The organism is Micromonospora sp. U56 (assembly GCF_018070095.1).
In the GTDB taxonomy this organism is placed as follows: Bacteria; Actinomycetota; Actinomycetes; order Mycobacteriales; family Micromonosporaceae; genus Micromonospora; species Micromonospora purpureochromogenes.
Window position 1 is genome coordinate 1 of the sequence record NZ_JAGPYL010000028.1, and the last position, 55039, is coordinate 55039.

The 55039-nt window shown below is 74.0% G+C and carries 56 protein-coding genes, 1 tRNA gene and 1 riboswitch (1 of these 58 cut by a window edge); of the genes, 29 read left to right on the forward strand and 28 right to left on the reverse strand.

Translation table 11 applies throughout. From position 1 onward, the window contains the following. Positions 1–318, forward strand: a 318-nt coding sequence (locus tag KBX37_RS12555; RefSeq protein ID WP_210776081.1) for a helix-turn-helix transcriptional regulator, incomplete at its 5' end; no start/stop codon positions are given. A 61-nt stretch (positions 319–379) separates the two neighbouring features. Here the strand turns inward: KBX37_RS12555 and KBX37_RS12560 are convergent. The 3 genes from KBX37_RS12560 to KBX37_RS12570 are packed head-to-tail and all read right to left on the reverse strand — an operon-like array spanning position 380 to position 2158. Further along, entirely contained in the window at positions 380–928 is a 549-nt protein-coding gene (locus tag KBX37_RS12560) for a DsbA family protein (protein WP_210776082.1), read from the reverse strand. After that, positions 925–1422 carry a redoxin domain-containing protein gene (locus KBX37_RS12565; protein WP_210776083.1) on the reverse strand — a complete coding sequence of 166 codons (498 nt, stop codon included), beginning with the start codon at positions 1420–1422 and terminating at the stop codon, positions 925–927. The genes KBX37_RS12560 and KBX37_RS12565 overlap by 4 nt, the downstream gene beginning before the upstream one ends. A gap of 55 nt (positions 1423–1477) precedes the next feature. After that, positions 1478–2158: a BON domain-containing protein gene (locus tag KBX37_RS12570; RefSeq protein ID WP_210776084.1), complete on the reverse strand. Its 681-nt coding sequence runs from the start codon at positions 2156–2158 to the stop codon at positions 1478–1480. Positions 2159–2331: 173 nt separating this feature from the next. Between KBX37_RS12570 and KBX37_RS12575 the strand changes: the two genes are divergently transcribed. Both KBX37_RS12575 and KBX37_RS34430 read left to right on the forward strand, forming a co-directional pair. Beyond that, positions 2332–4065, forward strand: a complete 1734-nt coding sequence (locus tag KBX37_RS12575) for a hypothetical protein (RefSeq protein WP_247657843.1) — start codon at positions 2332–2334, stop codon at positions 4063–4065. Beyond that, a complete protein-coding gene (locus tag KBX37_RS34430; RefSeq protein ID WP_210776131.1) occupies positions 4052–4246 on the forward strand; it encodes a cellulose binding domain-containing protein in 195 nt (64 codons plus the stop codon). The genes KBX37_RS12575 and KBX37_RS34430 overlap by 14 nt, the downstream gene beginning before the upstream one ends. A gap of 105 nt (positions 4247–4351) precedes the next feature. Here KBX37_RS34430 and KBX37_RS12585 read toward each other — a convergent pair whose 3' ends face one another. Both KBX37_RS12585 and KBX37_RS12590 read right to left on the reverse strand, forming a co-directional pair. Beyond that, positions 4352–4750: a hypothetical protein gene (locus tag KBX37_RS12585; protein WP_210776086.1), complete on the reverse strand. Its 399-nt coding sequence runs from the start codon at positions 4748–4750 to the stop codon at positions 4352–4354. Positions 4751–4871: 121 nt separating this feature from the next. Next, positions 4872–5012 carry a hypothetical protein gene (locus KBX37_RS12590; protein ID WP_210776087.1) on the reverse strand — a complete coding sequence of 47 codons (141 nt, stop codon included), beginning with the start codon at positions 5010–5012 and terminating at the stop codon, positions 4872–4874. Between the two features lie 337 nt (positions 5013–5349). Here KBX37_RS12590 and KBX37_RS12595 point away from each other — a divergent pair, with 337 nt between their 5' ends. Next, the gene (locus KBX37_RS12595; RefSeq protein WP_210776088.1) at positions 5350–5718 is read left to right on the forward strand and encodes an STAS domain-containing protein; all 369 of its coding nucleotides are present in this window, start codon (positions 5350–5352) and stop codon (positions 5716–5718) included. Between the two features lie 151 nt (positions 5719–5869). Here the strand turns inward: KBX37_RS12595 and KBX37_RS12600 are convergent, their stop codons facing one another. Continuing rightward, the gene (locus tag KBX37_RS12600) at positions 5870–6007 is read right to left on the reverse strand and encodes a hypothetical protein (protein ID WP_210776089.1); all 138 of its coding nucleotides are present in this window, start codon (positions 6005–6007) and stop codon (positions 5870–5872) included. Between the two features lie 147 nt (positions 6008–6154). Between KBX37_RS12600 and KBX37_RS12605 the strand changes: the two genes are divergently transcribed. Continuing rightward, entirely contained in the window at positions 6155–6634 is a 480-nt protein-coding gene (locus KBX37_RS12605; RefSeq protein WP_247657834.1) for an SRPBCC family protein, read from the forward strand. Positions 6635–6647: 13 nt separating this feature from the next. Here KBX37_RS12605 and KBX37_RS12610 read toward each other — a convergent pair whose 3' ends face one another. The 5 genes from KBX37_RS12610 to KBX37_RS12630 all read right to left on the reverse strand — a co-directional run bounded on the left by KBX37_RS12610 (position 6648) and on the right by KBX37_RS12630 (position 12954). Beyond that, entirely contained in the window at positions 6648–7154 is a 507-nt protein-coding gene (locus tag KBX37_RS12610; protein WP_210776090.1) for a hypothetical protein, read from the reverse strand. Between the two features lie 118 nt (positions 7155–7272). Further along, entirely contained in the window at positions 7273–8325 is a 1053-nt protein-coding gene (locus tag KBX37_RS12615) for a hypothetical protein (RefSeq protein WP_210776091.1), read from the reverse strand. A gap of 4 nt (positions 8326–8329) precedes the next feature. Further along, positions 8330–8461, reverse strand: a riboswitch (cyclic di-AMP (ydaO/yuaA leader). Between the two features lie 141 nt (positions 8462–8602). Next, a complete protein-coding gene (locus tag KBX37_RS12620; protein ID WP_210776092.1) occupies positions 8603–9517 on the reverse strand; it encodes a cation diffusion facilitator family transporter in 915 nt (304 codons plus the stop codon). Between the two features lie 194 nt (positions 9518–9711). Next, entirely contained in the window at positions 9712–11829 is a 2118-nt protein-coding gene (locus tag KBX37_RS12625; protein ID WP_210776093.1) for an AAA family ATPase, read from the reverse strand. Positions 11830–11961: 132 nt separating this feature from the next. Further along, entirely contained in the window at positions 11962–12954 is a 993-nt protein-coding gene (locus KBX37_RS12630; RefSeq protein WP_210776094.1) for an alpha/beta fold hydrolase, read from the reverse strand. A gap of 146 nt (positions 12955–13100) precedes the next feature. On the opposite strand from KBX37_RS12630, the gene KBX37_RS12635 reads away from it, so the two are divergent. Further along, positions 13101–13715, forward strand: a complete 615-nt coding sequence (locus tag KBX37_RS12635; protein WP_210776095.1) for a carbonic anhydrase — start codon at positions 13101–13103, stop codon at positions 13713–13715. Between the two features lie 126 nt (positions 13716–13841). Here the strand turns inward: KBX37_RS12635 and KBX37_RS12640 are convergent, their stop codons facing one another. Then, positions 13842–14171 carry a hypothetical protein gene (locus KBX37_RS12640; RefSeq protein WP_088960914.1) on the reverse strand — a complete coding sequence of 110 codons (330 nt, stop codon included), beginning with the start codon at positions 14169–14171 and terminating at the stop codon, positions 13842–13844. A 318-nt stretch (positions 14172–14489) separates the two neighbouring features. Here KBX37_RS12640 and KBX37_RS12645 point away from each other — a divergent pair, with 318 nt between their 5' ends. From KBX37_RS12645 to KBX37_RS12660, 4 genes are all read left to right on the forward strand, one after another. Beyond that, the gene (locus KBX37_RS12645) at positions 14490–14981 is read left to right on the forward strand and encodes a DUF3145 domain-containing protein (RefSeq protein WP_210776096.1); all 492 of its coding nucleotides are present in this window, start codon (positions 14490–14492) and stop codon (positions 14979–14981) included. Between the two features lie 97 nt (positions 14982–15078). Then, positions 15079–16806, forward strand: coding sequence for a glycoside hydrolase family 3 protein (locus tag KBX37_RS12650; protein WP_210776097.1), 1728 nt, complete (start codon positions 15079–15081; stop codon positions 16804–16806). 90 nt (positions 16807–16896) lie between these two features. Then, positions 16897–17955, forward strand: a complete 1059-nt coding sequence (locus KBX37_RS12655; protein ID WP_307849048.1) for a glycosyltransferase family 2 protein — start codon at positions 16897–16899, stop codon at positions 17953–17955. Further along, on the forward strand, positions 17952–20231 hold the full coding sequence (locus KBX37_RS12660) for a hypothetical protein (protein ID WP_210776098.1): 2280 nt from the start codon (positions 17952–17954) through the stop codon (positions 20229–20231). The genes KBX37_RS12655 and KBX37_RS12660 overlap by 4 nt, the downstream gene beginning before the upstream one ends. A 135-nt stretch (positions 20232–20366) precedes the next feature. Here the strand turns inward: KBX37_RS12660 and KBX37_RS12665 are convergent, their stop codons facing one another. Beyond that, a complete protein-coding gene (locus tag KBX37_RS12665; RefSeq protein WP_210776099.1) occupies positions 20367–21077 on the reverse strand; it encodes a bifunctional 2-polyprenyl-6-hydroxyphenol methylase/3-demethylubiquinol 3-O-methyltransferase UbiG in 711 nt (236 codons plus the stop codon). Between the two features lie 254 nt (positions 21078–21331). Then, positions 21332–22066 (reverse strand): FadR/GntR family transcriptional regulator, encoded by a 735-nt coding sequence (locus tag KBX37_RS12670; protein WP_210776100.1) that lies wholly within the window; start codon positions 22064–22066, stop codon positions 21332–21334. Between the two features lie 193 nt (positions 22067–22259). Between KBX37_RS12670 and KBX37_RS12675 the strand changes: the two genes are divergently transcribed. The 6 genes from KBX37_RS12675 (at position 22260) to KBX37_RS12700 (ending at position 27711) form a co-directional block, all read left to right on the forward strand. Next, on the forward strand, positions 22260–23972 hold the full coding sequence (locus tag KBX37_RS12675; protein WP_210776101.1) for an L-lactate permease: 1713 nt from the start codon (positions 22260–22262) through the stop codon (positions 23970–23972). Positions 23973–24031: 59 nt separating this feature from the next. After that, positions 24032–24631, forward strand: coding sequence for a DivIVA domain-containing protein (locus tag KBX37_RS12680; protein ID WP_210776102.1), 600 nt, complete (start codon positions 24032–24034; stop codon positions 24629–24631). A 32-nt stretch (positions 24632–24663) separates the two neighbouring features. Continuing rightward, complete coding sequence (locus tag KBX37_RS12685) at positions 24664–25368, forward strand: (Fe-S)-binding protein (protein WP_179801234.1); 705 nt, start codon at positions 24664–24666, stop codon at positions 25366–25368. Beyond that, the gene (locus KBX37_RS12690) at positions 25365–26807 is read left to right on the forward strand and encodes a LutB/LldF family L-lactate oxidation iron-sulfur protein (protein ID WP_210776103.1); all 1443 of its coding nucleotides are present in this window, start codon (positions 25365–25367) and stop codon (positions 26805–26807) included. The genes KBX37_RS12685 and KBX37_RS12690 overlap by 4 nt, the downstream gene beginning before the upstream one ends. After that, complete coding sequence (locus KBX37_RS12695) at positions 26807–27418, forward strand: LUD domain-containing protein (protein ID WP_210776104.1); 612 nt, start codon at positions 26807–26809, stop codon at positions 27416–27418. Before KBX37_RS12690 ends, KBX37_RS12695 begins: the two co-directional genes overlap by 1 nt. A gap of 71 nt (positions 27419–27489) precedes the next feature. Then, the gene (locus tag KBX37_RS12700; protein WP_210776105.1) at positions 27490–27711 is read left to right on the forward strand and encodes a hypothetical protein; all 222 of its coding nucleotides are present in this window, start codon (positions 27490–27492) and stop codon (positions 27709–27711) included. Positions 27712–27767: 56 nt separating this feature from the next. Here the strand turns inward: KBX37_RS12700 and KBX37_RS12705 are convergent, their stop codons facing one another. The 6 genes from KBX37_RS12705 to KBX37_RS12730 all read right to left on the reverse strand — a co-directional run bounded on the left by KBX37_RS12705 (position 27768) and on the right by KBX37_RS12730 (position 34206). Further along, positions 27768–29192 (reverse strand): acyl-CoA carboxylase subunit beta, encoded by a 1425-nt coding sequence (locus KBX37_RS12705; protein ID WP_210776106.1) that lies wholly within the window; start codon positions 29190–29192, stop codon positions 27768–27770. A 22-nt stretch (positions 29193–29214) separates the two neighbouring features. Beyond that, positions 29215–30441: a beta-ketoacyl-ACP synthase II gene (gene fabF / locus KBX37_RS12710; protein WP_210776107.1), complete on the reverse strand. Its 1227-nt coding sequence runs from the start codon at positions 30439–30441 to the stop codon at positions 29215–29217. A gap of 1 nt (position 30442) precedes the next feature. Next, the gene (locus KBX37_RS12715; RefSeq protein WP_088960922.1) at positions 30443–30682 is read right to left on the reverse strand and encodes an acyl carrier protein; all 240 of its coding nucleotides are present in this window, start codon (positions 30680–30682) and stop codon (positions 30443–30445) included. Between the two features lie 87 nt (positions 30683–30769). Continuing rightward, entirely contained in the window at positions 30770–31714 is a 945-nt protein-coding gene (locus KBX37_RS12720) for a beta-ketoacyl-ACP synthase III (RefSeq protein WP_210776108.1), read from the reverse strand. Next, a complete protein-coding gene (locus tag KBX37_RS12725) occupies positions 31711–32880 on the reverse strand; it encodes an acyltransferase domain-containing protein (protein WP_210776109.1) in 1170 nt (389 codons plus the stop codon). Before KBX37_RS12725 ends, KBX37_RS12720 begins: the two co-directional genes overlap by 4 nt. Before the next feature lie 87 nt (positions 32881–32967). Then, positions 32968–34206 (reverse strand): CdaR family transcriptional regulator, encoded by a 1239-nt coding sequence (locus KBX37_RS12730; protein ID WP_246158556.1) that lies wholly within the window; start codon positions 34204–34206, stop codon positions 32968–32970. Between the two features lie 184 nt (positions 34207–34390). Between KBX37_RS12730 and KBX37_RS12735 the strand changes: the two genes are divergently transcribed. From KBX37_RS12735 to KBX37_RS12745, 3 genes are all read left to right on the forward strand, one after another. Next, positions 34391–34585, forward strand: a complete 195-nt coding sequence (locus KBX37_RS12735) for a hypothetical protein (RefSeq protein ID WP_210776110.1) — start codon at positions 34391–34393, stop codon at positions 34583–34585. Positions 34586–34686: 101 nt separating this feature from the next. Then, positions 34687–35094 (forward strand): hypothetical protein, encoded by a 408-nt coding sequence (locus KBX37_RS12740; RefSeq protein ID WP_210776111.1) that lies wholly within the window; start codon positions 34687–34689, stop codon positions 35092–35094. Between the two features lie 36 nt (positions 35095–35130). After that, positions 35131–36057 (forward strand): NADP-dependent oxidoreductase, encoded by a 927-nt coding sequence (locus tag KBX37_RS12745; protein ID WP_210776112.1) that lies wholly within the window; start codon positions 35131–35133, stop codon positions 36055–36057. A gap of 35 nt (positions 36058–36092) precedes the next feature. Here KBX37_RS12745 and KBX37_RS12750 read toward each other — a convergent pair whose 3' ends face one another. Beyond that, positions 36093–36761 carry a hypothetical protein gene (locus KBX37_RS12750; protein WP_210776113.1) on the reverse strand — a complete coding sequence of 223 codons (669 nt, stop codon included), beginning with the start codon at positions 36759–36761 and terminating at the stop codon, positions 36093–36095. 277 nt (positions 36762–37038) lie between these two features. On the opposite strand from KBX37_RS12750, the gene KBX37_RS12755 reads away from it, so the two are divergent. Further along, entirely contained in the window at positions 37039–37596 is a 558-nt protein-coding gene (locus tag KBX37_RS12755) for a copper resistance protein CopC (protein WP_307849049.1), read from the forward strand. A gap of 125 nt (positions 37597–37721) precedes the next feature. On the opposite strand, the gene gltX is transcribed toward KBX37_RS12755, so the two are convergent. The 3 genes from gltX to KBX37_RS12770 form a co-directional block, all read right to left on the reverse strand. Continuing rightward, a complete protein-coding gene (gene gltX, locus KBX37_RS12760) occupies positions 37722–39131 on the reverse strand; it encodes a glutamate--tRNA ligase (RefSeq protein WP_307849050.1) in 1410 nt (469 codons plus the stop codon). A gap of 145 nt (positions 39132–39276) precedes the next feature. Next, a complete protein-coding gene (locus KBX37_RS12765; protein WP_210776115.1) occupies positions 39277–40554 on the reverse strand; it encodes an MFS transporter in 1278 nt (425 codons plus the stop codon). Continuing rightward, on the reverse strand, positions 40551–41861 hold the full coding sequence (locus KBX37_RS12770) for a GH1 family beta-glucosidase (protein WP_210776135.1): 1311 nt from the start codon (positions 41859–41861) through the stop codon (positions 40551–40553). Before KBX37_RS12770 ends, KBX37_RS12765 begins: the two co-directional genes overlap by 4 nt. Before the next feature lie 201 nt (positions 41862–42062). On the opposite strand from KBX37_RS12770, the gene KBX37_RS12775 reads away from it, so the two are divergent. After that, entirely contained in the window at positions 42063–42509 is a 447-nt protein-coding gene (locus tag KBX37_RS12775) for an SRPBCC family protein (protein WP_210776116.1), read from the forward strand. A 233-nt stretch (positions 42510–42742) separates the two neighbouring features. On the opposite strand, the gene aceE is transcribed toward KBX37_RS12775, so the two are convergent. After that, on the reverse strand, positions 42743–45487 hold the full coding sequence (aceE, locus tag KBX37_RS12780; protein ID WP_210776117.1) for a pyruvate dehydrogenase (acetyl-transferring), homodimeric type: 2745 nt from the start codon (positions 45485–45487) through the stop codon (positions 42743–42745). A 182-nt stretch (positions 45488–45669) separates the two neighbouring features. Here aceE and KBX37_RS12785 point away from each other — a divergent pair, with 182 nt between their 5' ends. Both KBX37_RS12785 and KBX37_RS12790 read left to right on the forward strand, forming a co-directional pair. Next, positions 45670–46089: a hypothetical protein gene (locus tag KBX37_RS12785; RefSeq protein WP_210776118.1), complete on the forward strand. Its 420-nt coding sequence runs from the start codon at positions 45670–45672 to the stop codon at positions 46087–46089. Positions 46090–46113: 24 nt separating this feature from the next. Continuing rightward, a complete protein-coding gene (locus KBX37_RS12790) occupies positions 46114–46518 on the forward strand; it encodes a YjbQ family protein (RefSeq protein ID WP_179801218.1) in 405 nt (134 codons plus the stop codon). Between the two features lie 139 nt (positions 46519–46657). On the opposite strand, the gene KBX37_RS12795 is transcribed toward KBX37_RS12790, so the two are convergent. Next, a complete protein-coding gene (locus KBX37_RS12795) occupies positions 46658–48325 on the reverse strand; it encodes an alkaline phosphatase (RefSeq protein ID WP_210776119.1) in 1668 nt (555 codons plus the stop codon). A gap of 260 nt (positions 48326–48585) precedes the next feature. After that, positions 48586–49173 (reverse strand): NADPH-dependent FMN reductase, encoded by a 588-nt coding sequence (locus KBX37_RS12800; RefSeq protein ID WP_210776120.1) that lies wholly within the window; start codon positions 49171–49173, stop codon positions 48586–48588. Between the two features lie 82 nt (positions 49174–49255). Here KBX37_RS12800 and KBX37_RS12805 point away from each other — a divergent pair, with 82 nt between their 5' ends. The 6 genes from KBX37_RS12805 (at position 49256) to KBX37_RS12830 (ending at position 54688) form a co-directional block, all read left to right on the forward strand. Further along, complete coding sequence (locus KBX37_RS12805) at positions 49256–49735, forward strand: MarR family winged helix-turn-helix transcriptional regulator (RefSeq protein ID WP_210776121.1); 480 nt, start codon at positions 49256–49258, stop codon at positions 49733–49735. 276 nt (positions 49736–50011) lie between these two features. Next, on the forward strand, positions 50012–52495 hold the full coding sequence (locus tag KBX37_RS12810) for a transketolase C-terminal domain-containing protein (RefSeq protein WP_374103735.1): 2484 nt from the start codon (positions 50012–50014) through the stop codon (positions 52493–52495). Positions 52496–52606: 111 nt separating this feature from the next. After that, positions 52607–53044 (forward strand): DUF3052 domain-containing protein, encoded by a 438-nt coding sequence (locus KBX37_RS12815; protein ID WP_154942662.1) that lies wholly within the window; start codon positions 52607–52609, stop codon positions 53042–53044. A gap of 80 nt (positions 53045–53124) precedes the next feature. Continuing rightward, complete coding sequence (locus tag KBX37_RS12820; protein WP_210776123.1) at positions 53125–53592, forward strand: peroxiredoxin; 468 nt, start codon at positions 53125–53127, stop codon at positions 53590–53592. A gap of 93 nt (positions 53593–53685) precedes the next feature. Further along, positions 53686–53760 (forward strand) — tRNA-Val (locus KBX37_RS12825). Positions 53761–53890: 130 nt separating this feature from the next. After that, entirely contained in the window at positions 53891–54688 is a 798-nt protein-coding gene (locus tag KBX37_RS12830; protein ID WP_210776124.1) for an alpha/beta fold hydrolase, read from the forward strand. 206 nt (positions 54689–54894) lie between these two features. On the opposite strand, the gene KBX37_RS12835 is transcribed toward KBX37_RS12830, so the two are convergent. Next, on the reverse strand, positions 54895–55039 hold the 3' portion of the coding sequence (locus tag KBX37_RS12835; RefSeq protein WP_247657839.1) for an SDR family NAD(P)-dependent oxidoreductase. Its footprint extends 602 nt past the window's final position; only the last 145 of its 747 coding nucleotides appear in the window; its start codon lies off the right edge, out of view; its stop codon occupies positions 54895–54897.

Genomic DNA, 55039 nt, shown 5'->3' on the forward strand with positions numbered 1-55039 from the left:
GTGCGCGACCTGCTCGCCGCCCACCTCGACTCCGGCACGGCGCACTGGCCGACGGTGAGCGACCTGGTCCGGGGCGCCGACGAGCCCGCCGACCGGGGGCCCGCCGGCGCGGAGCGGGCGCTGGACGAGCCGCTGACCGAACGGGAGCTGACCATCCTGCGCTACCTGCAGAGCATCCTGTCCAACGTGGAGATCGCCAGCGAGCTGTCGGTGTCGGTCAACACCGTCAAGACGCACGTGCGCAACATCTACCGCAAGCTCGACGCGACCCGCCGGCGCGAGGCCGTGCGGCGGGCCCGCGAGCTGCGGCTGATCTGACGAGGCGCGGGCCGACCGCCGCCGGGCGGTGCGATTCCCGGCGGTGGTCGGCGCGGCCCGGTCAGCCGCCGGCCGCCGCGTCCACGGCGGCGAGCAGCTCCGGCAGGTCGTGCCCGCCCTGGTGCCGGACCTCGTTGATGAACAGGGTGGGGGTGCCGTTGACCCCGCTGCGGATCCCGCCGACGAAGTCCCGCCGTACCCGGTCGGAATACGCCTGCCGCTCGACCTCGGCGTCCACCTCCTCGGGTGGCAGGCCGAGCTGTTCGACGCCGAGGGACAGGTGCACCGGGTCCAACTGGTCCTGGTGCTCGTAGAGCCAGTCGTGCATCTCCCAGAACCGGCCGCGCCGGGCGGCCGCCTCGGCGACCTCGGCCGCGCTCTCCGCGTACGGGTGGACGTTGGCGATCGGGAAGTGCCGGTAGACCAGCCGGACGGTGGCGGTGCGCTGGCGCAGCACCTCGGCGAGGTTCGGGTATGCCGCGCCGCAGAAGCGGCACTGGAAGTCCCCGTACTCGACGATCGTGACCGGCGCGTCCACCGGCCCCCGGACGTGGTCGGTCCCGTCCACCGGCGTGCGCAGCCGGGCGGTGACCTGGAGCGGCGTCGTCATCGGGTCACCACCCGCCGATCGGAGACGAGTTGCTCCAGCGCGTCGAGGATGCCGTCGGCGCCCGGATTCACCTCCGGCGGCGACAGGTGGCTCCAGGCCACCGTCTGATCCGGGTCGAGCACCACCAGTGCCCGCGCCGACTCCCCGTGCGGGGTGTACGCGCCGTACCGGCGGGACACCTCGCCCTTGGGCTCGAAGTCGGCCAGCAACGGGAACGTGATCCCCCTGGCCTCGGCGAAGGCCTGGTGCGACCAGATGCTGTCGACGGAGAGGCCGAGCAGCGCCGCGTCATACCGCTCGAACTCCGGCATCGCGGCCTGGTACAGCGCCATCTGGTCACCGCAGACCGGCGTCCAGTCGGCGGGGTAGAAGGCGAGCACCACCGGCCGGCCGCGGAACTGCCCGGGGCCCGTACGGCGCCCGTCCGGGGTGGCCGGCAGGGTGAAGTCGGGCGCCGGGCTCCCGGGTGTGATCAGCCCGTCGGAATCAGTCATGACTCCCACGTTGCCCGCCGGCCGGGTGAAGCCGGTTCACCCGGGCCGGGTGGTCTCAGCGGCCCACCGTGACGTGGTTGTGGACCTCCCGGATGCCGGGGGCGGACCAGACGATCCGCTCCACCTCGTCGCGCTCGGGCACGGAGTGCACCAGGCCGTCGATGACCACGGTGTCGCCGTACACCCGGACGCTGATCCGGTCCGGCTCGGTGGCGCCGCTGCGGGCGAGCGCGTCGACGATCCGGTCGGGCAGCTCGTCGCCGCTCGGCGGGGTGGACGGCCGGACGGTGATGCCGTTGCTGACTCCGCGTACGCCGGTGAGCCGGCCGACCACCCGCTCGGCGGCCCGGCGCTGGTACTCCCATTCCACCCGGCCGCGCAGCGTCACCCACGCCTCGGCGACGGTCACCTCCAGGTCCTCCACCGGCACGAAGGCGTCCCACTCCAGGGCCCGCTCGGCCGCCCCGGCGATCTCCGTATCGGTGCGCTCGGCCGACGGGGTGATCCGCACGGCCAGGTCGTTGGCGACGGCCCGGACCCGGGCCACCCGGTGCGCGGCCCGCTCGGCGGCCCACTTCGCGGCGTAGCTGTCCACCCGTCCGGTCAGCGTCACCACCCCCTCGGCGACGGTGACCCCCACCTCGGCCGGGCTCACCCGGGGCTCCCACGTCAGCTCGTCGAGCACGTCGGTCTGGATGTCCTGGTCGGTACGCGTCACGATGCTCGCGCTGGCCATGCGCTCACTCCTCCCGGGATCGGGACACGGGGCGGGCACACAGCCCGCCGAACCGCGATCCTGCCGGCAGACCGGATGAGTGCCCCTCACCCGCACCGGGTGACCGGCTGCCGGGCATCGACAACCCGGGGTGGGCTCGGGCACGATCGGGCGGTCGGCGATTGGCGGGGGCGATGGACGGGGTGCGCCGGGCGGGGCGGGCGCTGTGGCGGGTGGCCCGGCACGAGTGGACCCTCGTGGTGCTCGCGTCACTGCCGCTGTCCGCCGCGCTGACCTGGCCGACACTGCGCGACCCGGCCGGCACCCTCCCGCAGGACACCGGCGACCCGACCCTGCAGGCGTGGCAGGTCGCCTGGGGCGGGCACGCGCTGCGCACCGACCCGGCCCACCTCTGGCACTCGAACACGTTCTTCCCCGAGCCGTACACCTACGCCTACTCGGACACCCTGCTGGGCTTCGCCCCGTTCGCCCTCATCGGCGAGGGGCCGGTGGCCGCCGTCGTCCGCTACAACCTGCTCTACGTGGTGGTGCACGCGCTCGCCTTCGTCGGGGCGTACGCGCTGTCGCGGCAGTTGGGTGCCGGGCGGGCGGGGGCGGCGGTGGCCGGGGCGTCGTTCGCGTACGCGCCGTGGAAGCTGGCCCAGGCCGGGCACCTGCACGTGCTCAGCATCGGCGGGGTGGCCCTCGCGCTGGCCATGCTGGCCCGGGGCCACGGCTGGTCGCTGCGCCACGGGTACCGGCCCGACCGGGTCCGTCCCGGCTGGGCGGGAGCCGGTTGGGCGGTCGCCGCCTGGCAGGTCACCCTGGGCTTCGGCATCGGCCTGCCGTTCGCGTACGTCCTGGGTCTGCTCGGCCTCGCCGTCGCCGGGGCGTACGGCGTCACCTGGTGGCGGCGGCGGTCCCGGCCGGCGGTTCCGCGCGGCCTGTTCCTGGCCGACCTGGCCGGGGTCACCGGGTTCGCCGGGGTGAGCCTGCTGATGGCGGCGCCGTACCTCGAAGTGGTGGCCCGCCACCCGGCCGGCCGGCGGACGGCCGCGCAGGTGGCGATGTTCTCCCCGCCGGCCGGTGGCTTCCTGACGGCGCCGCCGGAGTCGTGGCTGTGGGGCGAGCGGCACGGCGCGGCGCGGGCGGCGCTCGGCTTCCCGGGGGAGATGACCCTGCTACCCGGCGTCGTGCTGATCGCGCTGGCGGTGGCCGGGCTGGTCTTCTCGGCCTGGCGGGTGTGGCAGCGGATCGCGCTGGCCGCCGGGGTGCTGGTCAGCCTCGCCCTCGCGGCGGGGACCAGCTTCGGCGGCGACGGCGACCCGGGCTACCTGACCCTGATGCGGCACCTGCCGGGCTGGGACGCCCTGCGCACTCCGGGCCGGCTGGTGCTCTGGACGACGCTGCTGCTGGGCGTGCTGGCCGCCGGGGCGCTGACGGTCCGGGAGCGGCCGCCGGCCGGGGCCGGTCGCGGGGACTGGCGTCGGTGGGCACGGGTGGCGCTGGCGCTCCCGGCGCTGCTGGTGCTGGCCGAGGGGGTGAACCGGACCCCGCACGTGCCGGTGCCGGCGCAGCCGGTGGCGTTGCGTGGCGTCGCGGGCCCGGTGTTGGTGCTGCCGCTGGGCGGCATCCGCGACTACCACGTGATGCTCTGGTCGACCGACGGCTTCCCGTCCACGGTGAACGGGCTGGCCTCGTTCACTCCGGACAGTCAGCAGCGGATTCGGGCGGCCGGCGCGGGTTTCCCGGACGCCGGGTCGGTGGCGTACCTGCGGGCGGCCGGGGTGCGCACGGTGGTGCTGCTGCCCCGGTACGCGACCGGCACGCCGTGGCAGGGCGCGGCGGCCCGTCCGGTCGACGGGCTGGGCATCCACCGCGAGCGGGTCGGCGACGCGGTGGTCTACCACCTCGATCGGGCGAGCTGACTGGGAGCGCTTCCACAGAGACCGCTGGGGCGGCTCGTACACCCAGACCGGCACCGCCGTGTCGGTGCGGGACGCCGGCTGGAACGGTGCGCTCGGCGCCGGCGCCACCACCAGCGTCGGCTTCCTCGGCAGCTCGAGCGGCAGCACCGGCGTACCGGCGGTCACCTGCACCAGCCGCTGACCGGCCGGCGCGAGCGACCGTGCAGTGCGACGTGGCGGTGTCCGGAGTTCCGGACACCGCCACCTCGTTCTGATCCACCCGGGCAGTCCCCGGCGTGCCGTCGCCTCAGCCGTCGAGGCCGACCGGTGAGTTCGGCCGGTCCACGTCGACGAACTCGATGTCGTCGACCCGACCGTCCCGGCTGCCGGCGGCCCGCGCGGCGGTCCCGGCGGCCCAACCGATCGCGGCCCCGACCAGCGCCGCGCTGATCAGCAGCGTCCACGGCAGGGCCGGACGGCGCCCGGCGAGCGCGTCGAAGGCGAGCGTGGCCCGACGCCGGGCCTCGTCCGCCGCCGAGCCCACCAGGTCACCGGCGTCGGAAAGGTGGGTGCCGCCGCGGACCGACCGCGCCGTGTCCCGCACGCTGTCACCGGCGGAACCGACCGCCGAGACCAGCTGCTGCCAGGCCTGGTCGGTGATCCGCTCCGGCTTGCTGCGGCGCTCCAGCAGGTTGCTGCCGAACATGGGTACCTCCTCGGGGTGCCGAAGTCTGCGGCCACTTCGGACGTCGACGTCTGCGGCGCGTCACGGTCGCCTGTCCCGCCAGTGCCCATCCGGGACGCGCCGCAAACCCGGTTCGGAACCCTCAGCGGACCATGACCACCGCGACGCCCCGGGCGAAATCGTCGTCGTCGTCATCGTCGTCGTCCCCGCCGCCGAAGCCGCAGGCCAGTACGAGAGCGAGCAGCGCACCGACACCGGCCAGGCCGAGCAGTCTCTTGAGCATCGATCGTTCCTTCCGTCGTGGTGGAACCCTCGCCCGCCGACCCTAGGCGGGTGGGGCAACTCCGGGGGATCGGCGCGCGGCACCGGGGCTCGCCGGGCGGGCGGGTACGGAATCGACTGGACCGGGGTCGCTACCCTGGATCGGTTGGAGCGGCCGAACCCGGTCGCTCGTTGGAATGAACGGGACCAGGAACAACCCGGGGAAGAACGGTCCGGTCCGTCCGGATCCGCGAATTGCTCATCCCGGGGGGTGGCGACCGAGGCCGTCGGAGGAATACTCTCGGTCGCGGCCCGCGTACTGATGAGGCGCCCGTGAACGGGCGAGTGGAGGTGCTCGCGTGAGCCTGTCGATCGTGAAGTCGGTTCTGCCGGGTGGTGTCATGGAGATCGCTCCGCGAGGGGAGATCGACGTCGACACCGCGTACGAGGTTCGTGAGGCGATCGCCGAGGTGCTCGCGAAGGGCCGTCCGTCCCGGATCGAGCTGAAGATGCGACTCGTCACCTTCATCGACTCGGTCGGCATCAGCGCGATGGTCGCCGGGTTCCAGACGGCCGAGGTCAGCGGCGTCAAGCTGGTGGTCACCGAGCCCAGCCGGTTCGTCCACCGGCAGCTCTGGGTCACCGGTCTGCTCGGCCTCTTCGGCGCGCCGGAGCCCTACTTCGCCGGCGCCGCGGCCCCGGCCCCCGAGGTCCTCCCCGGCGCCTGACGCGCGTCGTCGGTGAGCCGGCCGGGTCGCAGCACCGTCCCCGGCCGCTGGTGATCCACTCCATGTCGCCGATGTGGCGGTGACCCGCGCCCGAGGACCCCGCCACGTCGCCGGAACGGAGCGGATCAAACCGGCCCGGACTCGGCCACCGTCATCTGCACCTGGCCGAAGTTGGCCAGGGTGGCCGCCGCACGCCGCGCAGCCGCCCGTGCGGCAGGTCCGGGGCGTTGACGTTGCGCACGCTCTCCACCGGCCCGGCGGTCAGCCGGGGCGGCAGCTCCAGCGCCACCCGGGCGGCGGTGTCCAGTGCCGCTCCGCGTCGCGTACCCGGGCGGCGGCGGAGACCGCGGCGCCGCCGCTGACGGCGGTGGCCTCGCATGCCGCCTGCGATTGCCAGCCCGGCCGTCGTACGGGACGATCGGGCGACCGACGAGGGGTGGAGGGTGGAGTGGTCCGGCGGGAGTCGTTCAGCTACACGGTGCAGGCGCGCTGCTCACGGGCGGACGCGGTGGCGCTGTTGAGCGATCCGGCCCGGCAGGGGGAGCTGCATCCGCTGATCGTCCGGGTGCGCCGGCTGCCGACCCGTCCGGGCGCGCGGGCGAGCTACGCCATCACCGACCGGCTGGAGCTGGGGCCGCTGCGGTTCCCGGTCACCTACCAGGCCGACGTGCTGGTGGTCACCGACGACGAGATCGTCACGGTGGCCCGGCAGCAGCCCGGCACGACCGTGCGCAACCACACCCGGCTCCAGGAGGAGGGCGACGTGCTGCGGATCGACGTGGAGATCACCCTCTCCGCGCCGGCGCCGCTGTTCGGGTACGCGTTCCGGCAGGCCCGCGCCGCGCACCTGGGCCTGGCCAGCCGGCTCGGCGCGGTGCTGGACCGGGAGGCCGACGGCGGCCCGGTCCCGAACTGACGCCCCCGTCCACTCAGCGGCGGCCGACGGGCGTCGCCGCCGTCCGGCGGGGCGGCGGGACGGCCCGGCGGTTGCGGCCCCACGGCTTCCAGGTGGAGATCACGGTCATGGTGACCAGCAGGCCGGTGGAGACCGCCGGGGCGACCACCACGTCGATGCGCTGGTGTGCGGTGGCGTCCGGTCCGGCGGCGGCGCGCAGGTTCGGCGTCAGCGCGAACAGCACCAGGCCGATCATCACCGTGGTGAGCACCAGCTTGACCACCACCCAGCGCCAGCGCAGCAGCCCCCAGGGGGTCAGCAGCGCGCTGGTCACGCCGATCACCCAGACCAGCACGCTCAGCGGCGCGAAGAGCCAGGTCGCCACCAGCGCCGCCGCCGGGTAGACCACGCCCGGGTCGGCGCCGCGCAGCCCGGCGATGCCGAGGCTGAGCAGCACGAGGTCCGCGCCGAGCCAGCCCAGCGCGGTCACCAGGTGCAGGGTGAGCAGGGTCTTGCGGCCGTCGGGGGAGAGTCGGGTCATGCCTCGATGCTCGCCCGGCCGTCGCGCTTGCGTCGTGGGCCGGGCGACGACACTCCGGGTACGTCGGCGCGCGTACGGCGGGGCCCGTCCGCCTCGGTCGGGCCCCGCCGCCGGTCGGTCAGTAGACCGACAGGTGCACGTGGTTGGTGTGGTCGCTGGACGGGTCCCCGCCGGCCCCGCTGTACGACTTCCACCCGCTGCTGGGCAGCCAGATCTGCCGGTACCAGATCACGTAGAGCACGCCGAGGCGGTCGGCGTTGCGGACGTGGTACGCGGCCAGGTTGTTGCCGTACGTCCGGTCGCCGCCGGTCGCGTCCCCGCCGAAGCCGCTCTTCTGCGCGGCGAAGTCGCAGGCCCGGCCCTTGGGATGCTCGCCGGAGCCGCTGGGGCGGTAGCAGGAGACGTACCGGGTGAAGCCGGCCGCCTGGCTCTGCTGGAGCGCGTTGAGCATGCGTGGGGTGATGCAGCCGTTGGCCGGGGTCGGGTCGTTGACGCTGCACGACTCCGAGGGCCAGGACCCGTCGGGGTTGCGCGGCGCCGGCCGGGCGTTGGCGGTGGAGGTGCCGGCGTTGGAGCCCCCGGTGCTGGCGGCGGGCTTGTCCGCGGCGGCCACCGCGAGCGCCCGTTCGGCCTGCTGCTTGCGCTTGGCCATCACCGCGACCTGCTTGCGCTCCTCGACGATCTCCTTGTCGAGCGCGGCCCGGGTGCGGGTGGCGTCGTCGCGGGTCCGGAGCAGGTTGCGCAGCTCCCGGTCCTCGTTGGAGGCGACGGTCTCCAGCGCCGCCGCCCGGTCCAGGAAGCCTTCGGGGCTGGAGCTGTTCAGCAGCGCCGACACCGGCCCGAGCCGCCCGGTCCGGTACGCCACGCCGGCGATCTCGCCGACCTTGCCCTGCCGGACGGTCAGCTCCGACTCCATCGTCTTGAGCTGGTTGCCGAGCTCCTGCTGCCGCTTGGTGGAGCGTTCCAGCGCGGCCTTGGCGTCGATCCAGCCCTTGCTGGCCGCGTCGAGCTGGGCGCGCAGCGCGGGGGTGCCGCCCTCGGGGTCGCCGGGGGCGGCGAGCCGGGTGGCGGGGGGAGCGGCGGTCGCCGGGGCCGGCGCGGACGACACGCCGAGGGCGAGTGCCGCGACGACCGCGGCCGCCAGTCGTGCGGTGGTAGTTCGTACGTGCATGCACATGTCCTTCCGTCAGCCGCCGACCGGGTTAGCTGACGGGTTCGGGACGGAAGATCCCTACCGCTGACGCGGATGCACCCCACGAACATGGTTCCCCGGCTCGCCCTGGCAGGCGATTAGGCGGCGGCCACCGCCGGCACCGGAGGGTGCCGCCTGGCGGAGGCCGGGACCGAGCCTACCGGTACGGGTGTGACACCCGCCCGTTTCGTGACTGAGGGTACTGGAGTGAATCCTGGTGTAGGTGGCACAACGGGACAATAGGTGTCCGATTTCGTCACCACTCGACCTGCCCGCAGGCGCCGGGAGCGGCTCCCGGCTCGATCTGGAGGGTGGCGTGCTCGATGTGGAAGTCCTCGTGCAGGGCGGTGCGGGCGGCGGCCAGCACCGTGCCGACCTCGGCGCCGGGGGCCATGGTGAGGTGGGCGGAGGCGATCTCCATGCCGGAGGTGAGCGTCCAGACGTGCAGGTCGTGCACCTCGGCGACGCCGGGGACGGCGGTCAGCCGGTCGTGCACGGCGGTCACCTGCAGATGCTCCGGGGCGGCCTGGACCAGGATGCGCACCGCCGCGCGGCCGAGTCGCCAGGTGCGGGGGAGGATGAACAGGCCGATCGCGACCGCCACCGCCGGGTCGGCCCACCACCAGCCGGTGCCGGCGATGAGCAGCGCGGCCCCGATCACGCCCAGCGAGCCGAGTAGGTCGCCGAGCACCTCCAGGTACGCCCCGCGCAGGTTGATGCTCTCCCGTGCCCCCTCGTGCAGCAGCGCGAACGCGACGAGGTTGGCCAGCAGGCCGAGCACCGCCACCGCCAGCATCGGCCCGGTCCGCACCTCCGGCGGGTCGCCGAACCGGCGGACCGCCTCGATCAGCACGTAGATCGCCACCCCGCTGAGCAGGACGGCGTTGGCGAGCGCGGCCAGCACCTCCAGCCGGTAGAGCCCGAAGGTGCGCTGCGGGTCCCGGTCGCCGTGCCGGGTGGCGGTGATGGCGGCCAGCGCCATGCCGATGCCGAGCACGTCGGTGAACATGTGGCCGGCGTCGGAGAGCAGGGCCAGCGAGCCGGTGCCGAACGCGGCGACGGCCTCGACCACCATCAGCACGGCGAGCAGCGCGAAGGCCGCCCAGAGTCGCCCCCGGTGGCGGTGCGCCGCGTTTGTTGCCGACCCGTGGTGGTCATGACCTGCGCCCACGCCCACACCCTCCGTCGCCCCGGCGGCCCGAACCCAATCTATGCTCACATCGCTATGTATGCAACTAACCCCCACACCCATCCTTCATCGGCCGCACTTTCAGAGAAAGCGTGGCTGTTCCGCGCGCGGAGGCCCCTCTTTCTCTGAACGTGCGGGCTCGGGGGCGCGACGCGGGGCGGGCGCGGGTGGGGTTGTTAGGGGGTGGGGTCGATGGTGGTGAGGCGCTGGGTGGCGCGGGAGAGGGCGACGTAGAGGGTGCGCACGCCCGAGCCGGGGTCGGCCCGGATCTCGCTCGGGGCGATGAGCACGACGCCGTCGTACTCCATGCCCTTGGCCTGGAGGCTGGTCACCACCTGGAGCCGGGAGCCGCCGCGCCCGCCCAGCCAGCCGGCCACCTCGTCGCGGCGCGGCACCGGCGTGATCACGCCGACCGTGCCCTCGACCTCGGTGAGCAGCGCGTCCACCGCCTGCACGGTCGCTGCCGGCAGCCGGTCGGCGGCGACGGTCAGCGCGACCGGCTCCACGCCGGTGGAGCGGACCGCCGTCGGCAGCTCCAGGTCGGGGTAGAGCCGGCGGATCTCCGCCGCCGCCACCGCGAAGATCTCCGCCGAGTTGCGGTAGTTCGTGGTCAGCGCGAAGCGGTGCCGCCGGCGCCGGCCGAGCGCCTGGTCCCGGGCCCGGTCCAGCTCCTGCGGGTCACCCGTCCAGGCGGTCTGCGCCGGGTCGCCCACCACCGTCCAGGAGGCGAGCCGGCCGCGCCGGCCGATCATCCGCCACTGCATCGGCGAGACGTCCTGCGACTCGTCCACCACCACGTGCGCGTAGTCGCGGTAGTCCTCCGGACGTTCCCGGGCCGCCGCCCGGGCGGCCCGCTGCCGGTCGGCGAACGTGCTCAGCTCGCGGACGCCACCGGCCAGCCGGTACGGGTCGCGCTTGGCCCGGGCCGGCTGCACCGGCTTGCCCAGCAGCGCGTCCAGTTCGTCGAGCAGCGCGACGTCGGCCACCGTCAGCCCCTGTGCGTCCAGCGCCCGGTACGCCTCGACCAGCAGCGCGGTCTCCGCCCGGGACAGGATGCCGCCGGCGTAGCGGCGCAGCCGCTCCGGCCGGGCCAGCCAGCCCAGCACGTGCCGCGGGTGCAGCCGGGGCCACCACGCCTTGAGGAACTCGCGGAACTCCGGCCGGTCGATGATCTCGTCCTCGAAGGCGCGCTGCTCCGGCAACCGGGTGACGGCCAGCCGGCGGGCCTGGGCGTACAGCGCCGCGAGGACCGCGTCGAAGGCGACCCGCCGGACCTCGTTGCGCCGCCCGCCCCGGGACAGCGCCCGGTCCCGGAAGCCGTCCAGCTCGCGGCGCTCCAGCCGGAGCAGCTCGCCCCGGTAGAGCAGGCGCAGCTCGTCCGGCCCGCCCGGCACCGCGTCGCGCACCGCCCGCTCCAGCACCTTGCGCATCCGCAGCGAGCCCTTCACCGCCGCCACCTCCGGCGGGTCGGTCCGGGTCGCCGACATGCCCGGGAAGAGCGAGCCCAGCGAGTGCAGCGTGGCGGTCTCCTCGCCGAGCGAGGGCAGCACCGAGGCGATGTACTCCACGAAGACCGAGGACGGGCCGACCACCAGGATGCCGCCGCCGGCGTACCGGCTGCGGTCGGAATAGAGCAGGTACGCGGCCCGGTGCAGGGCGACCGCCGTCTTGCCGGTGCCCGGGCCGCCGGAGACGATGGTGACCCCGGAGCCGGGGGAGCGGATCGCCTCGTCCTGCTCCTGCTGGATGGTCGCCACGATGTCGCGCATCCCCCGGCCGGTCGCCCGGGAGAGGGTCGCCAGCAGGGCCCCGTCGCCGACCACCGCCATCTCGGCCGGCGCCGACTCCGGGTCGAGCAGGTCGTCCTCGATCCGGGTGACCTTCTCGGCCGACGACTGGATGGTGCGCCGCCGTACCACGCCCAGCGGCTCGGCCGGGGTCGCCTGGTAGAACGCGGCGGCGGCCGGGGCGCGCCAGTCCACGACCAGCGTCTCGGCGTTCTCGCCCCGCACGCCGAGCCGCCCCACGTGCAGCACCTGGCCGGTCCGCAGGTCGAGGCGGCCGAAGACCAGCCCCTCGTGCTCGGCATCCAGCACGTACCGTCGCTGCGCGGCGTGGAACACCATCGCGTCCCGCTCGACCAGCGCGCCGAAGTTGCCCACCCGGGCCAGCCGGTAGCCCTCCTTCTCGGCCTGCGCCGCCGAGCGGCGCAGTTCGGCCAGGCGGGCGTACACCCGGTCGAGATGCCGCTGCTCGGCGGCGATCTCCTGCTCCAGGGTGGTCTGGTCGGTCAACGTGACGGCTCCTGTGCGACGGCGGCGGCCGGGCGCGGGCGCACGCCAGGCGGAATGAGGGTACGGGCAGCCTGCCACCCCCCTTCGGGGCCATACCGTGTCCCGCGACGTCCGCCACCCTCCACGGGCCGCTCAGCCGGCCGGAACCGGCTCCGTCGCGCCCGTCGTCGTCGGCCCGGTCCGGCCGATCTCCGTGGCTCCGGTCTCGGCCGGGTCGATCTCCGGCGCGTCGGCCAGCACCCGGTCCAGCACCCCGGCCAGCGCGGCGTTCACCTCGTCCGGCCGCTCCATCATCAGCATGTGCCCGGCGCCGGGGCAGACGGTCAGCTCGGTCACCGGCAGCGCGGCGGCGATCGACTCCGCGCAGGGCGGCGGGGTGAGCCGGTCCCGGTCGCCGACCAGCGCCGCCGCCGGCAGGTGGGCCAGCTCGGCCAGCGTCTCCAGCCGGTGCTGGGCGCCGATCGACGCGCGGAACCCGCCGATCGAGCGCAGCGAGGCGCGGGCCACCGCCGAGGTGACCAGGCGGATGTCGGACGGGTCGCAGCGGTCGCCGAAGAGCATCCAGCGGATGCTCGGCCGCAGCGCGCGCAGCAGCGCCCGTGGCGGGCGCCAGGAACCGCAGCGGGCCAGCACCCCGGCGCCGGTGGTCTCGGCGATCCGGATCAGCCGGGCGATGCGCGGCGACAGCCCGTAGACCGTGTGCGTGTGCCCCTCGGCGGTGGTCGAGACGAAGACCAGCCCGGCGGTACGGGCGGCGAAGTGCTCGGGATGGCGGTGGGCGTACTCCATCACCGTCATCCCGCCCATCGAGTGGCCGACCAGCACGACCCTGCCGGTCGGGGCCACCGCGTCGACCACCGCGGCGAGGTCGTCCCCGAGCTGGGCCAGGGTCGCCGTGCGCAGGGCCATGCAGCTGGACCGGCCGTGCCCGCGGGCGTCGTAGGTCACCACCCGGACCCGCCGGCCGAAGCGGGCCGTCAGGTCGGTGAGCTGCCGGTGCCAGGCCCGCCCGTCCAGCGTCCAGCCGTGCAGCATGATCACGGTGACCTCGGCGTCCGGCGACCCGGTCACCTCCACGTGCAGGCGCACGTCGTCGGGAAGCCGTACCTGCTGCTGCTCCGACATCGTGACCTCCCCGGGCCGTCCGGTCCCCTCCTACCGGGTTGACCCGGCGGTAACACCGGCTACCCGTCATGACACCACGCGAACCGTGGTGGTGAGAAGATTCGCAACCCGCCCCGCGAGGCCGGATCCGTGACCAGGCTGGGGACATGACCGGTTCGAGCGCGGGAGCGGCGCGGACGCCCCGGGCCGCGCTGGCCGAGCTGCTGACCGGCAACCGCCGCTTCGTCAGCGGGCAGCCGGTGCACGGCCACGACGTCACCGCCGCCGCAGCCGTCGCCTCCGGCGACCAGCAGCCGTACGCGGTGCTGCTCGGCTGCATCGACTCGCGGGTGCCGCTGGAGGCGATCTTCGACCAGACCTTCGGGTCGATCTGCGTGATCCGCACCGGCGCGCACGTGCTGGACCGGGCGGTCTGCGGCTCCATCGAGTACGTGGTGAGCCAGCTCGGGGTGCCGCTGGTGATGGTGCTCGGCCACGAGCGGTGCGGGGCGGTCGCCTCGGCGGTGGACACCCTGCGCACCGGGGAGCGGCCGGGCGGCTCCCTGGCGTACCTGGTGGACCAGATCGCCCCGGCGGTGACCGAGGTGGGGGCGGACGACCCGCGCGCGCACCCGATGGCGGTACGGCGGCACGTGCTGCGCACGGTCGCCACGCTGCGCGCCGACGACCTGCTCACCGGGCCGGTCGCCGAGGGTCGGGTGGACGTGGTCGGCGCGGTCTACGACCTGGCCACCGGCGAGGTCACCCTCCTCGACAACTGACCGGCCCGCCGGTCCGAACCGGGGCCGGGGGCGGCGGCGATGCCGCCGGAGGCGTATCCGGGAAAGACGGAACCGCCCGCCGGGGTGACCCGACGGGCGGTTCCAGGTGGTGCTTGGGGGGAGGGCTCAGCCCTCGAAGACGCCGGCCTCGACGAGGCGCTTCTCGGTCTTGTCCCAGCCGTCGCCCGGGTGGGTGGCGGCGAGGTTGTTGATCTCGGCGCGGATCTTGGCGGCGTGGCCGGCGGCGGCCAGCACCCGGATCTCCTCGACGAAGGCGTCCGAGTCGGTGCGCAGGTGCGCGGTCTTGCCGTTGGTCAGGTTCCGCACGTAGGCGTGCTTGCCGCCGTTGAGCGGGATGAGGTACTTGAACTCGCCCAGCACGCTGAGGGCGCCACCCTGGCCAGCCTGGCCGGCCCGGACTGACGCGCGCGCGGTCTTAGAGGTGTTGCTCGCCACGGAGGTACTCCTTGCAAGACGTACGGGAGGACGGAAAACGTCCGGGGGCTGAATGCGGGAGACGCCCGGATGAGCCTCGGCCCGCGAAGAGGTACGACGGCGCAGAACCGCCCACAGAACTGTACACGAACACGATGCCTGGTCGGCCACCGTGCCTGTCCGGAGAGCACAACCGGGTCACCGGTCCGGGTATTTCCCCCCGGCGAATTTTCCGATTCGCTGGCGCACCATCCGTCACAGAGTCATCATGTGTTGCAGGAACCACTCGGGTTGTCGAGGTCGTAGGGGAAGACGCACCTCGGTCTCCGGGAGGTCACCGTGCCAACGCGTGGCGTCGTATACGTCCACTCGACCCCGCTCGCCGTGTGCTCGCACGTCGAGTGGGCGATCGCGCGCGTCCTCGCCGCGCCGGTCAACCTGCAGTGGACGGGCCAGCCCGTCGATCCCGGCGCCCGCCGGGCCGAGTGCGGGTGGACCGGTCGCCCGGGGACGGGCGCCGAACTGGCTGCTGCCCTCCGGCAGTGGCCCATGATCCGTTTCGAGGTCACCGAGGAGCCCAGCCCGGGCGCCGACGGTGAGCGCTTCATGTACGTCCCCGGCCGTGGCCTGTTCCGCGCCACCGTCGGCGCGGCCGGCGACGTCCAGCTCGGCGAGGACCGGCTGCGCAGCATCATGGCCACCGTCCGCGCCCCGGAGGCGCTGGCGCACGCCCTGGACAAGGCGCTCGGCACCGCCTGGGACGCCGAGCTGGAGCCTTACCGGTACGCCGGGGACGGCGCCCCGGTGACGCTGCTCACCCGGGTCGGCTGAGCCCGGGCCGCGCACCTGGACACCCGGTGGGGGACCGGCACACCCCACCGGCCGGCCGCCCGGCTCCGGTTGCCGCCACGAGTCGGCAGCGGGTTTGATGGGCCGCGTGCCGACCTCACCGCGACGTGCCGGCGTCGCCCTCGCCGCCCTGACCGCGCTGCTCGTCTCCGGGTGCTCGGCGGAGCCGGAACGACCGCGCCCGGCGCCGAGCCCGTCGGCCTCGGCCACGCCCGGCCCGGCCGGCACCCCGGCGGCCGACCCGGCCGCCCGGGCCGCCGCGCTGGTGGGCACGCTCACCGACGAGGACCTGGTCGGCCAGGTGCTGATGCCCTACGCGTACGGCAGCTCCGCCACCGAGGTCACCGCCGCCTCGGCCGCCGGCAACCGCGCTCTCGCCGGGGTCGACACCCCCGCGCAGATGGTCGCGAAGTACCGCCTCGGCGGCCTGATCCTGGTCGGCTTCAGCGCCGACGACCCGACCTCCGGCAACCAGGCCACCACCAACGTCGACAACCCGGCCCAGGTGCGCGACCTCACCACCGGGCTGCGCGCCGCCGCGGCGAAGCTCCCCACCGGGGCGGCGCCCTTCCTGATCGGCACCGACCAGGAGTACGGCGTGGTGACCCGGATCACCGACGGGGTGACCACGCTGCCCAGCGCGCTGGCCGCCGGGGCGGCCGACGACCCGGCGCTGACCGAGGCCGCCTGGCGGGCCGCCGGCACCGAGCTGGCCGCGATGGGGATCAACCTGGACTTCGCCCCGGTCGCCGACGTGCTGGCCACCCGCAGCACGGTGATCGGCTCCCGCTCCTTCGGCGCCGACCCGAAGCGGGCGTCCGCCCAGGTCGCCGGCGCGGTGAAGGGCCTGCAGAGCGCCGGCGTCGCGGCCAGCGTCAAGCACTTCCCGGGTCACGGGCTCAGCGCCGCCGACTCGCACAAGGACCTGCCGGTGATCGGCCAGCCGCGCAAGGAACTCGACGCCACCGCGTTCCCGCCGTTCACCGCCGGCATCGACGCCGGGGCGATGGCGGTGATGTCGGCTCACCTCGACGTCAAGGCGGTCGACCCGGGCACCCCGGCCACCTTCTCCCGCAAGCTCCTCACCGACGTGCTGCGCGGGCAGCTCGGCTTTCGGGGCGTGGTGATCACCGACGGGATGAACATGGCGCCGGCCAAGCGCTGGGCGCCGGGCGAGGCCGCGGTCCGGGCGCTGCTGGCCGGCAACGACCTGATCCTGATGACGCCGCACGTCGGCCAGGCGTACGACGGGCTGCTGGCCGCGCTGCGCGACGGATCGTTGCCCCGGCCCCGGCTGGTCGAGGCGGCCACCCGGGTGCTGACCATGAAGTTCCAGCTCGCCGACCGGCCCGCCCCGGCGATGTCCACGCTGAACAGCGCCGAGCACCGCAAGGCGGCCAAGGACCTCGCGGCGGCGGCGGTGACCGTGCTGCGCGGCGCCTGCGGCGCCCCGGTCCGCGGCCCGGTGACCGTCACCTCCTCCGCCGGCCGGGACCACACCCGGGCCGCGCTGACCGAGGCGCTCACCGCGGCCGGGGTGCCGGTGGCGCCGAGCGGCGGCACCAAGGTGCACCTGGTCGGCTACGGCGACGGCGCGGACGACCTGAGCGCCGACGCGGCGGTGACGGTGGCCATGGACACCCCGTACGTGCTGGAGAAGGCGAAGTCGCCGACCCTGCTGGCCACCTACTCCTCCAGCCGTACCTCGATGACCGCCCTCGCCGACGTGCTCGCCGGCCGGCAGCGGCCGGGTGGCCGGTCGCCGGTGGGGGTGCCGGGGCTGCCGGCCACCACCTGCGCGGCCTGAGGTCCCCCGCGACCGGCCCGGACGGTCCCCGTCCGGCTGATAGCGTGCGGTGGTCCACCAGGGAAAGCCGCGCGGGAGGGGGCGAGCGCCGTGACGCGACCGGAGCCGGCCCTCTCGGTGGTGGTGCCGATGTTCGACGAGGAGAGCGTCCTGCCGCTGCTCGCCCGGCGGCTGCGCGCGGTCCTCGACGGCCTCGGCGAGGCGTACGAGGTGGTGGCCGTCGACGACGGCAGCACCGACGGCACCGGGGCCGGGCTGGCCGCGCTGCGCGCCGGCTGGCCCCAGCTGCGGGTGCTGCGGCTGCGCCGCAACAGCGGCCACCAGGCGGCCCTGGTCGCCGGGGTGCTCCGGGCCCGTGGCCGGTACGTGGTCAGCATCGACGCCGACCTCCAGGACCCGCCGGAGACGATCGTCGAGATGCTCCGCCTCGCTCGCGCCGACGACCTCGACATCGTCTACGGCGTCCGGGCCGACCGCCGCACCGACAGCGCGTTCAAACGGTGGACCGCGGCCGGCTACTACCGGCTGATGCGCCGCCTGGTCGGCAAGCAGGTGCCCGCCCAGGCCGGTGACTTCCGGCTGCTCAGCCGCGCCGCCGTCGAGGCGCTGCGGGAGCTGCCCGAGCGCAGCCCGGTGCTGCGGCTGGTGGTGCCCTGGCTCGGCTTCCCCAGCGGCGAGGTCAGCTACCAGCGCGACGAGCGGGCCGCCGGGCGGACGAAGTACCCGCTGTCCCGGATGGCCGGGCTGGCCGCCGAGAGTGTCACCAGCTTCTCCGCCGCGCCGCTGCGCTTCGCCACCTGGCTCGGGCTGGCCGGGGTGGCGGTCTGCGGGGTGCTGGTGGTGGTGGCCGTCCTGGCCTGGCTGGCCGGGTCCACCGTCTCCGGCTGGCCCTCGCTCTACGTGGCGGTGCTCTTCCTCGGCGCCGTGCAACTGCTCTGCCTCGGCCTGCTCGGCGAGTACGTGGCCCGGATCTACACCGCCGTGCAGGGCCGGCCGGCGTACTTCGTCGCCGCCGACAGCGCCGACAGCGCCGACAGCGCCGACAGCGCCGACAGCGCCGACAGCCCCGGCAGCGCCGACAGCCCCGCGGGCGGAGTGGCCGCCGCCGGCCCGGCCGGTGCGGGCGAGCTGGCCGACAGCCTGCGGTGACCGCCCTCGCCACCGGCGACGCCGCCCGCGCCGCCGCCGCGCCGCGCCGCCGGCCGGCCCCGGCCCGCTTCGCGCCGGCCCTGTCCGGGTACGCCTTCGTCGCGGTCACCCTGCTCGCCGCCGGCACCCCCGCGGCGGACCTGATCCGCTACACGCTCTACGCCGCGCTCGCCGTGGCGCTGCCCGGCACGCTGCTCTGGCGCGCGCTGCGCCGCCGGCCGCACACCCTGGTCGAGGACGTGGCGATGGGCGCCGCCCTCGGGCTGGTGCTGGAGCTGGCCGCCTGGGCCGCCTGCACCGCCGCCGGCCTGCCGGGCTGGCTGCGGCTCTGGCCGGTGGCGGTGCTGCTGCCGTACGCCGCCGTGCCCCGGCTGCGCCGGCACTGGCGGGCCGGCGGGACGACCTCGGTGCCGACCGGCTGGGCCTGGTCGCTCGCCGGGGTGGTCGCCGGGTCCACCCTCTACCTCAGCGAGTCGTTCCTGCGGGTCAACCCGGTGCTGCCCACCGACGAGGGGCAGGCCCAGTACATCGACCTGGCGTTCCAGCTCTCGCTGGCCGGCGCGGCCACCCACCAGGTGCCCCCGGAGGTCCCCCAGGTGGCCGGCGAGCCGCTGCACTACCACTGGTTCGGCTTCGCCCACCTCGCGGCGGCCAGCCTGGTCAGCGGCGTCGACCTGCCCACCGTCTTCTTCCGGCTCGCCGTGCCGGCGCTCTGCGCGCTCGCCGCCGTGCTGGTCGCGGTGGTCGGCTGGCGGGTCACCGGCCGGCCGTACGCCGGGGTGGTCGCCGCCGGGCTGATGTTCACCGTCGGGGAGTTCGGCTTCGAGAACGGGCTGCGGCAGCTCTTCGGCAGCCAGGTCACCTTCATCGTCTGGGGCAGCCCGTCGATGACGTACAGCTGGGTGCTGCTGCTGCCGCTGATCGCCGTGCTGGCCGAGATCGTCGGCCGGGCCCGGGGCAGCACCGTCCCGCCGGTGGGCCGGGGCGCCTGGGTGCTGGCGGTCCTGCTGCTCGCCGCCTCCACCGGGGCCAAGGCCAGCTCGGTGCCGGTGGTGCTGGCCGCGCTGGCGTTCACCGTCGCGGTGCTGCTGGTGACCCGGCGGCGGCCGTCCCGGCCGGTGCTCGTCGCGGCGGCGCTGGCCCTGGCGGCGCAGGTGTTCGCCACCGCCGTCCTCTTCGCCTTCGAGAGCCACGGCGTGACCGTGGAGCCCTTCTCCGGGCTGCGCCCGTACGTCGGCGCGGGGCACTCCGGCCCGGTGACGGCGCTGCTCTGGGCCGGGGTCCTGGTCGCCTTCCTGCTCAACCTCCAGCTCCGCCTCGCCGGCGTGGTGGCGCTGCTGGGGCTGCGGCGGTGGCGGCTGGAGCCGGCGCAGGTCTTCCTGCTCGGCGGGGCGCTGGCCGGTCCGGCGGTCTACCTGCTGCTCGCCCACCCGGGCAGCAGCAACCAGTACTTCACCCGGACCGGCTTCACCTTCGGGGTGCTGCTGTCCGGCTGGGGCTTCGTCGAGCTGCTGGACCGGGCCGCGCTCACGACCCGGGGACGGGTGCTGCTCGGCGCGGGCGCGGCGAGCCTGGCGCTGGCGCTGACCGCGTACCAGCTGCGCTTCCCGGCGATCGTGCCGCCCGACCGGCCGTACGCCGCGGTGCTGCCGCTGCTCTGCTGGGCGGCGGCCCTGCTGGTGGCGGTCGTCCTGGTGGCCCTGCTCTGGCCGGGGCTGGTCGACCGGTGGCCCGGGCTGGCCGGCCGGGGTCCGCTGGTGCTGCTCACCGCCGTGCTGGTGGCCGGCGCGCCGGGCCTGGTGCTCGACGCGGCGGCGGCGCGGTACTTCACCAACGGCGGGGCGTACGCGGTGGAGCGGATGCCGGCCTCCCGGGTGCAGGCGGCCCGCTGGGTGCGCGCGCACAGCGCGCCGGAGGACGTGCTGGCGACCAACGTGCACTGCCGGGTGGTGGTGAGCGGCTGGTGCGACGCCCGCTCGTTCTGGCTCAGCGGCTACGCCGAGCGGCCGGTGCTGGTGGAGGGCTGGGCGTTCGCGCCCCGGATGGTGGGCCGGCCCGAAGGCCCGTACGCCCCGTTCTGGGACGCCGAGCGGCTGCGCGCCAACGACGCCGCGTTCACCGCGCCCACCGCCGCCGGCCTGGCCGAGCTGCGCGACCGGTACGGCGTGCGCTGGCTGGTGGTCGACCGCACGGTCGGCCCGGAGTCCGCGGACCTGGCCGGGCTGGCCGACCTGCGCCACGAGAACGCCCGGATGGCCGTCTACCGCCTGCGTTGACGCCCGGCCCGCCACCGGCGGGCCGGGCGTCCGGCGCTCACTTCGGCAGGTTGGTGCTCGACTTGGCCAGCTGGTACGCCGGGAGCAACGCGGTGAACTCCTCGTCGACGGGACGCTCCCGCGGGTGCCGGCGGTTCAGGCCGGGCGGTGGGCGCGCAGCATCAGCGAGACCCCGGGCAGCGACCGCACCGGCAGGTACCGCTCGGCGGTGACGACGGTGCGCAGTCCCAGGTTGACCAGCGGGTGCAGGTCGCCCAGGTCGCTGCCGGTGGAGGTGCGGCGCCGCCAGGCGGCGACCGGGCGGAGCAGCACGTTCCAGCTCCACAGCTCGTCGACCACCAGGCCGGCCTTCTCCACCACCGCCCGCAGCGACTCCCGGTCGTAGCGGCGGACGTGCCCGACCGCCTCGTCGTGGGCCGACCAGAGCGCCATGTCGCAGGGCACCGCGATCAGGGTCGTCCCGCCGGGGCGTAGCGTACGGCGGATCTCGGCGGCGGCCAGGTGGTCCTCGTCGAAGTGTTCGAGGATGTCGAAGGCGACCACCAGGCCGAGGCTCGCCGAACCGACGGGCAGGTGCCGGGCGTCGGCCCGGATCACGTCGAGCCCGCGTTCCCGGGCCACCCCGGCGCCGTCGGCGCTGTACTCCAGGGCCACCGGGCGCCACCCGTGCGCCCGCAGCACCCGGGTGTTGCCGCCGCCGGCCGCGCCGACGTCCAGCGCCCGCCCGGGACGTGCCCCGGCGGCGGCCAGCCGGCGCAGCGACCGGGCCAGCAGGGCACGCCGCTCGCGGTACCACCAGTGGGTGTCCTCGAGCGCGGCGAGCTTGCGGATCTCCGTCGCTTCCACGGCGTGCTCCTCGCGGTTCGGCGGCCGTTGCCCCTCAGTGCACTCTAGTGAGCTCACGAGCGGCAGTTTCACCTTGCGGTGAGACGGTCCCGGCCTGACCCACAGGTGCGGTGCCGGGCAGACGCTTCACTGCCACCAGCCGCGCGAGCGAGGTCTTAGTGAGCGTCCGGGGTGGTGGTGAGCCCTTGCGCCGGGAATGCCGGCAGCACGGTCAGGACCCGCGCCGGTCGGCGGGCCACCGCGGCGACGGGGCCTCACGCGAGGAGCGCTGACACCTTGCGGTAGAAGTCGCGAATGTGCCGCTCGACGCGAGTCGCGGCGAGCTCGCCGTCGCCGTCTGCGATGGCCGCGTAGATGCCCTGGTGGTCGCGGCGCAGCCGGGTGGCGGCCTGCTCCCAGTCGGCGATCTTGTCGAAGGTGCGCAGCAGGTCGTGCCGGAGCGCGTTGCGCACGGCGATGGTCATGTCGGCGATCAGGCGGTTGCCGGCGGCCTCGGCGACGGTCACGTGGAAGTCGGTGTCGAGGTCATTGAACTCCTCGCGGCTCAGCTCCGGGTCGTCCATCCGGTCGAGCAGCTCCCGCATCCGGGCCAGCTGCTCCGGCGTGGCGTGTCCTGCCGCGAGCCGGGCGCTGGCCCGCTCCATGGTGACCCGGGCCTCCACTACGTCGTCGAGCGGAAAGTTCGAGAGCGCGACGTGCACCCGCAACAGCCGGCTCAGGCCGGTGCTCGGCATGCCGGCGATGAGGTTGCCCGACTCCGGCCCGGTGCCCACCTGCGGCCGCCGGAGCACGCCCTGGGCCTCCAGGACCCGCAATGCCTCCCGGATCGCGGCGCGGCTGACCCCGAGCATTCCGGCGAGCTCCCGCTCCGGGGGCAGGCGGTCCCCGGGGCGCAGCCGACCGGCCAGGATCTGCTCCTCGATCTGGTCGAGGACCAGCTCGTAGGTGCGTGATCGGGAGAGCGGCTGCCACTCGGCAGCGTCGGTCATCGGGTCCTCCATGACGGCGAAAAGGGGATGGCGTGCCTCTGGACAGCTGGGCCCTCCTACATTACCGTCTGGCCAGCGAGTACTTGGTCAGACCAAAGCTTCACCGGACCAACCAGCATTCCACCCACCTCGCCAAACGGGCCCGTCGGCGCGTGGGTGACTTCCCACACGACCCCGTCCCCCAGGAGAGCTCGTGTACCAGCCCGTTCTTGCCCCCCTGGCGGAGAGCCTGCCGCTGTCGGCGCTCGCCGCACTGCTTCCGCTCCTGACGATCTTTTTCATGCTGGGCGTGCTGCGCACCAAGGCGCACTGGGCCGCCCTGGCGTCCGTCGCGGTCGCGATCGCCGTCGCGGTCGCCGGCTGCGACATGCCGGTCGGTCTGGCACTGCTGTCCGCCTCCCAGGGCGCCGTCTTCGGCCTCTTCCCGATCATGTGGATCGTCTTCGCGGCGATCTGGGTCTATCAGCTCACCGTGGCCAGTGGCCGATTCGAGGACCTGCGCAAGGCGTTCCAGCTCATCAGCGACGACCCGCGGGTCCAGGCGATCATCATCGCGTTCTGCTTCGGCGGCCTCCTCGAGGCGCTGGCCGGCTTCGGCGCCCCGGTGGCCATCACCGGCGTCATGCTGATGGCGCTCGGTTTCGGTCCGCTGCGCGCGGCGACCACGGTGCTGGTCGCGAACACGGCGCCCGTGGCGTTCGGCGCCATCGCCATCCCGATCATCACCGCCGGCACCCTCACCAAGATCCCGTACGAGGAGATCGGCGCCTACGTCGGCCGGCAGACCCCCGTGCTGGCGCTCTTCGTTCCCCTGCTGCTGGTGTTCCTGGTCGACGGCCGGCGCGGCGTACGCCAGACCTGGCCGGTCGCCCTGGTCGCCGGCGGCGCCTTCGCCGCAGCGCAGTTCGCCAGCGCCAACTTCATCTCGGTGGAGCTGACCGACATCATCGCCTCGCTGGTGGCCCTCACCGCCGTTGTGTTGTTCCTGCGGGTCTGGCAGCCGTCCGGGGGCGCCGAGGCGTTCGCGAAGCTGGGCACCGAGGGCGACGAGACCTCGACCGCCGGCGGATCGGCCGGTCCCGTCCGCGGCTCCGGCCCGGGTGGCCGCGTCGGTACGCTGGACCCGAGGACGGACGTCGAGGCGACGCGGGAAGACATCACCGTCGGACGCGTGGCCATGGCGCTGGTGCCATACCTCATCATCATCGCCGTCTTCTCGGTGGCCAAGCTGTGGGAGCCGGCCAAGCTGTTCCTGGCCGGCCAGGACACCAAGATTGAGTGGCCAGGCCTGCACGGTCACGTGCTCACGGTGACCGGCAAGGTCTCCACCGCCACCGTCTACACGTTCCCGTGGCTCTCCTCACCGGGCACCATGCTGCTGGTTGCGGGCATTCTCGTCGCGCTCATCTACCGGATCAGCCCGGCCGTGGCGGCGCGCGAACTGGTCGCCGTGGCGGTGAAGCTGCGCTGGGCCTTCCTCACCGTCGCCTCGGTGCTCGCGCTGGCGTACGTGATGAACCTGTCCGGCCAGACCCTCACCGTAGGGGCCTGGATCGCCGGCACGGGCGCGGCGTTCGCTTTCCTGGCGCCGATCCTCGGCTGGCTCGGCACCGCCGTGACGGGATCCGACACCTCGGCCAACGCCCTCTTCGCCACAATGCAGCAGGCGGCGGCCACCAAGATCGGTCTCGATCCGACGCTGATGGTCGCCGCCAATACCTCCGGCGGAGTGGTCGGCAAGATGATCAGCCCGCAGAACCTCACCATCGCGGCGACCGCGGTGGGCCTCGTCGGCAAGGAGCACCTGTTGTTCCGGAAGGTGTTCCGCTGGAGCCTGCTCATGCTCCTCGGGCTGTGCCTGCTGGTCTACCTGCAGTCCAACGTCCTGGCCTGGACGCTGTCCTGAACCTGGAGGAAGTCGGTGGGCGCCGGCACGCCCGGCGCCCACCGGGAAGGGAGCACATCGTGCCGAGCAGGAGCGGACCGGGCACCTGGGGCGAGATCACCGCCGAAGTGGTGCGGTCGGTCGAGTTCCCCCGCCTCGGTCTCGGGTACCGGGCGGCGGACGTCGATGCGTTCCTGCACCTGGTGGCGGCCGCCCTCGCCGAGGCGGAGACCGAACGGGCGGCGTTGCGGGCGGAGTTGCACCGGTTGCGCTACTGGTACCGCCGGCAGGGCGAGCGGCTGGACCCACCCGAACCGCGCGCCCCGGTCGAGGCCCCGCCACCGCAGGCATGGCAGGCTCGCGTCATGGCCCAGCAGGCGTCCTGGGATCTGGCCGCGGCGGCCGGCGCGCCGCCGTTCGCCGATCCCGGCGAACCCGTACGGCTGGCGGAGTGGAGCAGGGCGTTCGGCGAGGCGGTCGAGGCGCACCTGCGGGCGGTCACCGAAGCCTTCGCGTTCGAGGCCGCCCGGCTGGCGAACGTGCCGCCCGCCGACACTGCGCACACCGGCGGACGGCGTGGCGCCGCCGGCTCCGGGCACGGTGACCCGGCTCCGGGCGACCGGCCCGGACGAGCGCCCGGGCAGCCGGCGAGCCCTGCGGCGGGGCCATGGCTGCCCTGACCGAACACCCAGACACGGCCACCGGGAGCGCCATGCGGATCGGACTCTTCATCACCTGCGTCAACGACCTGCTCCACCCCGGCACCGGCCGCGCCGTGGTCCGGGTCCTGGAACGTCTCGGGCACCGGGTCGAGTTCCCGGCGGCCCAGACCTGTTGCGGGCAGATGCATGCCAACTCGGGCTACCGGGACGAGGCGCTGCCGCTCATCCACCGGTTCGTGGAGACGTTCCGCGACTACGACGCGGTGGTGGCGCCGAGCGGTTCGTGCGTGGCCATGGTCCGCGACTCCTACCCCCGGCTGGTGCCCGACTCGGCCCCGGTGGCCGCCCGCACCTACGAGCTGTCCGAGCTGCTGGTCGACGTGCTCGGCGTGGTGGACGTGGGGGCCCGGTTCCCGCACCGGGTCACCTACCACCCGACCTGTCACGGGCTGCGCATGCTGCGGCTGGGCGACCGACCGATGCGGCTGCTGCGCGCGGTGCGGGATCTGGAACTGACCGAGCTGCCCGATGCCGAGGAGTGCTGCGGCTTCGGTGGCACGTTCGCGCTGAAGAACCCCGGGGTCTCCGGGGCGATGCTGGCCGACAAGTGCGGGGCGATCCGCTCCACCGGCGCCGAGTACGTGCTTGCCGCCGACAACTCATGCCTGGCCCACATCGGCGGGGGGCTGTCCCGCCAGAACACCGGGATTCGGGCGCTGCACTACGCCGAGATCCTGGCTGGAGGTGACGCGTGAAGCCGGGAGCCAACCCCCTGGTCGGCGAGCTGCCGTTCCCGGCGGCCGCCGAGCGTGAACTGCCCCGCGCGCAGCTACGACTCAACCTGCAACGGGCCACCCACACGATCCGGGACAAGCGCAGCCGGGTGGTCGACGAGGTGCCCGACTGGGAGGAGCTGCGCGCCGCCGGCAGCGCGATCAAAACTGATGTGCTCGCCCGCCTGCCCGAGCTGCTGACCCGGTTCGAGGCCGCCGCGACCGCGGCCGGCGCACAGGTCCACTGGGCCCGCGACGCGACCGAGGCGTGCGCGGTCGTGACCCGGCTGGTACGCGAGGCGGGCGCCGAGGAGGTCGTCAAGGTCAAGTCAATGGCGACGCAGGAGATCGGCCTGAACGAGGCCTTGGCCGCTGCCGGGATCGCCGCGGTGGAGACGGACCTGGCCGAGCTGATCGTGCAACTGGCCGACGACACCCCGTCGCACATCCTGGTGCCCGCGATCCACTACAACCGGCGGGAGATCCGCGACATCTTCCGGGAGCGGATGCCCGGCGCCGACCCGGCACTGGGCGACGAGCCCGTCGCCCTGGCCGAGGCGGCCCGCCGGCACCTGCGGGCCAAGTTTCTCGCCGCGAAGGTCGCCATCTCCGGTGCGAACTTCGCCGTCGCCGACACCGGCACGCTGGTGGTGCTGGAGTCCGAGGGCAACGGACGGATGTGCCTGACGCTGCCCGAGACACTGATCTCGGTGGTGGGCATCGAGAAGCTGGTGCCGACCTTCGCCGACCTCGAGGTCTTCCTGCAACTGCTGCCCCGTTCCTCGACCGGGGAGCGGATGAACCCGTACACCTCGATGTGGACCGGGGTCACCCCCGGAGACGGGCCGCAGACGGTGCACGTGGTGCTGGTCGACAACGGGCGTACCGCCACGCTCGCCGACCCGGTCGGTCGGCAGGCGCTGCACTGCATCCGATGCTCGGCCTGCCTCAACGTGTGCCCCGTCTACGAACGGGTGGGCGGGCACGCCTACGGGTCGGTCTATCCGGGGCCGATCGGCGCGATCCTCTCGCCGCAGCTGACCGGGGTGGCGGCCAACCGCAGCCTGCCGTTCGCCTCCACCCTCTGCGGCGCCTGCTACGACGTCTGCCCGGTGCGGATCAACATCCCTGAGGTGCTCGTGCACCTGCGCCAGGCCGCGGTCGACGACCAGCGCGGCCGCCCGTCGCCGGAGCGCACCGCAATGCGCGCCACGGCCTGGCTGATGCGCGACCGGCGCCGCTACGCCCGCGCCCTGCGGGCCGCCCGGGCAGCGACCGCCCCGCTGGCCGGGGTCCTGCGCGGGCGCCCGGTACGCCGGCTGCCGTGGCCGATGTCGGCATGGACGGCGACCCGCGACGCCCCGCTGCCCGCACGGGAATCCTTCCGTGAATGGTGGGCCCGCAACCGAGGAGAGTCCTGATGAATGCTCGTACCGAGATCCTGGACCGGATCCGCGTCGCGCTGGGCGATCCCGTGCCCGCCGTGCCGGTACCCCGCAGCTACCTGCGCACGGTGCAGTGCGCGGACCCGGTAAATCTGTTCGCCGACCGGCTGGTGGACTACCGGGCCACGGTGCACCGCTGCGACGGCGACCTGGCGGCGACGCTCGCCACCGTGCTCGCCGGCAGCCCGAGCCTCGTGGTGCCACCGGACCTGCCGGCCGAGTGGCTGGCCGGCTACCGGGGGCCGGTCCGCCGCGACGGGGACCTCGCGCCGCTGACCGTCGCCGAACTCGACGCGACGGCGTCGGTGCTCACCGGATGCGCCGTCGCGGTGGCGACGACCGGCACCATCGTGCTGGACGCCGGACCGACGCAGGGACGGCGGGCGCTCACCCTGGTCCCCGACCATCACGTGTGCGTGGTGCGGGTCGACCAGCTCGTGACCGGGCTGCCCGAAGCAGTGGCGCAGCTCGACCCGCGCCGCCCGCTCACCTGGGTCTCCGGCCCATCGGCGACCAGCGACATCGAGCTGAACCGCGTAGAGGGCGTCCACGGTCCCCGCCGGCTGGAGGTCGTGCTGGTGAGTTGAGGGCTCGCCGGTGGCCGAGCTTCTGGACGGCCTGTCCGGCGGCCGGCCCGGCCCGGGCAGCCTGCCCGGTGATGGGACAGCCGGCGCGGGGATTCGACCACGTTCAGCGGGCGGACGGATCGGTGGTGATCAGCCACCACGGCCGGCCGGTCGGCACGCTGCGCGGCGAGCGGGCCGCGCGGTTCCTCGCCGAGGTGCGCGAGGGTCCGCAGCTGGTGATGGCCCGGTGGACCGGCAACTACGGCCGGGGCAACGAGCGGGCCGCCCGGCAGCACCCGCGCAACCGGGGCTGAGACGCGGTCAGGGCCCGCGCCCGGAAAGGCGCGGGCCCTGACCGGTACGACCGGTGCTACAGCGGGATGTTGCCGTGCGCGCCCCGTGCGGCGGGCGCCCCGGCGAGCGCCTCGGCGATCCGGCGCCGGGTCACCTCCGGCTTGATCACGTCGTCCACCACGCCGATCTCCAGCGCCCGGTTCACCCCGCCGGCGACCCGGGTCTGCTCCTCGATCAGCTGCGCGCGCAGCGTCTCGCGCTCCTCCGCCGGGGCGGCGGCGAGCTTCTTGCGGTGCAGGATGTTGACCGCCGCGCTGGCGCCCATCACCGCGACCTCCGCGTTCGGCCAGGCGAAGACCGCGGTCGCGCCGAGCGAGCGGGAGTTCATCGCGATGTACGCCCCGCCGTACGCCTTGCGGGTCACCAGCGTCACCCGCGGTACCACCGCCTCGGCGAAGGCGTGCAGCAGCTTCGCCCCGCGCCGGACCACGCCGTCCCACTCCTGGCCCAGGCCGGGCAGGTAGCCGGGCACGTCGACCAGCACGATCAGCGGCACCCCGAGCGAGTCGCACATCCGCACGAAGCGGGCCGCCTTCTCGGCGCTGGACGCGTCGAGGCAGCCACCCAGCCGCAGCGGGTTGTTGGCGATCACGCCGACCGTCCGGCCGGCGAACCGGCCGAGCGTGGTGACCACGTTCGGCGCCCACTTGGCGTGCAGCTCCACGCCGGGGGCGTCCAGCAGCGCCTTGACCACCGGCTTGACGTCGTACGCCCGGTTGGTCTCGGCCGGCATCTTCGCCAGCAGGTCGTGCCCGTCCTCGACGCCGGTCGCCACGTCGTCGGGGGAGAGCCGGCCCTGGTGGCCGAGCAGCGCGGCGAGCTTGCGCGACTCGACCATCGCCGCCTCGTCGTCGGCGCAGGTCACGTGCACCACGCCGGAGCGCCGGCCGTGCGGCTCGGGGCCGCCGAGCCGCTCCATGTCGACCTGCTCGCCGGTGACGCTGCGAACCACCTCGGGCCCGGTGACGAAGATCCTCCCGGCGCCGCTCATCACCACGATGTCGGTCAGCGCCGGCCCGTACGCCGCGCCACCGGCCGCCGGACCGAGCACCACCGAGATCTGCGGCACCCGGCCGGAGGCGCGCACCATGGCGGCGAAGACCTGCCCGACGGCGTCGAGCGCGACCACGCCCTCGGCCAGCCGGGCGCCGCCGGAGTGCCAGAGGCCGAGCACCGGCACCCGCTCCCGGACAGCGGTGTCGATCGCGTCGACGATGTGCCGGCACCCCTCGGTGCCCATCGCGCCGCCCATCTTCGTGGCGTCCGTGGCGTACGCGATCGCCGGCGTGCCGTCGATCTCACCCCGCGCCCAGAGGACGCCGGAGGTGTCCCGGGGTGCCAGCAGGCGCAGCGAACCGGCGTCGAACAGGGCCCGGAGGCGCAGCTCCGGATCCCGGTAGTCCACGGTGGATGTGTCCGCACCAACGGCGGTGGTGGTCACGGGAGCCTCCAAGGCTGTGGTCTCAGGCCCGCGTGAAGACGAGAGCCACGTTGTGTCCGCCGAAGCCGAACGAGTTGTTCAGCGCGGCGGGGATGTCCATGTGGCGCGCCTTGTTGGCGGCCACCTCCAGAGTGAGGCCCTCGTCCGGGTCGTCGAGGTTGATCGTCGGGGGTACGACACCGTCGCGGATCGCCAGGATCGTGGCGATCGACTCCAGCGCGCCCGCCGCGCCCAGCAGGTGACCGGTCATGGACTTGGTGGCGGTCAGCACCGGGTGGTCGCCGAGCGCCTCGTGCAGCGCCTTGATCTCGGCGATGTCCCCGACCGGGGTCGAGGTGGCATGCGCGTTGACGTGCACGATGTCGGACTTCGCCACGTCCGCGTCGGCGATCGCCTTGGCGATGGCCCGGATCGCGCCCGCACCGTCCGGGTGCGGCTGGACGATGTCGTAGCCGTCGGAGGTGATGCCGGAACCGGCCAGCCGCGCGTACACCCGGGCGCCCCGGGCGGCCGCGTGCTCGGCCCGCTCCAGCACCAGGATGCCGGCGCCCTCGCCGAGCACGAACCCGTCACGGCCCTTGTCCCAGGGGCGGGAGGCCCGCTCCGGCTCGTCGTTGCGGGTCGACATGGCCCGCATCGAGCTGAAGCCGGCGATCGGCAGCTGGTGGATGACCGCCTCGGTGCCGCCGGCCACCACCACGTCGGCCCGGCCGGCACGGATCATGTCCATGCCGAGCGCGATGGCCTCCGCGCCGGTCGCGCAGGCGCTGGCCACCGAGTGGACGCCCGCCCGGGCGCCCAGTTCCAGGCCCACCCAGGCGGCGGGGCCGTTGGGCATCAGCATCGGGATGGTGTGCGGGGAGACCCGGCGCGGGCCGGACGCCTCCAGGATGTCGTCCTGGGCGAGCAGGGTCAGGGCACCGCCGATGCCGGAGCCGACGCTGACGCCCAGCCGGTCCGGGTCGGGCCCGGAGTCGGCCAGGCCGGCGTCCGCCCAGGCCTGCTGCGCCGCGATGATCGCGATCGCCTCGGATCGGTCGAGCCGGCGGAGCTTGACCCGGTCCAGCAGGCCGGCCGGGTCGACCGCCAGCTGGGCCGCGATCCGGACCGGCAACTGCCCGGCCCACTCCTGGGTGAGCGCACTCACCCCGGAGTGGCCGGCGAGCATGGCGTCCCAGGTCGACGCGACGTCCCCGCCCAGCGGGGTGGTCGCGCCGATCCCGGTGACGACGACGTCGGTGCGACTCATATCAGGACTGCGCCTCGATGTAGGTGACGGCGTCGCCGACGGTCTTGAGGTTCTGCACCTCGTTGTCCGGGATCTTGACGCCGAACTTCTCCTCGGCCGCCACCACGACCTCCACCATGGAGAGCGAGTCGACGTCGAGGTCGTCGGTGAAGGACTTCCCCTCGGCCACGTCGTCCGGGTTCACCCCGGCAACCTCTTCGAGGATCTCGGCGAGGCCGGTGGTGATCTCGTCACGGGTCATTTCGGTTGGTTCCTCTCATCGGGGGTAACTCGGCGGCCGGCGACGTGCCGACCGCCACTCCTCGGCGCTGGCGCGCCGGAGGGGGTCTCAGGGGCAGCGGACGACCTGACCGGCGTAGGTCAGGCCGCCGCCGAAGCCGAACAGCAGCACCGGGGCGCCCGAGGGCACCTCCCGCCGCTCGATCAGCTTGGACAGGGCCAGCGGCACGCTCGCCGCCGAGGTGTTGCCGGACTCGACGATGTCCTTGGCGATGATCGCCTGCGGGATGTTCAGCCGCTTGGCGATGCCGTCGATGATCCGCGCGTTGGCCTGGTGCGGAACGAACGCGGCCAGCTCCGACGGGTCGACCCCGGCCCGCTCGCAGGCCTGCAGGGCGAGCGGCGCCAGCGCGGTGGTGGCCCAGCGGAAGACCGCCTGACCCTCCTGCGCGATGTACGGGCGCCAGCCCTCGATGCGTACCGCGTCGCTCTTCTCCGGCACCGAGCCCCAGACCACCGGGCCGACCCCGGCGGGCTCGCCCTCGGCGGCGGCGGTGACCACCGCGGCCCCGGCGCCGTCGCCGAAGATGATGCAGGTGGAGCGGTCGGTCCAGTCGGTGAAGTCGGAGAGCTTCTCCGCGCCGACGACGATCGCGTTGCGCGCCGCCCCGGCCCGGATCGCGTGGTCCACGGTGCCCAGGGCGTACGCGAAGCCGGAGCAGGCGGTGTTGATGTCGTACGCGCCCGGGGCGACGATGCCCAGCTTGGCGGCGACCCGGCAGGCCACGTTCGGGCTGCGGTCGACCGACGTGCAGGTGGCCACGACGACCAGGTCGATGTCGGCGGCGGTGAGGCCGGAGTTGGCCAGCGCCTTGCCGGCGGCGGCGGTCGCCATGTCGGCCACCGTCTCCCCGTCGGCGATCCGCCGGGTGACGATGCCGACCCGGTCCCGGATCCACTCGTCGTTGGTGTCGACCAACTGGGCGATGTCGTCGTTGGTGACGACGCGGGAGGGCTGGTAGTGGCCCATCGCGAGGATCCGACTGCCGGTCATACGTGGCCTCCGATGCGGGCGAGGGGTTGGCCCGGCGCGACCGGGTCGTCGTGGTGGGCGAGCCACTCGGTGAGCAGGCCGCTGTCGTGCGCGGTCACCTCGACCGGCCCCTGCCGGGTCGCGATGTGGCCGATCACCTGGCCGGTGCGCAGGTCGGCGCCCTCGGCGAGGTCGGCGGTCGGTTCGAAGGTCCCGGCGGCGGGGGAGACCACCACCCGGAACTGGACCACCGGCTCGTGGCCGCGCAGCCCGCTGTGCCGGGCGATCAGGTCGCGCGCGGCCGGCAGGTCGTCGGGGGTGTTGAGGGTGACGATCTCGGGCCCGCCGGTGGCCTTCAGCTCCCGCTTGACCAGCCCGGCCAGGGTGCCGGCCGGGGGCAGCTCGACCACGCCGGTGACGCCGAGGTCGGCCAGGGTGCGCATGCACAGGTCCCAGCGGACCGGGGCGGTGACCTGGCGGACCAGCCGCTGCACCATCTCCCGGCCGTGGTTGACCGCCGAACCGTCGAGGTTGGACAGCAGGATCCGGGACGGCTCGGCCGGGGTGATCCCGGCGGCCACGCCGGCCAGCGCGGCCTCGGCCGGGGCCATGTACGGGGTGTGGAAGGCGCCGGCGACCTTGAGTCGGGTGATCCGGGCCTTCGCGGGCGGCTCGGCGGCGAGCTTGTCCAGCGCGTCGAGCGCCCCGGCGGCGACGATCTGGCCGGCGCCGTTGCGGTTGGCCGGGTGCAGCCCGTGCGCCGTGATCGCGGCGAGCACCTCGTCCGGGTCGCCGCCGAGCACGGCGGCCATCCCGGTGGGCTCCAGGGCGCAGGCGGCGGCCATCTCCCTGCCGCGTACCCCGGCGAGGGTGATCGCCGCCTCGGCCGGGAGCACCCCGGCGAGGGCGGCGGCGCCGAGCTCGCCGACGCTGTGGCCGGCGGTGACCGCGACGTCGTACATCGGCAGGTGCTCGGCGGCGAGCAGGGCCGCCGCGACCAGCAGCGGCTGCGTCCGGGCGGTGTCCTTGATCTCGTCGGCGTCGGCCTCGGTGCCGAGGTGCACCAGGTCGACCCCGGCGAGCGCGGACCACCACCGCAGGCGGGCCTCGGTGCCGGGCAGGTCGAGCCAGGGAGTCAGGAAGCCGGGTTTCTGGGAACCCTGGCCGGGAGAGAGTACGGCGAGCACGTCTATGACTCTCCTGGATACCTCTGGGTAGCGCTGTGTCGGCACCGACCAAACCGCACTAGAACCTTTGGAGGGATCCTACAAAAATCAACGGCGGTCATCACCCGTCTGTGACGTTTTCCTGACGCCTGGGGTCATTGTCTGGGTCGGGACGGCAGTGACCGCCGGGACGACCGGGTCGAGCCGCCCGACGGTCAGCGCCACCTGGAGGGCGAACGCGTCCCGGGGCGACAGCGGCGAGAAGCCGGTGACCTCGGCGATCCGGCGCAGCCGGTAGCGGACCGTGTTCGGGTGCACGAACAGCGACCGGGCCGCGCTCTCCAGCGTCCCGCCCGCGGTGAAGAAGGCGTCCAGGGTCTCCAGCAGCTCGCCGCCGGCGCGCACCAGCGCCGCGTACACGTCGTGCCGCAGCCGACGGCGGGCCTCGGCGTCGCCGGCTAGGGCCCGCTCGGGCAGCAGCTCCGCCGCCGACACCGGGCGCGGCGCGGTCGGCCAGGCCGGCGCGGCGCGGAACCCGGCGAGCGCCGCCCGCGCCGACTCGGTCGCCTCGTCCAGGCTGGGTACGGCCGGCCCCACGACCACCGGCCCCTCGCCGAACGCGGGCAGCAGCTTCTCGGTGGCGGCCACCGGGTCCGCCGCCCCGCCGAGCACGATGACCAGCCGGTCGCCGTGCACGCCGCCGATCACCTCCACGCCGATCCGGCGGGCCTGCCGGTAGACGGTGTGCAGCACGGCGGCCACCTCCCCGCCGGGGGAGCGGCCCACCGCCACCGCCACCGGCGGCGCGTCCGACCAGCCCAGCGCCGCCGCCCGGCTGGCCAGCACGTCGGGGGAGTCGCCGCGCAGCAGCGCGTCGACCAGCAGCGCCTGGAGCCGGGCGTCCCACGACCCGCGGGACTCGGCGGCCCGGGCGTACACCCGGGCGGCGGCGAAGGCGATCTCCCGGGAGAACCGCAGCACCGCCTCGCGCAGCTGCTGCTCCTCGCCCGGGGCGGCCAGGTGCGACACCTGCTCCTCGACCACGTCGATGGTCACCTTGATCAGCGCCACCGTCTGCTGGAGGCTGATCGAGCGCGCGAGGGCCTCCGGCGCGGTGGCGAAGACCTCGTCGGAGACCTCCTGGGTGCTGTCCGCGCTGCCGCCGCCCGAGCGCAGCCACTGCACCAGGGACCGGGCCCCGGCCTGGGCCACCAGCATGACCCAGGAGCGCTGGTCGGCCGGGAGCTCGCGGAACCAGGGCAGGCTCTCGTCCATCCGGGCCACGCTGGCGGTGGCCAACGCTCCCGCCGCCCGTTCGATCCGGCGGAGCGTGGCCGACAGCTCCATCCCGCCCGGCTCGCTCACCGGTCCAGCCTGACACGTGCTGACCTGGCCATCCACGCCGGGCGGTCACTGTGGCGCGGTCAGCCCCGGCCTGCACCCGGCTGCGCGGCTCCGGTTTCGCCACGATCCGGCTCACCTGGATCCTGGTGGTGCTTTCCGCCATCGCCGGCGGCTGCGCGATCTGCTGGTGGGACAGGGCAGGGCGCTGCTCGGCTGGGCGATCGCCTGCGCCCTGCTCGGCGCGGCGATCAGCTACGTCGACGACGCCGAGCGCACCGGCGAGCTGGTGAACTGGATCCGCAGCCTCACGGTGGTCATCGTGATCTGGCTGGTCGCCTTCCCGGTCTGGGAGACGATCTTCCCGCGCCGCCCGAAGCGCTGACACCCGGGTACGCGCTGCAGACGGCGTCGGTGCCGGCCAGTACGGTGACGTGGGCGCCGGGGCGACCTCCCGGCGCGCGACGCGAGCGTGAGGAGACCGGGATGGCGCACGGGGAGGCCGAACACGGCTGCGCCCAGGGCGAGCCCTGCCGGCTCGGCCACCACGAGCAGCAGGGGCCGCTGCGGCCCCACCGGCGGCTCGCGGCGGTGCCCTGCCCGACCGAGCAGGCCGGCCGGGCGCCCGAGCGGGCCGACGACGAGGTGACGGTGCCCCGGCAGCGGCCCGCCGAGCCGGCCCCTGCGGAGGCGGTGCCGTCCCGGCCGCTCGGCATCGAGCCGGGCCCGCGCCCGTCGGCCGGCGAGCCGGCCGCGGCGGGCGAGCCCGACCCGACCACCCCCCGGGCCTGCCGCAGCGACCTGGCCGGCTGGGCCGGCGCGCACCGGCACGGCCCGGTCCGCCCCAGCCGCCGCCCCGACCGCCGGGAGCGGCCCCCGCACCGCTGGTGCTGACCACCCGGCGGCCGTCCGGCCGCTAGCGTGGGCATAGTGAAGGCGATCGCGATCGACGCGTACGGCCCGGCCGAGCAACTCGCCCTGCGAGACCTGCCGGACCCGCCGGTGGGCCCCGACACGGTGCTGGTGCGGGTGCGCGCGGCGGGCGTGAACCCGGTCGACTGGAAGGTCCGCGAGGGCCACCTGGCCGCCGCGATCCCCGGCCACTTCCCGCTGGTGCCCGGCTGGGACGCCGCCGGCGAGGTGGTCGCGGTGGGGCCGGCGGTGGCCGGGTTCGCGGTCGGCGACGAGGTGATCGGGTACGTCCGCCGCGACGACCTCCAGTACGGCACGTACGCCGAACTCGTCCCGGCCCCCGAGCGCTGCCTGGCCGACAAGCCGGCGCCGGCGTCCTGGGCGGAGGCCGCCGGCCTGCCGCTGGCCGGGCTCACCGCGTACCAGGCGTTGCAGGCGGCGCGCACCGGCGCGGGGGACACCGTGCTGGTGCACGGGGCCTCGGGCGGGGTGGGTCACCTGGCCGTGCAGGTGGCCCGGGCGCTCGGTGCCGACCGGGTGATCGGCACGGCGAGCGAGGCCAACCACGACTTCGTCCGCGCGCTCGGCGCCGAGCCGGTCGGCTACGGCGACGGCCTGGCCGACCGGCTCTGCGTGGTCGCGCCCGACGGAATCGACGTGGCGCTGGACCTGTTCGGCGGGGAGGCGCTGGACGTCTCCGCCGAGCTGCTCACCCGCCCGGCCCGGCTGATCTCCACCGCCGACCCGGAGCACGTGACCCGGCTCGGTGGCAGCTACGTCTTCGTCAAACCGTCCACCCAGGACCTCACCGTGCTCGCCGGGCTGGTCGACGCCGGCCGGCTGACCGTGCACGTCGAACGGACGTTCCCCTTGGCGCAGGCCGCGGACGCGCAGCGCCTGGTGGCGGCGGGGCACGTCCGCGGCAAGGTGGTGCTGGAGGTCTGAACCTGCTGGCGGTCTGCGCCGCCCGGGTGGGTGGCTCAGCGGGTACGGCGGCGGACCAGCAGCGCGATCCCGGCCAGCCCGGAGGTGATCACCAGCATCACCCCGGCGTTGAGCAGCAGCAGGCGCTGCAACTCGCTGATCGCGGCATCGATGTCCCGGCCCGGGTCGAGGGCGTCCTCCGGGATGACCCGCTCGCCGCCGCCGACGCCGCCGCTGACCGTGTCGAACTGCCGCTCCAGCGGCACCCCGGCGGTACGCAGCGTCTCCGACATGTTGAGCCGGCCGAGGAACCAGCCGGCGCTGGTCTTGCGGGAGTCCGGCTGCTTGGCCGGCCGGTAGGCCCGGGGCCCGCCCTTGGCCAGCGGGTAGAGGTCGAAGGTCTGCTTCGGCACGTCCCCGGCGAGCACCACGATCGTGTACTTCGGACCGAGGTCGGCGCGCTTCGGACCGGCGGCGGCGCCGCTGCGGCCGAACCAGTTGACCTGGTCGATCACCGCGAGCACGTGGGCGGGCTGGCTGTCGGCGCGCAGCCGCAGCGGTTCGGTCAGCCCGTCGCCGGTGATGTCCACCCCGGCCGGGGGCGGCTTCGGGGCGGCCCGTTGCGGGCCGGTGGCCTGCGCGGGCGCGGCCATTCCGGCGCTGAGCACCACGGCTGCCGCCATCGCGACCACCACGCCGAGCAGCCGCCTCACCCTTCCGACCATAGCCGCCTCCTCGCCCCGTTCGATGGATGGCTGTGCTGCAGGGTCACGCGTTGGTCGTCGATGGCGGTGACCGTGCCCGCAGGCCGGGGATCCCCCACCTCAAAGACTCCGCAGAACGGCGCTAGGTTGCAGCTGTTGGACCATTATCTGGAACTATCTGCGATCCGGGCCCGACTAATGGTCAGCCGTTGATCAGCGGGCGGATCGTACCTTTGCGGAGGGGTTCATGGGGGGCAGGGTCGCACGTACGGCGCGTACCTCGCTAGCGGTTACGGGCGTGGCGCTCGGTGTGTCGTTGCTGCTGCCGGCGACGCCGGCGGCCGCGCACAACTCGATGACCGGCAGCGACCCGGCCGACGGCGCGCGGGTCGCCGCGGCACCCGCCCGGATCGAGCTGCGTTTCCTGACCAGGGTCGACCCGGCCACGACGAAGATCACAGTGGTCGGGCCGGACAACGTGCCGGCCGCCGGCGCCGCGCCGCGCTTCGCCGGCAGCCGGGTCGCCGTGCCGTTCAGGCCCGGGAAGGCCGGCCTCTACATCGTCGGCTATCAGCTCTCCTCCAGCGACGGCCATCCGGTGAAGGGGGAGGTGCGCTTCACCCTCACCACCGGCACGCCGGCCGATCCGTCCCTGTCGCCGTCGCCGTCCTCGGCGCCCCCGTCGCCGTCCGTCGGGACGGCGTTGCCGGGCGCCGCGACGACGGCCGGGCCGGCCGTCCCGGCTGCCCGCTCCGACGACGACGGCACGCCGGTCTGGCCCTGGCTGGTCGTCGCCGGGCTGGTGGTGGCCGGGCTCGGCGCCGTCCTGCTGCGCCGCCGCGCCACCCGCTCCTGACCGGTCCCGCACGGTCCCCGGCCGGGGATCGACGCCGTACCCGCGTGACCGGGGTCGATCACCGCGTTCCGATGCAGCTACGACGAAGGGCCCGCTGATTCCCGGCGGCCCTTCTCGGGTACGTCTCAGACCAGGCGGACCCGGGCGGCGCGCAGCCGGGCCAGGGTGCGCTCCCGGCCGAGCACCTCCAGCGACTCGAACAGCGGCAGCCCGACGGTGCGGCCGGTGACCGCCACCCGGACCGGCGCCTGCGCCTTGCCCAGCTTCAGGCCGCGCTCGGCACCCACCGCCTCCAGGGTCGCCTTCAGCGACTCGGCGTCCCACGACTCCAACGCCTCGTACGCGGCGATCGCCGCGTCGAGCAGCTCGGCCGCGCCCTCCTTCATCGCCTTGGCCCAGGCGGCCTCGTCGATCAGCGGGTCGGCCAGGAAGAGGAAGTCGACGTTCGGCACGATCTCGCTGAGCACCGCGATCCGGGTCTGGGCCAGCGGCGCCACCGCCGCGAACGCCTCGGCGTCGAACTCGGCCGGCTGCCACGGCGGCGGGGCGATCGTCTCGGTGCCGGCCAGCCAGGGCTGGCAGGCGGCCACGAACTCGTCGACCGGCAGGGCGCGGATGTACTCGCCGTTGAACGCGCGCAGCTTCTTCTCGTCGAAGAAGGCGGGGGAGGGGTTGACCTCCTCCAGCCGGTACTCCTCCTCGATGACCGACCAGGGCACGATCTCCCGGTCACCGGACGGCGCCCAGCCGAGCAGCATCAGGTAGTTGCGCATGGCGTCGGCGAGGTAGCCCTCGTCCCGGTACGCCTCCAGGGCGACCTTGTCGCGGCGCTTGGAGAGCTTCTGCCGCTTCTCGTTGACCACCACCGGGACGTGGGCCCAGACCGGCGGCTTCACCCCGAGGGCGTCCCAGAGCAGCTGCTGCTTGGGAGTGTTGGGCAGGTGCTCCTCGGCCCGGACCACGTGGGTGATCCCCATGGTCATGTCGTCGACCACGTTGGCCAGCAGGAAAACCGGGGAGCCGTCGCCGCGGGCGATGACGAAGTCCTCGATCAGCTTGTTCTCGAAGGTCGGCTCGCCGCGGATCAGGTCGACCACCACGGTCTCGCCCTCGTCCGGGGTGCGGAAGCGCAGCGCGCGCCCCGGGCCGGGCTCCAGGCCCCGGTCCCGGCAGAAGCCGTCGTAGCCCTGGTACTGCGAGCCGGTGCGGGCCTGCACGTCCTCCCGGGTGCAGTCGCAGTAGTACGCCCGGCCGGCCTCGTGGAGCCGCTGGGCGGCGGCGCGGTGCTCGGTGGCGTACTGCGACTGGAAGTACGGGCCCTCGTAGCTGCCCCGGGCGATGCCGATCCACTCCAGCGCGGACAGGATGCCCTCGGTCCACTCGGGCTTGTTGCGCGCCGCGTCGGTGTCCTCGATGCGCAGCACGAAGACCCCGCCCTGCTGCTTGGCGTAGATCCAGTTCTGCAGCGCCGAGCGGGCGCCGCCGACGTGGAACATACCGGTCGGGGAAGGGGCGAAGCGCACACGTACCGTCACGTCCTCCAGCCTACGGCCGCCCGCACCCCCATTCCCCCAGGGGTCCCACGCCCCCGCTCAAGATCCACGCACTTACCCGGAAAGCGTGGCCATTCGGCGCCGAATGAGCACTCTTTCCCAGAAAGTGCGGGGGGTGGGGTGGGGGTCAGCGGACGGCGCGGATCTTGAGGACCAGGGCGCTGCCGAGGAGGGTGACGGCGGCCGTCACGGCGTAGAGGGTGGGGTAGCCGCCGAGGTGGACCACGATCGGGGCGGAGATCGCCGGGCCGAGCACCTGCGGGGCGGAGTTGGCGATGTTGATCACCCCGAGGTCCTTGGCCCGGTCGGTGGCGCGCGGCAGCACCTCGGTGATCAGCGCCGCGTCGACCGACAGGTAGACGCCGTAGCCGGCGCCGAGCAGCAGCGCGGCGGCCACCGCCATCGACCAGACCGGCGCGACGGCGAGCAGCAGCGCCGCCACCGCCATGATCACCCCGGCGGCGATCACGAAGACCTTGCGCCGGCCGGAGCGGTCGGAGAGCCGGCCGGCGACCACCGCGGTCAGCATCATCCCGGCGGTGTAGAGCAGGATCAGCACCAGCAGCGCGCCCTCGGGGTCGGGGTGGCGCACCCCGTCGGTGAGGAAGTACAGCAGGTAGAGGGTGCCGAGCGCGTTGCCGATCTGGACCAGGAACCGGGTGATCCAGGCCCAGGCGAAGTCCGGGTGCCGGCGCGGGCTGATCCACATCGAGGCGGCCAGCGCCCGCCAGCGCAGCGCCGGGCGGTGCGCCCGGGGCAGCGGGTCGTCGGCGGTGAGCAGCGCGAACGGCAGCGAGAGCAGCAGCACGGCCACCGCGATGGCCGCGTACCCGGCGGTGGTGCCACTGACCACGGCGGTGACCAGCACCGCGCCGACCACCAGGCCGAGGGCCTGCGGGATGCCCACCCAGCCGGAGACGCCGCCGCGCTGGGCGACCGGCACCCGGTCCGGGATGGCTGCGGTCAGGCTGGCCAGCATCGCGTTGAAGCACACCTGCGCGGCCACCCAGCCCACCGTCACACCGGCGATGGTGTCCTGCCGGGCGAGCAGCACCAGCGCGAGCGCGCCGAGCACCGCGCCGCCCGCCGTCCAGACGTGCCGGCGGCCGAACTCCCGCCCGCCGATCCGCAGGCAGGTACGGTCCGACAGCGCCCCGGCGAGTGGGTTGGCGAGCACCGCCGCGAGCGCGCCGATCCCGGTGACGACGGCCAGCATGGCCTCCTTGTCGAGCGGGGCGATCCGCTCGACCTGCTGCGGCAGCAGCACCTGGATCGGGGTGAAGAAGGCCATCCAGACGCCGAGGTTGGCCGCGAAGATCAGCGCGATCCAGCCCCGCCGGACCGGCACCATCGGCTCGGCGAGCGCCGCCGGCAGCGAGGTCGGCGTCGGGTCGATCGTGGTCATCGCCGGACGACCTGGTCCCGGTACCAGGCATACGAGGACTTGGGCGTGCGGACTAGGGTGTCGAAGTCGACGTGCACCAGGCCGAAGCGCTTGGTGAAGCCCTCCGCCCACTCCCAGTTGTCCAGCAGCGACCAGACGAAGTACCCGGTCACGTCGACGCCGTCGTCGATCGCCGCCCGGACCGCCCGCAGGTGCCCGTCGAGGTACGCGATCCGCTCCGGGTCGTGCACCCGGCCGTCGGCGTCGGGTACGTCGTCGTAGGCGCAGCCGCTCTCGGTGATCTGGATCTCCGGCAGCGCCTCGCCGTAGGTGTCGTGCAGCCAGGTGAGCAGTTCGCGCAGCCCCTCCGGGACCACCGGCCAGTCGAAGCCGGTCCTCGGGTAGCCCTCCAGCGGCACCATCTCGAACGGCAGCGGCGCGTCCTCCTCGGGCGCGCGGATCCCGGTCGGGTTGTAGTAGTTGACTCCCAGCACGTCGATCGGCGCGGCGATGATGGCCAGGTCCCCGTCGCGCACCGGGGCGTCCTCGAAGCCGGGCGGGTAGCCCCGGCCGAGCAGCGGGTCGGTGAAGAGCCGGTTGTGCAGCGCGTCGTACGCCGCCCCGGCGGCCCGGTCGGCGTCGGTGCCGCCGAGCAGCCGCACCGGCGAGTAGTTGTTGGCGATGGCGACTCCACTGGTGCTGCGGGCGCGCAGCGCGGCGACCGCGAGGCCGTGCCCGAGCAACTGGTGGTGGGCGACCGGCAGGGCGTCGAAGAGCAGGAACCGGCCCGGCGCGTGCACCCCCGTGCCGTGGCCGAGGCTCATGTGGATGAACGGCTCGTTCAGGGTGATCCAGAGCTTCACCCGGTCGCCGAGGCGGGCGGCGACCAGGTCGGCGTACTCGGCGAAGCGGTGCGCGGTGTCCCGGTTCAGCCAGCCGCCGGCGTCCTCCAGAGGTTGCGGCAGGTCCCAGTGGAAGAGGGTGGCCACCGGGTCGATGCCGGCGGCGAGCAGGTCGTCGACGAGCTGGTCGTAGAAGTCGAGGCCGGCCGGGTTGGCCGCCCCGGTCCCGCCGGGCTGCACCCGGGGCCAGGCGATCGAGAACCGGTACGCCGAGACGCCCAGTCCCGCTATCAGCGCGACGTCCTCGCCGTGCCGCTGGTAGTGGTCGCAGGCCACGTCGCCGGTGCTGCCGTCGGCGATCCGCCCGGGGGTGTGCGCGAAGGTGTCCCAGATGGACGACCCGCGTCCGTCGGCGTCGGCGCCACCCTCGATCTGGTACGCGGAGGTGGAGACCCCCCAGCGGAAGCCGGCGGGGAACGCGGGCATCGGCGCGGTCGTCACAGTTGCCCTCCCAGAAACGTGAGACGTGTTCGGGACTCTAGGACGCGGACCCTCGAAGCGCCATAGGCCCGCAGCGGTGTGGGCGCAAGGGTTTTCGGCGTGTCTTTTCCGAACCCGTCCTGGTACGTCCGAATTTGCGCATACAGTGCGGAATATCGCGGATGTCCTCAGTGGGGGAAGACAGAAATGATCCTCGTGGAACGCAGTGCGCACGTGATGGCGCCGATGGAAGCGGTCTGGGACGTCGTGCAGCGGGCCGAGCAGTTGCCGGCCTGGCTGGCGGGCGTCCGCGCGGCCGAGGTCCTCTCGGGGGAGGGCTTCGGCCGGCGACAGTTGGTCCAGGCCGGGCGCGGCGCGGCGCACGAGGCAGAGGTGATCGCCTACCAGGAGCCGACCCTGATCGGGTGGCGGGAGCGGGCCAGGGGCGCCGGCGCCCGGGCCGAGGCGCGCACCGAGATCTACGTCCAGCTGACTCCCGACGAGGAGCAGGGCGGGACGATCGTGCGGCTCATCGTCGTACGGTGGCCGGCCGGTCCGGTCAAGGCGGCCCTGCTCCGGCTCGGGCTGCGTCGGGTCGGCGCCGACCTGGAGGACTCGCTGGCCCGCCTCACCGACCTGGCCGCCGTCGGCTGAGCAGGGCGCGTCCTACGGCGTCACCCGCGACGGCGGTGGCCCGGCGTCCCCGCCAGGGGCTCCGGACCACCGCCGCTTCCGTCGTGGATCGACTCCAGGTCGGCGAGGTGGCGGCATCGTCGGCACCGGGACACCGCCACGTCGCCGATGTGGAGTCGATCAGGAGGCGGCGTGCCGGGAACGACAGCGGGCCCGGCGCGTGGTGCGCCGGGCCCGTCCGTCGTACGCGGGGACTAGCTGTCGCCGCCGGTCTCGCCGACCGGTGCGGCGGTGACGTCCTCGAGGGCGTACTTCTTGGCCGCCTCGGCCGGCACGTTCGCCGGCACCGTGCCGCGCAGCGCGAGCTGCCGCAGCGTCGCGACCGTCACCGACTCGGCGTCGACGTGGAAGTGTCGGCGCAGCGCGTGCCGGGTGTCCGACATGCCGAAGCCGTCGGTGCCGAGCGAGGTGTAGTCGCCGGGCACCCAGCGCGAGATCAGGTCCGGCACCGCGCGCATCCAGTCGCTGACCGCGACCTTCGGCCCGTCGGCGTCGGCCAGCTTCTGCTGGATGTACGGCACCCGGAGCTCGCTGCCCGGGTTGAGCAGGTTGTGCTCCTCGCACTCGACCGCGTCGCGGCGCAGCTCGGTCCAGGAGGTCACCGACCAGACGTCGGCGGCCACCCCCCAGTCCTGGGCGAGCAGCTCCTGCGCCCGCAGCGCCCACTGCATGCCGGTGCCGGAGGCCAGGATGTTGGCCTTCGGCGCGTCCCCGCCCACCTCGGGCGCCGGGGAGTAGCGGTAGATGCCCTTGAGCAGGCCCTCGACGTCCACGCCGGCCGGCTCCGCCGGCTGGAGGATCGGCTCGTTGTAGACCGTCAGGTAGTAGAAGACGTTCTCCTGAGCGTCCCCGTACATCCGGTGCAGGCCGTTCTCCAGGATGTGCGCGAGCTCGTACGCGAACGCCGCGTCGTACGCGACCACCGCCGGGTTGGTGGCGGCGAGCAGCAGCGAGTGGCCGTCCTCGTGCTGGAGCCCCTCGCCGTTGAGCGTGGTCCGCCCGGCGGTGGCGCCGAGCAGGAAGCCCCGGGCCATCTGGTCGGCCGCGGCCCAGAGCCCGTCGCCGGTGCGCTGGAACCCGAACATCGAGTAGAAGATGTACATCGGGATCATCGGTTCGTCGTGCGTGGCGTACGACGAACCGGCCGCGGTGAACGAGGCGACCGAGCCGGCCTCGTTGATCCCCTCGTGCAGGATCTGCCCGCCGGTGGCCTCCTTGTACGACAGGAAGAGCTCCCGGTCGACCGAGGTGTACCGCTGGCCGTGCGGCGAGTAGATCTTCGCCGTCGGGAAGAGCGAGTCCATGCCGAAGGTACGGGCCTCGTCCGGGATGATCGGCACCCAGCGCTTGCCGAACTCCTTGTCCTTCATCACGTCCTTGAGCAGGCGGACGAAGGCCATCGTGGTGGCCACCTTCTGCTTGCCCGAGCCGCGCTTGACGTCGGCGAACCGCTCCGGGCCCGGGATGGTCAGCCGCTTGGTGCTGGTCCGCCGGGACGGCAGGTAGCCACCGAGCTGCTGGCGCCGCTCCTTCAGGTAGGCGATCTCGTCGGACTTCTCGCCCGGATTGATGTACGGCGGGAGGTACGGGTTCTCCTCCAGCGCCTTGTCTGGGATGTCCAGGTAGAGGCGGTCGCGGAAGAGCTTGAGGTCCTCCAGCGTCAGCTTCTTCATCTGGTGGGTGGCGTTGCGGGCCTCGAAATGCGAGCCGAGCGTCCAGCCCTTGATCGTCTTTGCCAGGATCACCGTCGGCTGGCCGGTGTGCTCCATCGCCGCCTTGTAGGCCGCGTAGAGCTTCCGGTAGTCGTGCCCACCCCGCTTGAGGTTCCAGATCTCGTCGTCGCTCAGGTGCTCGACCATCTTGCGGGTCCGCGGGTCGCGGCCGAAGAAGTGCTCCCGGACGTACGCCCCGGACTCCGCCTTGTAGGTCTGGTAGTCGCCGTCGGGCGTGGTGTTCATCAGGTTAACCAGCGCGCCGTCGGTGTCCGCCGCGAGCAGCGGGTCCCACTCCCGGCCCCAGACCACCTTGATCACGTTCCAGCCGGCGCCCCGGAAGAACGCCTCCAGCTCCTGCATGACCTTGCCGTTGCCCCGGACCGGTCCGTCCAGCCGCTGGAGGTTGCAGTTGATCACGAAGGTGAGGTTGTCCAGCTCCTCGCGGGCGGCCACGCCGATCGCGCCGAGGGTCTCCGGCTCGTCCATCTCGCCGTCGCCAAGGTAGGCCCAGACGTGCTGGTCGGAGGTGTCCTTGATGCCCCGGTGGTGCAGGTACCGGTTGAACCGGGCCTGGTAGATGGCGTTCAGGCCGCCGAGCCCCATCGAGACGGTGGGGAACTCCCAGAAGTCCGGCATCAGCCGCGGGTGTGGGTACGACGGCAGCCCGCCGCCCGGGTGGGACAGCTCCTGCCGGAACCCGTCGAGCTGGTCCTCGCTGAGCCGGCCCTCCAGGAATGCCCGGGCGTACATGCCGGGGGAGGCGTGACCCTGGTAGTAGATGTGGTCGCCGCCGCCGGGGTGGTTCTTGCCCCGGAAGAAGTGGTTGAAGCCCACCTCGTAGAGCGAGGCGGAGCTGGCGAAGGTGGAGATGTGCCCGCCCACGCTGATCTCCGGGCGCTGTGCCCGGTGCACCAGCATCGCGGCGTTCCACCGGATGTAGGCCCGGATCCGCCGCTCGATGTGCTCGTCACCCGGGAACCACGGCTCCCGCTCCGGCGCGATGGTGTTGATGTAGTCGGTGGTGGTCAGGGACGGCACCCCGACCTGGCGCTCGCGGGCCCGCTCCAGCAGGCGCAGCATGACGTACCGGGCGCGTTTGGTTCCACGCTCGTCGATGACACCGTCGAGCGACTCGACCCATTCGCCGGTCTCGTCAGGGTCGATGTCCGGAAGCTGGCTCGGTAGACCAGCGGTGATCACCGGGCGCTTGCGTTCCGTAGCCACAGGCGTTCCCTCGGTTGTGTGTGGGATAGGTCTCTAGCGCCATCCTGCCCCCTGGTGGCACCCGTCGTCACGTCTAGCTCCCCCAGACGCGACGCTCAACACAGGTACCCGTCAGTAACTTTGCGCAACTGCCGGATGCGCTAGTCGACCGGGCGCTTGTCCGCCGTCCCTACCCTTCGGGCATGCGATGGCGACTGGTGCTCCTGGGGCTCGTGACGGTCGTCGCCGGCGTGGCCGGCATGGCGGTGGGGCTCGCCGGCCTCATGAAGGGCAAACCGGAGATGGTGGGCTTTCTGGTTCTCGGCGGGTTCGCGCTGCTGCTCGTCATCGGTCTGGCCGGGGACGCCCGCCGTCCCCGCCGCCGGTCCCGTGCCCGCCACGCGGCGGCCGGCTGGTACCCGCCGGGCCCGTACGGGGGAGTCGGCGCGGACCCTGGCTGCGGCCCCGACGGTGGATCGGACTCCGATCGGGCCGGTGGCTCCGACGGAGGCCGTTCGGGCTTCTGGGGCGGGGGCGACGGCGGCTCGGGTTCCCACAGCGGCTCGGACGGCGGCGGATCGAGCTGGGGCGGCTCGGACGGCGGAGGCGGCGGCGGCTACTGAGCCAGGTGCGGCAGAATGCGCCGTATGCGCAGTGAGGTGATCACCGTCCGGACCGGGTCCCGGCCGACCGTCCAGGACATCACCGCCGAGGCCGAGCGGTTCGTCGCCGGCCAGGGCGACGGGCTGCTGCACGTCTTCGTGCCGCACGCCACCGCCGGCCTGGCGATCATCGAGACCGGCTCCGGCTCCGACGACGACCTGCTGCGGGCGCTGGACGACCTGCTGCCCACCGACGACCGGTGGCGGCACCGGCACGGCTCGCCGGGGCACGGGCGCGACCACGTGCTGCCGGCGTTCGTGCCCCCGTACGCGACCCTGCCGGTGCTCGACGGCCGCTTGGCGCTGGGCACCTGGCAGTCCCTCACCCTGGTCGACACCAACGGCGACAACCCCACCCGCCAGGTCCGCCTCTCCTTCCTCCCCGCCTGATCCCCGTCCCCGTCCCCGGGCCGCCTCGGGGACCCTCTTTCACGGAAAGAGTGGCCATCCCGCGCGGAATGGCCACTCTTTCCGTGAAAGTGCGCCAGAGGGGTGCGCCCGGAGGGCGCCCCGGGGGAAGGGGTGGGGGTCAGGGACGCGAGGTTTCCGTCTCGACCGTGTACCGGTCCTGGTCGATGCCGGGGGCCAGGCGGGCGGTGGGCGCGGGAGGCCGGTCGTACGTCTGGTGCAGCCCGGGCACCCGGTCCTCGATCACGAACGAGGCGCGGGTGTACGCGGGCGCGTCCGGCCGGCTCACGTACGGCAGCACCGCGAAGTCGGCCTTCATCTGGCCGGGGGTGATGGTGGTGCGGACGAAGCCGCGCAGGTTGTTCTGGAAGCGCAGGTGCGGATTGGTCGTCAGCCACGGGTGCGAGCCGCTGGCGGAGTCGAAGCCGTCTCCGCCCGAGGTCACCGAGGAGCAGACCAGTTCGCTGCCGACCGTCCGCGAGGCCGGGTCGGCGTAGTCCAGCTTCAGGTCGCTGGCCCAGTGCGCGTGCACGTCCCCGGTGAGCACCACCGGGTTGCGCACCCCGGCGGCGACCCAGCCGCGGGTGATCCGGTCCCGGGAGGCGACGTACCCGTCCCAGGCGTCCATGCTGGTCACGGTGACCGGCCCGGCGTCCCGGTCGCGCTGGGCGAAGAAGACCTGCTGGCCGAGGAGGTCCCAGCGGGCCTCGGAGCGGCGGAACCCGTCCAGCAGCCAGGCCTCCTGCTCGGCACCGGTGATCGACCGGGCCGGGTCGCCCGCCGCCGCGCAGTCGCGGTAGCCGTCCCCGCAGGCCTGGTCGTCGCGGTACTGCCGGGTGTCGAGCAGGTGGAAGGTGGCGAGCCGGCCCCACCGCAGCCGCCGGTAGAGCTGCATGTCGATGCCGCGCGGCACCGAGCTGCGGCGCAGCGGCATGTTCTCGTAGTACGCCTGGAAGGCCGCCGCCCGCCGGGCCGGGAAGTCCGGGTCCGGCGTCTCGGGCACCTCGTCGGCCCAGTTGTTCTCCACCTCGTGGTCGTCGAAGACCACCGCCCAGGGAGCGACCGCGTGCGCGGCCTGGAGGTCCGCGTCGCTCTTGTACTGGGCGTGCCGCTGCCGGTAGTTGGCCAGCGTGCGGGTCTCCGGGCCCTCGTGGCCGCGCGGCCGGTTCGGCCCGAACTCCCGCTCGTACTCGTACTGGTAGTCGCCCAGGTGCAGGATGAGTTCCGGCTCCGTCTCGGCCAGCCGCCGGTACGCCGTGAACCAGCCCTGCTCGTAGTGCGAGCAGGAGGCGAAGCCCATGGCCAGAGCGGCGGGCAGGGTCCACGGTGCCGGGGCGGTCCGGGTCCGCCCGACCGGTGAGGTGTGCCCCTCGGCCTGGAAGCGGTAGAAGTACTCCCGGCCGGGCAACAGACCGGCCAGCTCGACGTGCACGCTGTGCGCCGATTCGGGGCGCGCGGTCGCCGTGCCCCGCCGGACCACCTGCCGGAAGCGTTCGTCCGCGGCGACCTCCCAGCGCACCTCCACGGGCCGGCGGGGCATCCCGCCGAGGCCGTCCTCGGCTAGCGGCTGCGGCGCCAGCCGGGTCCACAGGACGAAGCCCTCGTGGTCGGGGTCGCCGGAGGCCACGCCGAGGGTGAACGGCCAGGCCAGCCGGCGGAACGTGGCCCCGCCGACCGGTCCCGCCGAGTGGTCCGCGCCGGCGGCGGTCCCGGCGGGCAGGCCGGTTGTCGCGCCGACCGCGCCGAGCGCCGCGCCGGTGATCAAAACAGCACGTCGGGACAGTGCCATGTTTCCTCCCCAGGGTCCGGTTCCGTACCGACCTGGGAAGCGTCGCGAGCGTGCGTGACCGCCAGGTGACGCCCAGCGCCACACCCCGCCGACACCTGAGGAACAGCAGGGCGTCCACCCGGTGATCACGGCGCCGCCTTCCCCGGGGGCCGCCTCGCGCGCCCTCTTTCACGGAAAGAGTGGCTATTCCGCGCCGAATGGCCACGCTTTCCGTGAAAGTGCGCCCGTGAAAGTGCGCCCGGGGAGGGGTGGGTGGCGGGTCAGGCGGTGGCGGCGGCGAGCTGGGTGACGCGGATCTTGGTGACGAGGGCGTCGAGGAGGGTGCGCAGCAGCGTCTCGGTCGTCTCGTCCTTGACCCCGCCGTCCTCGGTGAGCTTCTCGTGGGCGTTGGTGACGATGATCTCCGGCTTGGTGACCACCGCGGAGTCGGTCCAGAGGAAGAGCTGGCGCAGTTGGAGCTGGGCGCGGACGGTGCCCATCCCGGTCGGCGCGGCACCGACGATGGCGATCGGCTTGTGGGCCAGCGGCGAGACCCACGAGGTGATCGGGAAGCTGGGGCGCGACGCCCAGTCGAGGGCGTTCTTCAGCACGCCCGGGACGCCGTAGTTGTACTCGGGGGTGGCGATGAGCAGGGCGTCGGCGGCGGCGATCCGCTCCCGCAGGTCCACCACGGCCGCCGACGGCTCCGGCTCGATGTCCTGGTTGAACGGTGGGATCGCGCCGAGGCCGGTGTACTGCTCGATGGTCAGGCCGGCCGGGGCGAGCCGCTGTGCGGCCCGGATCAGCGCCGTGTTGAACGACGCCTCGCGGAGGCTGCCGGAGATGGCGAGAACGGTGAGGTCGGACATGTGGCTCCTTTTCGATCGCAGATGCGTGAGCTTGCCAATAGTAGAGCTGCTCAACTATTTGCCCGCAAGTAGGATGTGAGACATGACGCAGAGCACCGCCGCCACCGGATCCGACCTGGGCGACCGCTCCGGGCTGGCGGGGGACGCGGTGCGCCGGATCATGCACATCGCCTCCGCCATCCGGCACTACCAGGACGTCGAGATCGGCGAGCTGGGGCTGACCCCGGCGGCGGCCCGCGCCCTGGACGAGCTGGACCCGGACCGGCCGCTGCCCGCCCGCGACCTCGCCGAGCAGCTGCGCTGCGACCGGTCCAACGTCACCGCGCTGGTCGACAAGCTGGAGCAGGCCGGCCTGGTCGAACGCCGGGTCGACCCGGCCGACCGGCGGCAGAAGACGCTGGTCGTGACGGACGCCGGCCGCCGGATGCGGGAGCGGGTGCACCGGGTGATGAGCGACTCACGACTGCTCGCCGGCCTGAGCACCGACGAGCTGGCCACCCTGCGCGAGCTGGTGTGGAAGGTCTCCGACGGCGGCTGCCCGGAGCAGTGCGGCCCGGAGTGAGCCCGGCCGGGCGGATCGTGTCCGAGTGGGCGACCCTGGCCTCCGTCGGTAATGCTGATCGACGTGACCACCCCGCAGCATCTCGACGACCGGTTCCGGGAGAGCCTGGGCGCGCTGCCCGAGCCCGAGCGGCGACGTGACCCGGCGCGGCCGGTCCGCGACGGCGCCGCGCTGACCGGGCACCAGTTGCTCGCCCTCTTCGACGCCCAGGTCACCAGCCGCCAGCTCGACCTGGCCGGCCGCTGGCTGCGCAGCTTCGGGGAGGGCTTCTACACCATCGGCTCGGCCGGGCACGAGGCCAACGCCGCCGTCGCCGCGGCGCTGCGCCCCACCGATCCGGCCCTGCTGCACTACCGCTCCGGCGCCTTCTACTGCGCCCGCGCCGCCCGGGCCGCCGGGGAGTTCCCGGCCGCCGGCGGCGACGAGGCCACGCCCACCTCCGGCGCCCCCGAGCCCGCCGGCGCCCCCGATGACGCCCCGCCGGTGGTGGTGGGTGACGAGCCGTCCGACGAGCGGGCGACCCGCCCGGAGCCGTCCCCGGTCGGCGGCGCACTCATGGGCGCGGCCGCCTACCAGGTCGGCGCGGACGGCACCGCCGAGGCGGTCCCCGCCCCCGCCGACCCGGTCGCGGACCCGACCGACGCCGACCCGGCTGCCGGTGGCGGCGCGACCTCGGGCGACCCGGCTGCCGGTGGCGGCGCGACCTCGGGCGACCCGGCTGCCGGTGGCGGCGCGACCTCGGGCGACCCGGCTGCCGGTGGCGGCGCGACCTCGGGCGACCCGGCGTTCGGCGCGGTCCAGCCGGACGCGTACGCCGCCGCCGCGCGGGACGTGCTGCGCGGCATGGTCGCCTCGGCGCGGGAGCCGCTCGCCGGGGGCCGGCACAAGGTCTTCGGCCGGGCCGACCTCGCGGTGGTGCCCACCACCTCCACGATCGCCTCGCACCTGCCCCGGGCGGTCGGCCTGGGCCTGGCCCTGGAGCGGCTGCGCCGGGTGGAGACCGCCGGCCGCCGGGACGGCGCCGACGCCCCGCCGCGCTCGCCCTGGCCCCGGGACGCCATTGTGGTCTGCTCCTTCGGCGACGCCTCGGTCAACCACGCCAGCGCCACCGCCGCGCTGAACACCGCCGGCTGGTACGACCACATTGGGCTGCGGATCCCGGTGCTCTTCGTCTGCGAGGACAACGGGCTGGGCATCAGCGTCCGCTCGCCGCAGGGCTGGGTCGAGCGGACCCTGCGGGCCCGGCCCGGGCTGCGTTGGTTCGCCGCCGACGGCGTGGACCCGGTCGAGACGTACCACGTGGCTGCCGAGGCGGCGGCCTGGGTGCGCCGGCACCGGCGGCCGGCGGTGCTGCACCTGCGCACCGTGCGGCTGCTGGGGCACGCCGGCGCGGACGCGGAGAGCGCCTACCGCAGCGCCGCCGAGATCGCCGCCGACGAGGCGCGCGACCCGGTGCTCGCCACCGCCCGGCTGCTGGTCGACGCGGGGCTGGCCACCGGCGAGGAACTGCTGTCCCGCTACGACGAGCGCGGCTGGCAGATCCGCCGGATCGCCGAGGAGGTGCTCGACGAGCCCAAGCTCGCCACGGCGGCCGAGGTGGTGGCCCCGCTCGCGCCCCGCCGGCCGGCCCGGATCGCCGCGGCGGTGGCGGAGGTGGCGGCGCGGGCCGGCGGATCGGGGGCCGGCGCCCGCGTCGAGGCGTTCGGCGGGAAGCCGCCGGAACTGGCCGGCCCGCTCACCCTCGCGCAGAGCATCAACGCGGCCCTGGCCGACGGGCTGCTCGCCCATCCGCACATGGCGGTCTTCGGCGAGGACGTCGCCGCCAAGGGCGGGGTGTACGGGGTGACCAAGGGGCTGCGCGAGAAGTTCGGCCCGGCGCGGGTCTTCGACACGCTGCTCGACGAGACCTCCGTGCTGGGGCTGGGCCTGGGGGCCGGGCTGGCCGGGCTGCTGCCGGTGCCGGAGATCCAGTACCTGGCGTACCTGCACAACGCCGAGGACCAGCTGCGCGGCGAGGCGGCCACCATGCAGTTCTTCTCACAGGGGGCGTTCCGCAACCCGATGGTGGTGCGGGTGCCGGGGCTGGCGTACCAGGAGGGGTTCGGCGGGCACTTCCACAACGACAATTCGGTGGCCGTACTCCGGGATGTGCCCGGCCTGGTGATCGCGGTGCCGGCGCGGCCGGACGACGCCGCGCCGCTGCTGCGCACCTGCCTGGCCGCCGCAGCGGTGGACGGCAGCGTCTGCGTCTTCCTGGAGCCCATCGCGCTCTACCACACCCGCGACCTGTACGAACCCGGCGACGGCGAGTGGCTGGGGCAGTACGCCGAGCCCGGCGGGTGGGCGGCCGGGCACGTGCCGATCGGCCGCGCCCGGGTCTACGGCGTCGGCTCGGCCCAGGATGTCACCATCCTCACCTTCGGTAACGGGGTGCGGATGTCGCTGCGGGCCGCCGCCGTCCTGGCCGACGAGGGGATCGGCACCCGGGTGGTGGACCTGCGGTGGCTGGCCCCGCTGCCGGTGGCGGACATCATCCGCGAGGCGTCGGCGACCGGCCGGGTGCTGGTGGTGGACGAGACACGCCGGTCCGGCGGCGTCGGCGAGGGGATCATCGCGGCGCTGGTCGACGCCGGGTATGTGGGTGCCGCGCGGCGAGTGGCCGGAGTCGACTCGTTTGTACCATTAGGTCCGGCCGCCCGTCAGGTTCTGGTCTCGGAGGAAGCCATTACCCAGGGTGCCCGTACGCTGCTGGCACGGTAAATTCCGTTCCACCCGGTGCGCCACTTGCGCGTGGGCCCGCAACTGTGTGGACTTTGCCTGACGGCGTCGCACGACGCCGCGAGCAGGGATGAGATGAGGAGGCACGCGACAGTGAGCGCGACCGCAGGTCAGGCCGCCGACGGGGTACGCAGCCTGGCGGACCGGTTCGGGATCGAGCCGGGGATGGTCGTCATGGAGATGGGGTACGACGATGACGTCGACCAGGATCTCCGCGACGCCCTGACCGACCGCTGTGGAGATCTGGTCGACGAGGACACCGACGAGGTGGTCGACGCGGTGCTGGTCTGGTACCGCGACGGCGACGGTGACCTCTTCGAACTCCTCGTCGACGCCCTCGGCCCGCTGGCCGACGCCGGAGTCGTGTGGCTGCTGACCCCGAAGGCCGGCCGGGACGGGCACGTCGAGCCGAGCGAGGTCGCCGAGTCGGCGCAGACCGCCGGGCTCCAGCAGACCTCGACGATCAACGCCGGCCGGGACTGGAGTGGTGCCCGCCTGGTGCTGCGGCGGGGGTCCAAGGGCAAGAAGTAGCCCCCGTCCGTGACCCGGCGGCGGTCGCCGCCGGGTGTGGCAGGCTGTTGCCACCTCCAGACTCAACCCAAGGAGCTCGCATGCCCATCGAGGTTGGCGCCGAGGCGCCGGACTTCGTGCTCAAGGACCAGAACAACCAGGAGGTCCGGCTCTCGGACTTCCGGGGCAGGCGCACCGTGCTGCTGGTCTTCTACCCGCTCGCCTTCACCGGCATCTGCCAGGGCGAGCTGTGCGAGGTGCGGGACAACCTCAACGAGTACGTCAACGACGACGTCCAGGTGCTCACCGTCAGCGTCGACTCGGTCTACAGCCACAAGATCTGGGCCGAGCGGGAGGGCTACCAGTTCCCGCTGCTGGCCGACTTCTGGCCGCACGGGGCGGTCGCCCAGGCGTACGGCGTCTTCAACGACGTCGCCGGCATCGCCAACCGGGGCACCTTCGTCATCGACAAGGCCGGCGTCGTCCGGTTCGCCGAGATGAACATGCCGGGCGAGGCGCGCGACCAGGAGGGCTGGCGCAAGGCCCTCGCGGAGGCCGTCGCCGCCTGACGCCCGACAGCCTCTGACCGGGCACACCGTTCGACCGGGCCGGAGGCCGGCAGGTAAGCTTGCCACCCTCCGGCCCGCCGTACGGGGCGTTCCGGGCGCGTAGCTCAGTGGGAGAGCACCCGCCTTACAAGCGGGGGGTCGCAGGTTCGAAACCTGCCGCGCCCACCACTCACCGCAGTACGAGATCCAGTGCGAGCCCGGTCGGCCAGATCCCCGAGCTCACCGTGGACGGCGGCGGTCACCAGGATCGGCAGCGCGGGTCCGACCGGAAACCATCTCCAGGGCGGAGGCACCGCCGGTGAGCTACGCGGACGTCAACGGTCTGCACCTCTGGTACGAGACGCACGGCAGCGGTCGGCCGCTGGTGCTGCTGCACGGCGGGTACGGCGCGGTGGAGATGTTCGCCCCGGTCCTGCCCGTCCTCGCGCGGCGGCGGCAGGTGATCGCCGTCGACCTGCAGGGGCACGGGCGCACCGCCGACGTCGACCGTCCACTGCGGTACGAGACGATGGCCGAGGACGTCGCCGCACTGCTGCGGTACCTCGACCTGCCCGGCGTCGACCTGCTCGGCTACTCCCTCGGCGGCGGGGTGGCGCTGCGTACCGCGATCCAGCATCCCGGGCTCATCCGGCGGCTGGTGCTGGTCTCCACCCCGTGCCGGCGGCAGGGCTGGTATCCCGAGGTGCTCGCCGCGATGGCCGGCCAGGACGAGCGGGTCGGTGAGCAGATGCGGGGCACGCCCCCGCACGAGCTGTACGCGCGGGTCGCGCCCCGCCCGGAGGACTGGCCGCGGCTCTGGGCCAAGGGTGGCGACCTGCTGCGCCGCGAGTACGACTGGTCGGCCGAGGTCGCCGCCCTCACCGTGCCCACCATGCTGGTCTACGCCGATGCCGACTCGATCCCGGTCACCCACATGGCGGAGTTCTTCGGGCTGCTCGGCGGCGGCCGGCGGGACGCCGGCTGGGACGGCAGCGACCGGCCGGCGTCCCGGCTGGCCGTGCTGCCCGGCCTCACCCACTACGACATCGTCGCCGCACCGGCCCTGCCCGCCGCCGTCCTGCCGTTCCTCACCCACGAGGTCCGCGCACCGCAGTGAGCGACCCGGCCGGCTCCGGCCCGCTCGGGGCCGGTCCCGGCTCCGATACCGATCACCGCCCCGGGTGACCGTTGAGCGGGTGATACCTCAGAGGTAACAATATGCCGCTGAGGTATCACGCTCGTGGGTCCGTCCGCCCCCAGCACCGTGGTGGATGGCGCGGCGTCGGCTCAGCCCTGCGGCGCCGCGCCATCCGCCCGCCGGGCTCAGCTGGTGAAGCCGCCGTCGACGGCGATCACCGCTCCCGTGACGTAGCCGGCGTCGTCGCCGGCCAGGTGGGCCACCGTGGCGGCGATCTCCTCCGGCGCGGCGTACCGGCCCAGGGCGGTGAACCCCCGGATGGCGTCGGCG

Coding starts and splice junctions, on each gene's coding strand:
- KBX37_RS12610 (WP_210776090.1), bottom strand. CDS start 7,154: ATGACCCGACTCTCCCCCGACGGCCGCAAGACCCTGCTCACCCTGCAC.
- KBX37_RS12630 (WP_210776094.1), bottom strand. CDS start 12,954: ATGTCGGAGCAGCAGCAGGTACGGCTTCCCGACGACGTGCGCCTGCAC.
- KBX37_RS12565 (WP_210776083.1), bottom strand. CDS start 1,422: ATGACTGATTCCGACGGGCTGATCACACCCGGGAGCCCGGCGCCCGAC.
- KBX37_RS12670 (WP_210776100.1), bottom strand. CDS start 22,066: ATGACCGACGCTGCCGAGTGGCAGCCGCTCTCCCGATCACGCACCTAC.
- KBX37_RS12790 (WP_179801218.1), top strand. CDS start 46,114: ATGCGCAGTGAGGTGATCACCGTCCGGACCGGGTCCCGGCCGACCGTC.
- KBX37_RS12775 (WP_210776116.1), top strand. CDS start 42,063: ATGATCCTCGTGGAACGCAGTGCGCACGTGATGGCGCCGATGGAAGCG.
- KBX37_RS12650 (WP_210776097.1), top strand. CDS start 15,079: ATGGGCCGCGTGCCGACCTCACCGCGACGTGCCGGCGTCGCCCTCGCC.
- KBX37_RS12560 (WP_210776082.1), bottom strand. CDS start 928: ATGACGACGCCGCTCCAGGTCACCGCCCGGCTGCGCACGCCGGTGGAC.
- KBX37_RS12575 (WP_247657843.1), top strand. CDS start 2,332: ATGGACGGGGTGCGCCGGGCGGGGCGGGCGCTGTGGCGGGTGGCCCGG.
- KBX37_RS12720 (WP_210776108.1), bottom strand. CDS start 31,714: ATGACCGGCAGTCGGATCCTCGCGATGGGCCACTACCAGCCCTCCCGC.
- KBX37_RS12570 (WP_210776084.1), bottom strand. CDS start 2,158: ATGGCCAGCGCGAGCATCGTGACGCGTACCGACCAGGACATCCAGACC.
- KBX37_RS12805 (WP_210776121.1), top strand. CDS start 49,256: ATGACGCAGAGCACCGCCGCCACCGGATCCGACCTGGGCGACCGCTCC.
- KBX37_RS12590 (WP_210776087.1), bottom strand. CDS start 5,012: ATGCTCAAGAGACTGCTCGGCCTGGCCGGTGTCGGTGCGCTGCTCGCT.
- KBX37_RS12765 (WP_210776115.1), bottom strand. CDS start 40,554: ATGACCACGATCGACCCGACGCCGACCTCGCTGCCGGCGGCGCTCGCC.
- KBX37_RS12770 (WP_210776135.1), bottom strand. CDS start 41,861: ATGCCCGCGTTCCCCGCCGGCTTCCGCTGGGGGGTCTCCACCTCCGCG.
- KBX37_RS12795 (WP_210776119.1), bottom strand. CDS start 48,325: ATGGCACTGTCCCGACGTGCTGTTTTGATCACCGGCGCGGCGCTCGGC.
- KBX37_RS12730 (WP_246158556.1), bottom strand. CDS start 34,206: ATGGAGCTGTCGGCCACGCTCCGCCGGATCGAACGGGCGGCGGGAGCG.
- KBX37_RS12685 (WP_179801234.1), top strand. CDS start 24,664: ATGCGGATCGGACTCTTCATCACCTGCGTCAACGACCTGCTCCACCCC.
- KBX37_RS12700 (WP_210776105.1), top strand. CDS start 27,490: ATGGGACAGCCGGCGCGGGGATTCGACCACGTTCAGCGGGCGGACGGA.
- KBX37_RS12785 (WP_210776118.1), top strand. CDS start 45,670: ATGCGATGGCGACTGGTGCTCCTGGGGCTCGTGACGGTCGTCGCCGGC.
- KBX37_RS12615 (WP_210776091.1), bottom strand. CDS start 8,325: ATGCACGTACGAACTACCACCGCACGACTGGCGGCCGCGGTCGTCGCG.
- KBX37_RS12820 (WP_210776123.1), top strand. CDS start 53,125: ATGCCCATCGAGGTTGGCGCCGAGGCGCCGGACTTCGTGCTCAAGGAC.
- KBX37_RS12800 (WP_210776120.1), bottom strand. CDS start 49,173: ATGTCCGACCTCACCGTTCTCGCCATCTCCGGCAGCCTCCGCGAGGCG.
- KBX37_RS12635 (WP_210776095.1), top strand. CDS start 13,101: ATGACCGGTTCGAGCGCGGGAGCGGCGCGGACGCCCCGGGCCGCGCTG.
- KBX37_RS12750 (WP_210776113.1), bottom strand. CDS start 36,761: ATGGTCGGAAGGGTGAGGCGGCTGCTCGGCGTGGTGGTCGCGATGGCG.
- KBX37_RS12695 (WP_210776104.1), top strand. CDS start 26,807: ATGAATGCTCGTACCGAGATCCTGGACCGGATCCGCGTCGCGCTGGGC.
- KBX37_RS12740 (WP_210776111.1), top strand. CDS start 34,687: ATGGCGCACGGGGAGGCCGAACACGGCTGCGCCCAGGGCGAGCCCTGC.
- KBX37_RS12715 (WP_088960922.1), bottom strand. CDS start 30,682: ATGACCCGTGACGAGATCACCACCGGCCTCGCCGAGATCCTCGAAGAG.
- fabF (WP_210776107.1), bottom strand. CDS start 30,441: ATGAGTCGCACCGACGTCGTCGTCACCGGGATCGGCGCGACCACCCCG.
- KBX37_RS12585 (WP_210776086.1), bottom strand. CDS start 4,750: ATGTTCGGCAGCAACCTGCTGGAGCGCCGCAGCAAGCCGGAGCGGATC.